Source organism: Lentzea sp. NPDC004789 (assembly GCF_053601075.1).
Window position 1 is genome coordinate 394,966 of the sequence record NZ_JBSGBE010000006.1, and the last position, 53,168, is coordinate 448,133.

General features: G+C 69.3%; 66 protein-coding genes (2 of these 66 only partly in view). 30 read left to right on the forward strand and 36 right to left on the reverse strand.

From position 1 onward, the window contains the following. Both ACWEIJ_RS17110 and ACWEIJ_RS17115 read right to left on the reverse strand, forming a co-directional pair. Nucleotides 1-821, reverse strand: partial view of a deoxyguanosinetriphosphate triphosphohydrolase gene (locus tag ACWEIJ_RS17110; protein WP_449838120.1) — the 5' portion only. It extends 418 nt beyond the left edge of the window; 821 of the gene's 1,239 nt are visible here — the first part of the coding sequence; it begins with the start codon at nucleotides 819-821; its stop codon lies beyond the left edge, outside the window. Next, complete coding sequence (locus ACWEIJ_RS17115; protein WP_449838121.1) at nucleotides 821-1,495, reverse strand: YdcF family protein; 675 nt, start codon at nucleotides 1,493-1,495, stop codon at nucleotides 821-823. Before ACWEIJ_RS17115 ends, ACWEIJ_RS17110 begins: the two co-directional genes overlap by 1 nt. Nucleotides 1,496-1,547: 52 nt before the next feature. Here ACWEIJ_RS17115 and ACWEIJ_RS17120 point away from each other — a divergent pair, with 52 nt between their 5' ends. Further along, the gene (locus tag ACWEIJ_RS17120; protein ID WP_449838122.1) at nucleotides 1,548-2,279 is read left to right on the forward strand and encodes a Type 1 glutamine amidotransferase-like domain-containing protein; all 732 of its coding nucleotides are present in this window, start codon (nucleotides 1,548-1,550) and stop codon (nucleotides 2,277-2,279) included. A 16-nt stretch (nucleotides 2,280-2,295) separates the two neighbouring features. Further along, nucleotides 2,296-3,195, forward strand: a complete 900-nt coding sequence (locus ACWEIJ_RS17125; RefSeq protein WP_449838123.1) for a serine hydrolase — start codon at nucleotides 2,296-2,298, stop codon at nucleotides 3,193-3,195. Here ACWEIJ_RS17125 and ACWEIJ_RS17130 read toward each other — a convergent pair. Together ACWEIJ_RS17130 and ACWEIJ_RS17135 are read right to left on the reverse strand one after the other, a co-directional pair. Further along, complete coding sequence (locus ACWEIJ_RS17130) at nucleotides 3,185-3,685, reverse strand: hypothetical protein (protein ID WP_449838124.1); 501 nt, start codon at nucleotides 3,683-3,685, stop codon at nucleotides 3,185-3,187. The two genes, ACWEIJ_RS17125 and ACWEIJ_RS17130, sit on opposite strands and share 11 nt — an antisense overlap. A gap of 209 nt (nucleotides 3,686-3,894) precedes the next feature. Further along, nucleotides 3,895-5,292, reverse strand: a complete 1,398-nt coding sequence (locus ACWEIJ_RS17135) for a glycine--tRNA ligase (protein ID WP_449838125.1) — start codon at nucleotides 5,290-5,292, stop codon at nucleotides 3,895-3,897. A gap of 81 nt (nucleotides 5,293-5,373) precedes the next feature. Between ACWEIJ_RS17135 and ACWEIJ_RS17140 the strand changes: the two genes are divergently transcribed. Next, nucleotides 5,374-6,051, forward strand: coding sequence for a hypothetical protein (locus tag ACWEIJ_RS17140; RefSeq protein WP_449838126.1), 678 nt, complete (start codon nucleotides 5,374-5,376; stop codon nucleotides 6,049-6,051). On the opposite strand, the gene ACWEIJ_RS17145 is transcribed toward ACWEIJ_RS17140, so the two are convergent. Then, a complete protein-coding gene (locus ACWEIJ_RS17145) occupies nucleotides 6,038-6,388 on the reverse strand; it encodes an antibiotic biosynthesis monooxygenase family protein (protein ID WP_449838127.1) in 351 nt (116 codons plus the stop codon). The genes ACWEIJ_RS17140 and ACWEIJ_RS17145 overlap by 14 nt on opposite strands. 41 nt (nucleotides 6,389-6,429) lie before the next feature. Between ACWEIJ_RS17145 and ACWEIJ_RS17150 the strand changes: the two genes are divergently transcribed. Genes ACWEIJ_RS17150 through ACWEIJ_RS17160 form a run of 3 tightly spaced genes read left to right on the forward strand, consistent with a single transcriptional unit; the run spans nucleotide 6,430 to nucleotide 7,471 of the window. Then, nucleotides 6,430-6,708, forward strand: a complete 279-nt coding sequence (locus ACWEIJ_RS17150; RefSeq protein ID WP_449838128.1) for a DUF6703 family protein — start codon at nucleotides 6,430-6,432, stop codon at nucleotides 6,706-6,708. Nucleotides 6,709-6,719: 11 nt separating this feature from the next. Further along, nucleotides 6,720-7,070 (forward strand): ArsR/SmtB family transcription factor, encoded by a 351-nt coding sequence (locus tag ACWEIJ_RS17155; RefSeq protein ID WP_112263712.1) that lies wholly within the window; start codon nucleotides 6,720-6,722, stop codon nucleotides 7,068-7,070. After that, entirely contained in the window at nucleotides 7,067-7,471 is a 405-nt protein-coding gene (locus ACWEIJ_RS17160; RefSeq protein ID WP_449838129.1) for a Fur family transcriptional regulator, read from the forward strand. Before ACWEIJ_RS17155 ends, ACWEIJ_RS17160 begins: the two co-directional genes overlap by 4 nt. On the opposite strand, the gene ACWEIJ_RS17165 is transcribed toward ACWEIJ_RS17160, so the two are convergent. Beyond that, nucleotides 7,458-7,820 (reverse strand): hypothetical protein, encoded by a 363-nt coding sequence (locus ACWEIJ_RS17165; RefSeq protein ID WP_449838130.1) that lies wholly within the window; start codon nucleotides 7,818-7,820, stop codon nucleotides 7,458-7,460. The two genes, ACWEIJ_RS17160 and ACWEIJ_RS17165, sit on opposite strands and share 14 nt — an antisense overlap. Nucleotides 7,821-7,823: 3 nt before the next feature. Here ACWEIJ_RS17165 and ACWEIJ_RS17170 point away from each other — a divergent pair, with 3 nt between their 5' ends. Continuing rightward, nucleotides 7,824-8,021 (forward strand): hypothetical protein, encoded by a 198-nt coding sequence (locus ACWEIJ_RS17170; RefSeq protein ID WP_449838131.1) that lies wholly within the window; start codon nucleotides 7,824-7,826, stop codon nucleotides 8,019-8,021. Here ACWEIJ_RS17170 and ACWEIJ_RS17175 read toward each other — a convergent pair. Genes ACWEIJ_RS17175 through ACWEIJ_RS17225 form a run of 11 tightly spaced genes read right to left on the reverse strand, consistent with a single transcriptional unit; the run spans nucleotide 8,009 to nucleotide 16,358 of the window. After that, complete coding sequence (locus tag ACWEIJ_RS17175; RefSeq protein ID WP_449838132.1) at nucleotides 8,009-8,728, reverse strand: TIGR03943 family putative permease subunit; 720 nt, start codon at nucleotides 8,726-8,728, stop codon at nucleotides 8,009-8,011. The genes ACWEIJ_RS17170 and ACWEIJ_RS17175 overlap by 13 nt on opposite strands. After that, nucleotides 8,725-9,735, reverse strand: coding sequence for a permease (locus ACWEIJ_RS17180; protein ID WP_449838133.1), 1,011 nt, complete (start codon nucleotides 9,733-9,735; stop codon nucleotides 8,725-8,727). Before ACWEIJ_RS17180 ends, ACWEIJ_RS17175 begins: the two co-directional genes overlap by 4 nt. Beyond that, nucleotides 9,732-10,178: a hypothetical protein gene (locus ACWEIJ_RS17185; protein ID WP_449838134.1), complete on the reverse strand. Its 447-nt coding sequence runs from the start codon at nucleotides 10,176-10,178 to the stop codon at nucleotides 9,732-9,734. Before ACWEIJ_RS17185 ends, ACWEIJ_RS17180 begins: the two co-directional genes overlap by 4 nt. 14 nt (nucleotides 10,179-10,192) lie before the next feature. Continuing rightward, a complete protein-coding gene (locus ACWEIJ_RS17190; RefSeq protein WP_449838135.1) occupies nucleotides 10,193-10,591 on the reverse strand; it encodes a YbjN domain-containing protein in 399 nt (132 codons plus the stop codon). Then, nucleotides 10,588-11,406, reverse strand: a complete 819-nt coding sequence (locus ACWEIJ_RS17195) for an isoprenyl transferase (protein ID WP_355449343.1) — start codon at nucleotides 11,404-11,406, stop codon at nucleotides 10,588-10,590. Before ACWEIJ_RS17195 ends, ACWEIJ_RS17190 begins: the two co-directional genes overlap by 4 nt. Before the next feature lie 40 nt (nucleotides 11,407-11,446). Continuing rightward, nucleotides 11,447-12,199 carry a DNA repair protein RecO gene (gene recO, locus ACWEIJ_RS17200; protein WP_449838136.1) on the reverse strand — a complete coding sequence of 251 codons (753 nt, stop codon included), beginning with the start codon at nucleotides 12,197-12,199 and terminating at the stop codon, nucleotides 11,447-11,449. After that, a complete protein-coding gene (gene era, locus ACWEIJ_RS17205) occupies nucleotides 12,199-13,095 on the reverse strand; it encodes a GTPase Era (RefSeq protein WP_204767282.1) in 897 nt (298 codons plus the stop codon). Before era ends, recO begins: the two co-directional genes overlap by 1 nt. A gap of 23 nt (nucleotides 13,096-13,118) precedes the next feature. After that, nucleotides 13,119-13,451, reverse strand: coding sequence for a cytidine deaminase (locus ACWEIJ_RS17210; RefSeq protein WP_449838137.1), 333 nt, complete (start codon nucleotides 13,449-13,451; stop codon nucleotides 13,119-13,121). Beyond that, complete coding sequence (locus tag ACWEIJ_RS17215) at nucleotides 13,444-14,736, reverse strand: hemolysin family protein (RefSeq protein ID WP_449838138.1); 1,293 nt, start codon at nucleotides 14,734-14,736, stop codon at nucleotides 13,444-13,446. Before ACWEIJ_RS17215 ends, ACWEIJ_RS17210 begins: the two co-directional genes overlap by 8 nt. Nucleotides 14,737-14,742: 6 nt before the next feature. Then, entirely contained in the window at nucleotides 14,743-15,303 is a 561-nt protein-coding gene (ybeY, locus tag ACWEIJ_RS17220; protein ID WP_449838139.1) for an rRNA maturation RNase YbeY, read from the reverse strand. A 5-nt stretch (nucleotides 15,304-15,308) separates the two neighbouring features. Further along, nucleotides 15,309-16,358 (reverse strand): PhoH family protein, encoded by a 1,050-nt coding sequence (locus ACWEIJ_RS17225; RefSeq protein WP_449838140.1) that lies wholly within the window; start codon nucleotides 16,356-16,358, stop codon nucleotides 15,309-15,311. Nucleotides 16,359-16,503: 145 nt separating this feature from the next. Between ACWEIJ_RS17225 and ACWEIJ_RS17230 the strand changes: the two genes are divergently transcribed. Continuing rightward, the gene (locus ACWEIJ_RS17230; RefSeq protein ID WP_449838141.1) at nucleotides 16,504-17,253 is read left to right on the forward strand and encodes a GNAT family N-acetyltransferase; all 750 of its coding nucleotides are present in this window, start codon (nucleotides 16,504-16,506) and stop codon (nucleotides 17,251-17,253) included. A gap of 12 nt (nucleotides 17,254-17,265) precedes the next feature. Next, on the forward strand, nucleotides 17,266-18,048 hold the full coding sequence (locus ACWEIJ_RS17235; protein WP_449838142.1) for a GNAT family N-acetyltransferase: 783 nt from the start codon (nucleotides 17,266-17,268) through the stop codon (nucleotides 18,046-18,048). Here ACWEIJ_RS17235 and ACWEIJ_RS17240 read toward each other — a convergent pair. From ACWEIJ_RS17240 to hrcA, 6 genes are all read right to left on the reverse strand, one after another. Beyond that, nucleotides 18,045-18,362, reverse strand: a complete 318-nt coding sequence (locus tag ACWEIJ_RS17240) for a histidine triad nucleotide-binding protein (protein ID WP_449838143.1) — start codon at nucleotides 18,360-18,362, stop codon at nucleotides 18,045-18,047. The two genes, ACWEIJ_RS17235 and ACWEIJ_RS17240, sit on opposite strands and share 4 nt — an antisense overlap. A 3-nt stretch (nucleotides 18,363-18,365) precedes the next feature. After that, nucleotides 18,366-18,644, reverse strand: coding sequence for an integrase core domain-containing protein (locus ACWEIJ_RS17245; RefSeq protein WP_449838144.1), 279 nt, complete (start codon nucleotides 18,642-18,644; stop codon nucleotides 18,366-18,368). A gap of 4 nt (nucleotides 18,645-18,648) precedes the next feature. Then, nucleotides 18,649-19,305 carry an alpha/beta hydrolase family protein gene (locus ACWEIJ_RS17250; protein WP_449838145.1) on the reverse strand — a complete coding sequence of 219 codons (657 nt, stop codon included), beginning with the start codon at nucleotides 19,303-19,305 and terminating at the stop codon, nucleotides 18,649-18,651. Nucleotides 19,306-19,753: 448 nt separating this feature from the next. Continuing rightward, a complete protein-coding gene (locus ACWEIJ_RS17255; RefSeq protein WP_449838146.1) occupies nucleotides 19,754-20,485 on the reverse strand; it encodes a 16S rRNA (uracil(1498)-N(3))-methyltransferase in 732 nt (243 codons plus the stop codon). Then, nucleotides 20,482-21,627 (reverse strand): molecular chaperone DnaJ, encoded by a 1,146-nt coding sequence (dnaJ, locus tag ACWEIJ_RS17260; RefSeq protein WP_449838202.1) that lies wholly within the window; start codon nucleotides 21,625-21,627, stop codon nucleotides 20,482-20,484. The genes ACWEIJ_RS17255 and dnaJ overlap by 4 nt, the downstream gene beginning before the upstream one ends. Before the next feature lie 61 nt (nucleotides 21,628-21,688). After that, nucleotides 21,689-22,711 (reverse strand): heat-inducible transcriptional repressor HrcA, encoded by a 1,023-nt coding sequence (gene hrcA, locus ACWEIJ_RS17265; protein WP_449838147.1) that lies wholly within the window; start codon nucleotides 22,709-22,711, stop codon nucleotides 21,689-21,691. A 132-nt stretch (nucleotides 22,712-22,843) separates the two neighbouring features. Here hrcA and ACWEIJ_RS17270 point away from each other — a divergent pair, with 132 nt between their 5' ends. Then, complete coding sequence (locus ACWEIJ_RS17270; RefSeq protein ID WP_449838148.1) at nucleotides 22,844-23,071, forward strand: hypothetical protein; 228 nt, start codon at nucleotides 22,844-22,846, stop codon at nucleotides 23,069-23,071. On the opposite strand, the gene hemW is transcribed toward ACWEIJ_RS17270, so the two are convergent. Next, nucleotides 23,068-24,276: a radical SAM family heme chaperone HemW gene (hemW, locus tag ACWEIJ_RS17275; RefSeq protein WP_449838149.1), complete on the reverse strand. Its 1,209-nt coding sequence runs from the start codon at nucleotides 24,274-24,276 to the stop codon at nucleotides 23,068-23,070. The two genes, ACWEIJ_RS17270 and hemW, sit on opposite strands and share 4 nt — an antisense overlap. Nucleotides 24,277-24,644: 368 nt before the next feature. Between hemW and ACWEIJ_RS17280 the strand changes: the two genes are divergently transcribed. From ACWEIJ_RS17280 to ACWEIJ_RS17335, 12 genes are all read left to right on the forward strand, one after another. After that, the gene (locus ACWEIJ_RS17280) at nucleotides 24,645-26,324 is read left to right on the forward strand and encodes a nitrite/sulfite reductase (RefSeq protein WP_449838150.1); all 1,680 of its coding nucleotides are present in this window, start codon (nucleotides 24,645-24,647) and stop codon (nucleotides 26,322-26,324) included. After that, nucleotides 26,321-26,479 carry a hypothetical protein gene (locus ACWEIJ_RS17285; RefSeq protein ID WP_030472080.1) on the forward strand — a complete coding sequence of 53 codons (159 nt, stop codon included), beginning with the start codon at nucleotides 26,321-26,323 and terminating at the stop codon, nucleotides 26,477-26,479. Before ACWEIJ_RS17280 ends, ACWEIJ_RS17285 begins: the two co-directional genes overlap by 4 nt. Then, a complete protein-coding gene (locus tag ACWEIJ_RS17290) occupies nucleotides 26,476-27,171 on the forward strand; it encodes a phosphoadenylyl-sulfate reductase (protein ID WP_449838151.1) in 696 nt (231 codons plus the stop codon). The genes ACWEIJ_RS17285 and ACWEIJ_RS17290 overlap by 4 nt, the downstream gene beginning before the upstream one ends. Further along, the gene (gene cysD, locus ACWEIJ_RS17295; protein ID WP_449838152.1) at nucleotides 27,168-28,082 is read left to right on the forward strand and encodes a sulfate adenylyltransferase subunit CysD; all 915 of its coding nucleotides are present in this window, start codon (nucleotides 27,168-27,170) and stop codon (nucleotides 28,080-28,082) included. The genes ACWEIJ_RS17290 and cysD overlap by 4 nt, the downstream gene beginning before the upstream one ends. 2 nt (nucleotides 28,083-28,084) lie before the next feature. Further along, complete coding sequence (locus ACWEIJ_RS17300) at nucleotides 28,085-29,443, forward strand: sulfate adenylyltransferase subunit 1 (protein ID WP_449838153.1); 1,359 nt, start codon at nucleotides 28,085-28,087, stop codon at nucleotides 29,441-29,443. Nucleotides 29,444-29,457: 14 nt separating this feature from the next. After that, nucleotides 29,458-30,507: an ABC transporter substrate-binding protein gene (locus tag ACWEIJ_RS17305; protein ID WP_449838154.1), complete on the forward strand. Its 1,050-nt coding sequence runs from the start codon at nucleotides 29,458-29,460 to the stop codon at nucleotides 30,505-30,507. Between the two features lie 19 nt (nucleotides 30,508-30,526). Further along, the gene (locus tag ACWEIJ_RS17310; RefSeq protein ID WP_449838155.1) at nucleotides 30,527-31,303 is read left to right on the forward strand and encodes an ABC transporter ATP-binding protein; all 777 of its coding nucleotides are present in this window, start codon (nucleotides 30,527-30,529) and stop codon (nucleotides 31,301-31,303) included. After that, nucleotides 31,287-32,159 (forward strand): ABC transporter permease, encoded by an 873-nt coding sequence (locus ACWEIJ_RS17315; protein ID WP_449838156.1) that lies wholly within the window; start codon nucleotides 31,287-31,289, stop codon nucleotides 32,157-32,159. The genes ACWEIJ_RS17310 and ACWEIJ_RS17315 overlap by 17 nt, the downstream gene beginning before the upstream one ends. A gap of 20 nt (nucleotides 32,160-32,179) precedes the next feature. After that, nucleotides 32,180-32,863, forward strand: a complete 684-nt coding sequence (locus tag ACWEIJ_RS17320) for a sirohydrochlorin chelatase (RefSeq protein WP_449838157.1) — start codon at nucleotides 32,180-32,182, stop codon at nucleotides 32,861-32,863. 73 nt (nucleotides 32,864-32,936) lie between these two features. After that, on the forward strand, nucleotides 32,937-33,356 hold the full coding sequence (locus ACWEIJ_RS17325; RefSeq protein WP_449838158.1) for a hypothetical protein: 420 nt from the start codon (nucleotides 32,937-32,939) through the stop codon (nucleotides 33,354-33,356). A gap of 176 nt (nucleotides 33,357-33,532) precedes the next feature. Next, nucleotides 33,533-34,144, forward strand: a complete 612-nt coding sequence (locus tag ACWEIJ_RS17330) for a cyclase (protein WP_449838159.1) — start codon at nucleotides 33,533-33,535, stop codon at nucleotides 34,142-34,144. Between the two features lie 94 nt (nucleotides 34,145-34,238). Continuing rightward, a complete protein-coding gene (locus ACWEIJ_RS17335) occupies nucleotides 34,239-35,015 on the forward strand; it encodes an enoyl-CoA hydratase family protein (RefSeq protein WP_449838160.1) in 777 nt (258 codons plus the stop codon). Here the strand turns inward: ACWEIJ_RS17335 and ACWEIJ_RS17340 are convergent. From ACWEIJ_RS17340 to ACWEIJ_RS17350, 3 genes are read right to left on the reverse strand one after another with little or no spacing between them, the layout of a single operon-like run. Then, nucleotides 35,012-35,539 (reverse strand): hypothetical protein, encoded by a 528-nt coding sequence (locus ACWEIJ_RS17340; RefSeq protein WP_449838161.1) that lies wholly within the window; start codon nucleotides 35,537-35,539, stop codon nucleotides 35,012-35,014. The two genes, ACWEIJ_RS17335 and ACWEIJ_RS17340, sit on opposite strands and share 4 nt — an antisense overlap. 11 nt (nucleotides 35,540-35,550) lie before the next feature. Continuing rightward, a complete protein-coding gene (locus ACWEIJ_RS17345; protein WP_449838162.1) occupies nucleotides 35,551-36,084 on the reverse strand; it encodes a hypothetical protein in 534 nt (177 codons plus the stop codon). 13 nt (nucleotides 36,085-36,097) lie between these two features. After that, nucleotides 36,098-37,483, reverse strand: a complete 1,386-nt coding sequence (locus ACWEIJ_RS17350; protein WP_449838163.1) for a PepSY domain-containing protein — start codon at nucleotides 37,481-37,483, stop codon at nucleotides 36,098-36,100. Nucleotides 37,484-37,609: 126 nt separating this feature from the next. On the opposite strand from ACWEIJ_RS17350, the gene ACWEIJ_RS17355 reads away from it, so the two are divergent. Further along, entirely contained in the window at nucleotides 37,610-38,434 is an 825-nt protein-coding gene (locus ACWEIJ_RS17355) for an RNA polymerase sigma factor (protein WP_449838164.1), read from the forward strand. On the opposite strand, the gene ACWEIJ_RS17360 is transcribed toward ACWEIJ_RS17355, so the two are convergent. The 4 genes from ACWEIJ_RS17360 to ACWEIJ_RS17375 are packed head-to-tail and all read right to left on the reverse strand — an operon-like array spanning nucleotide 38,401 to nucleotide 39,770. Next, nucleotides 38,401-38,817, reverse strand: coding sequence for a hypothetical protein (locus ACWEIJ_RS17360; protein ID WP_355454888.1), 417 nt, complete (start codon nucleotides 38,815-38,817; stop codon nucleotides 38,401-38,403). The genes ACWEIJ_RS17355 and ACWEIJ_RS17360 overlap by 34 nt on opposite strands. 43 nt (nucleotides 38,818-38,860) lie before the next feature. Beyond that, entirely contained in the window at nucleotides 38,861-39,124 is a 264-nt protein-coding gene (locus ACWEIJ_RS17365; protein ID WP_449838165.1) for a barstar family protein, read from the reverse strand. After that, complete coding sequence (locus ACWEIJ_RS17370; protein WP_449838166.1) at nucleotides 39,121-39,567, reverse strand: ribonuclease domain-containing protein; 447 nt, start codon at nucleotides 39,565-39,567, stop codon at nucleotides 39,121-39,123. The genes ACWEIJ_RS17365 and ACWEIJ_RS17370 overlap by 4 nt, the downstream gene beginning before the upstream one ends. Further along, nucleotides 39,564-39,770, reverse strand: a complete 207-nt coding sequence (locus ACWEIJ_RS17375; RefSeq protein ID WP_355454884.1) for a hypothetical protein — start codon at nucleotides 39,768-39,770, stop codon at nucleotides 39,564-39,566. Before ACWEIJ_RS17375 ends, ACWEIJ_RS17370 begins: the two co-directional genes overlap by 4 nt. Nucleotides 39,771-39,840: 70 nt before the next feature. Between ACWEIJ_RS17375 and ACWEIJ_RS17380 the strand changes: the two genes are divergently transcribed. Together ACWEIJ_RS17380 and ACWEIJ_RS17385 are read left to right on the forward strand one after the other, a co-directional pair. Continuing rightward, a complete protein-coding gene (locus ACWEIJ_RS17380) occupies nucleotides 39,841-40,806 on the forward strand; it encodes a zinc-binding dehydrogenase (RefSeq protein WP_449838167.1) in 966 nt (321 codons plus the stop codon). Nucleotides 40,807-40,923: 117 nt separating this feature from the next. Next, the gene (locus tag ACWEIJ_RS17385; protein ID WP_449838168.1) at nucleotides 40,924-42,345 is read left to right on the forward strand and encodes an amino acid permease; all 1,422 of its coding nucleotides are present in this window, start codon (nucleotides 40,924-40,926) and stop codon (nucleotides 42,343-42,345) included. Here the strand turns inward: ACWEIJ_RS17385 and ACWEIJ_RS17390 are convergent. Genes ACWEIJ_RS17390 through ACWEIJ_RS17400 form a run of 3 tightly spaced genes read right to left on the reverse strand, consistent with a single transcriptional unit; the run spans nucleotide 42,317 to nucleotide 46,429 of the window. Beyond that, the gene (locus ACWEIJ_RS17390) at nucleotides 42,317-43,849 is read right to left on the reverse strand and encodes a DUF885 domain-containing protein (RefSeq protein WP_449838169.1); all 1,533 of its coding nucleotides are present in this window, start codon (nucleotides 43,847-43,849) and stop codon (nucleotides 42,317-42,319) included. The genes ACWEIJ_RS17385 and ACWEIJ_RS17390 overlap by 29 nt on opposite strands. Further along, nucleotides 43,849-45,372: a DUF885 domain-containing protein gene (locus tag ACWEIJ_RS17395; RefSeq protein WP_449838170.1), complete on the reverse strand. Its 1,524-nt coding sequence runs from the start codon at nucleotides 45,370-45,372 to the stop codon at nucleotides 43,849-43,851. The genes ACWEIJ_RS17390 and ACWEIJ_RS17395 overlap by 1 nt, the downstream gene beginning before the upstream one ends. 10 nt (nucleotides 45,373-45,382) lie before the next feature. Next, nucleotides 45,383-46,429: a nitronate monooxygenase gene (locus tag ACWEIJ_RS17400; protein ID WP_449838171.1), complete on the reverse strand. Its 1,047-nt coding sequence runs from the start codon at nucleotides 46,427-46,429 to the stop codon at nucleotides 45,383-45,385. 137 nt (nucleotides 46,430-46,566) lie between these two features. Between ACWEIJ_RS17400 and ACWEIJ_RS17405 the strand changes: the two genes are divergently transcribed. After that, entirely contained in the window at nucleotides 46,567-47,685 is a 1,119-nt protein-coding gene (locus ACWEIJ_RS17405) for an alkaline phosphatase family protein (RefSeq protein WP_449838172.1), read from the forward strand. Here ACWEIJ_RS17405 and ACWEIJ_RS17410 read toward each other — a convergent pair. Further along, nucleotides 47,615-49,078: a chitinase gene (locus ACWEIJ_RS17410; RefSeq protein ID WP_449838173.1), complete on the reverse strand. Its 1,464-nt coding sequence runs from the start codon at nucleotides 49,076-49,078 to the stop codon at nucleotides 47,615-47,617. The two genes, ACWEIJ_RS17405 and ACWEIJ_RS17410, sit on opposite strands and share 71 nt — an antisense overlap. Nucleotides 49,079-49,218: 140 nt before the next feature. Here ACWEIJ_RS17410 and ACWEIJ_RS17415 point away from each other — a divergent pair, with 140 nt between their 5' ends. From ACWEIJ_RS17415 to ACWEIJ_RS17430, 4 genes are all read left to right on the forward strand, one after another. Further along, the gene (locus ACWEIJ_RS17415) at nucleotides 49,219-50,358 is read left to right on the forward strand and encodes an SGNH/GDSL hydrolase family protein (protein WP_449838174.1); all 1,140 of its coding nucleotides are present in this window, start codon (nucleotides 49,219-49,221) and stop codon (nucleotides 50,356-50,358) included. 10 nt (nucleotides 50,359-50,368) lie between these two features. Next, nucleotides 50,369-50,800 (forward strand): HD domain-containing protein, encoded by a 432-nt coding sequence (locus ACWEIJ_RS17420; RefSeq protein WP_449838175.1) that lies wholly within the window; start codon nucleotides 50,369-50,371, stop codon nucleotides 50,798-50,800. A gap of 74 nt (nucleotides 50,801-50,874) precedes the next feature. Beyond that, nucleotides 50,875-51,102 (forward strand): hypothetical protein, encoded by a 228-nt coding sequence (locus tag ACWEIJ_RS17425; RefSeq protein ID WP_449838176.1) that lies wholly within the window; start codon nucleotides 50,875-50,877, stop codon nucleotides 51,100-51,102. A 110-nt stretch (nucleotides 51,103-51,212) separates the two neighbouring features. Beyond that, on the forward strand, nucleotides 51,213-52,790 hold the full coding sequence (locus tag ACWEIJ_RS17430) for a peptide-N4-asparagine amidase (RefSeq protein WP_449838177.1): 1,578 nt from the start codon (nucleotides 51,213-51,215) through the stop codon (nucleotides 52,788-52,790). A gap of 62 nt (nucleotides 52,791-52,852) precedes the next feature. Here ACWEIJ_RS17430 and ACWEIJ_RS17435 read toward each other — a convergent pair whose 3' ends face one another. Continuing rightward, nucleotides 52,853-53,168: the 3' portion of a ribosome-inactivating family protein gene (locus tag ACWEIJ_RS17435; protein WP_449838178.1), read on the reverse strand. It continues 614 nt past the right edge of the window; the window shows 316 of its 930 coding nt (coding positions 615-930); its start codon lies off the right edge, out of view — the gene reads right to left on this strand; the stop codon is at nucleotides 52,853-52,855.

The window sequence follows — 53,168 nt, forward strand, 5'->3', positions numbered from 1 at the left end:
TACTCGTGCTCGGTCCAGAAGCCGATGACCGGCAACGTGAGCAGCTCCTCCGCGGTGGCTTCGAGCGTGGCGACGGACTCGTCGGAGAACGTCTTGGCCGCGAGCGACGCGATGGCGGCGCGTTCGTCGGCACGGGCCAGCGCGCCCAGGCTGATGCGGTGGGCCAGCACGCCGTCCTCGACATCGTGCACCGAGTACGCCACGTCGTCGGCCCAGTCCATCACCTGCGACTCGATGCAGCGCTCACGGTCCGGTGCTCCCGCACGCATCCACTTGAACACTTCGAGGTCGTCGTCGTACACGCCGAACTTCACCGTGCCCGGCGTGCGCGGCCACGGGTACTTGGTCGCGGCGTCGAGCACCGCGCGAGTGAGGTTCAGGCCGTGCGCGGTCTTCGGTTCGAGGCGGGCGAGGATGCGGAACGTCTGCGCGTTGCCCTCGAAGCCGCCGCACGGCCCGGCGAGTTCATTGAGGGCCCTCTCGCCGTTGTGCCCGAAAGGCGGATGGCCGATGTCGTGCGCGAGACCGGCCGTGTCGACGATGTCCGGGTCGCAGCCCAGTTCCTCACCGATGCCGCGGCCGATCTGCGCGACCTCCAGCGAGTGGGTGAGCCGGGTGCGCGGGACACCGGTGACCTCGGAGCCCTCACCAGGGCCGACGACCTGCGTCTTGCCAGCGAGCCGGCGCAACGCCGCGGAGTGCAGCACACGGGCCCGATCGCGGGAGAACGGCGTGCGCGTGTCGGTGCGGGCACCCGGCAGCGCGGCGCTCTTCGGTTCCTCGGGGAGCAGGCGCTCCGCGTCGTGGCCGGTGTATCCCATCACCCGATTTTAGGGAGCTTGAGCTCGTCGAACACGCCGGCGTGAGCCTTCATCAAGCGGTAGTACAGCAGCGCTCCGGTCTCGCGCTTGATGTAGAACCACTGCGTCTCCCGGGTCTGCACGTTCGGGCCGACGCGGGTCGGTGACGTCCACGCGTGCAGACCGGCGTCCTCGGCCATCGTGCGGGCGCGCAGCGAGTGCCACGGGTCGCTGACGATCACGGCGGTCTTCAGGTCGCGTTCCTGGGCGACCGAGGCGACGGCCCGCAGCGACCCGAGCGTGTCCGCGCCCTCGCCGACCTGCAGCACGCGGTCCTCCGGGACCCCGCGCTTCACCAGCCACAGCTTGCCGACCTGGCCCTCGGTGAAGTTGTCGCCGGGCTGGCGGCCGCCGGTCGTGGCGATGTAGCCGACGACACCCGCCTTGTAGAGGCCGAGCGCGTGTTCGAGCCGGGCTTCGAGCACGTCGGACGGGACGCCGTTGTACTGCGCGGCACCCAGGACGATCGCCATGTCGGCCTTCGTCCAGTCGTCCACGCGCGCGACCTGCCACACGCGGAACGCCGTGCCGCCCACCACGAGCACACCGACGACCAGTGCGCCGAAGAACAGGCGCAACACGATCCGACGAATCCTGGCCAGAGGTTTGAGGGGTGGGGTCCGCACTCCAAGCATGGTTCCAGAACCGGCCCGGCGGTGCGTTGACGCCCCTGCGAGGATCATCGTCATGCCTGCTGAGCAGCCCACCATCCTCGCCACGTCCGGAGGCCTGCGCGCCGGCCACCGGACCTACGTCGAATTCGGCGACCTGATCCACTTCGCGGTGGACCTGGCCGGTGTGGAGGGTCGCGCACCGCGGCTCTGCCACGTCGGCACCGCCGGGGGCGACCAGCGGTACATGAACGCGAACATGGCCGAGGCGGGCAACGTCGCGGGCATCGGCGTCTCGTTCCTGAACCTCTTCACGATGCCCCCGACCGACGACCTCGAGGACTTCGTGCTGTCCCACGACGTCATCTGGGTGGGCGGCGGCTCGGTGGCGAACCTGCTCGCGGTGTGGGAGGTGCACGGCCTCGGCGCGGTCCTCCGCAAGGCGTGGGAGGCCGGCGTGGTGCTCAGCGGTGTGTCGGCGGGCTCGATCTGCTGGCACGTCGGCGGGGCCACCGACTCGTTCGGCCCGGAGCTGCGGATCGTCACCAACGGCCTCGGCTTCCTGCCCTACGGCAACGGCGTGCACTACGACTCCGAGGAGACCCGCCGCCCGAAGATCCACGAGGCGGTGGGCGCGGGCCTGCTGCCGACGACGTACTGCACCGACGACGGCGTCGGCCTGCTCTACCGCGGCACCGAGCTCGTCGAGGCCGTCTCGGAACGGCGTGGGTCCGGCGCGTATGTCGTGACCAGGGAAGAGTCTTCAGCAACCGCTCAGGAGGAAAAGCTCGACACCAGGCTCCTGTGACACGGACCTTGGAGGGGTGCGCTGGACTCTGATCTTCTTCCTCGCGGCGGCCGTCTTCGTGATCCCGGACGCCATCCCGTGCCATGCGCACGCGACGCAGTCCGCTCAGGTGTCGCGCGGTCCCGACGTTCTGGACACCGACCAGGCGCCTGATACATCGGACATCGGATCCGATGTATCGCACTCCAGCCCCGACATCTCGGCCACGACACCGCCGCCGTCGGCGGTATCCAATATATTGCCTGCTGATATATCGGATATCGCCGCGGCGGGCGGCAAGTCCGACGTCGGCTTCGCCGTGATGGACCTGCAGACCGGCCAGGTCGTCTCGGACCAGGGCGACAAGCCGTTCTACTCGGCGTCGCTGGCGAAGCTGATCCTCGCCACCGACGCGTTGCAAGAGCCGCTGTCCGAAGAGGACCAGGATCTGATCCACCGCGCGTTGAGCGTCAGCGACGACGACGCCATGGACGTGCTGTGGGAGAGGTTCGACGGCATGGACGCCATCGGCCGCGTCGCCACCGAAGCAGGCCTCACCGGCACGCACGCCCCGGACGACCCGTCACAGTGGGGCGAGGTCGTCATCACCGCGAACGACATGGTCCGGCTCTACCACTACATCCTCGGCTCACCGGTCCGCGACACGATCGTCGCCGACCTGTCGTCGGCGCAGGCCACCGCCGCCGACGGCTTCGACCAGCAGTTCGGCCTGCTCGGCGTCACCGGTGCCTACGCCAAGCAGGGCTGGATGTTCTACCTGCCGAGCGAGGTCTACCTGCACAGCGCGGGCGTCCTCGACAACCGCTACGCCGTCGCCGTCCTCACCACGAGCCCGACCGGTTCCTGGACCACAGCCCGTCAGGCGATCAACGCGGTCTCCAAGGCGCTGCTGGTGAAGCTGGGCGTCAACAACTGATCCGGAACACGCGGCGCGCGGTGAAGAACGCGACCCCGCCCAGCACCACGAGCAGGACCAGCACCGCGAGGTACACCGCCGACCCCACCGTGAACGGCACCTCGCCGCGCAGCGACATCACCTCGAAGAACAACGGGAACAGCACACTGAAGACCGCGCCGCCCCACCACACGCCGAGCAGCCGCAGGACCAGGCGAGCGTTGTTCACATCGACGTACTCACCCTGCGCACACGAACGGCCAGTGGCGAGACTGAGCCCGGACAGCACTCCCCAGAACGCGCCGATCCCGCCCATCATCACTCCGATCACATTGATCGGGTTGTGGGAGGACGGCAGGTTCAGGCCGACCGCGACGAGCACGATCCCGAACACCAGCGCCATTCCGACGATCGGCAGGCCCATCACCGTCAACCGCGCCCGAATCCGTTCGACGCGTGGCGCGGAGACCCACACCCAGTGCGGTGACGGACCCTGACCGATCATGATCATTCGGTCACCGTGATCGACCCATGAGGAAAGTGCCGACGCGACGACGTCGTGGCCGGGCAGCGTCGGACCCGCGATGGCGTTCCGCGGGCGGCGGCATCTCGGCCATCACCGCCCTGACCTGCCGCACGCCGACCGGTGCAGCCTGGAACCGGCGCGGCGGTTCACCTCGACCGATGATCACCGGTCGAGGTTCCCACACGTGACCGAGCTCAGCAGCCGATGAGGCGTGCGGCCAGGTAGGACTCCAGCTGGTCCATCGCCACCCGCTCCTGCGACATCGTGTCGCGCTCCCGCACCGTCACGGCGTGGTCGGTGAGGGTGTCGAAGTCGACCGTCACGCAGAACGGCGTGCCGATCTCGTCCTGGCGGCGGTAGCGGCGGCCGATGGCGCCGGCGTCGTCGAAGTCGACGTTCCAGTGGCGGCGCAGCGCGGTGGCGAGGTCACGGGCCTTCGGGGACAGCTCGGCGTTGCGCGACAACGGCAGCACGGCCACCTTCACCGGCGCCAACCGCCTGTCGAGCTTCAGCACGACGCGCTTGTCCACGCCGCCCTTGGCGTTCGGGGCCTCGTCCTCGACGTACGCCTCCAGCAGGAACGCCATCATCGGTCGGCCGACACCGGCGGCCGGTTCGATGACGAACGGCTTGTAGCGCGAGTTGGTGGCCTGGTCGAAGTACGACAGGTCGACACCCGAGGCGTTGGAGTGCGTGGTGAGGTCGTAGTCGGTGCGGTTCGCGATGCCCTCCAGCTCACCCCACTCCTGGCCGCCGAACTGGAAGCGGTACTCGATGTCGACGGTGCGCTTCGAGTAGTGCGAGAGCTTCTCCTGCGGGTGCTCGTAGTGCCGCAGGTTCTCCTTCGCGATACCCAGGTCCGTGTACCAGCGGGTGCGCTCGTCGATCCAGTACTGGTGCCATTCCTCGTCTGTGCCCGGCTCGACGAAGAACTCCATCTCCATCTGCTCGAACTCGCGCGTGCGGAAGATGAAGTTGCCCGGCGTGATCTCGTTGCGGAACGACTTGCCGATCTGGCCGATGCCGAACGGCGGCTTCTTGCGGGAGGTCGTCTGCACGTTCAGGAAGTTCGTGAAGATGCCCTGCGCGGTCTCGGGGCGCAGATAGTGCAGGCCCTCCTCGGTCTCGACCGGACCGAGGTGCGTCTTGAGCAGGCCGTTGAACATCTTCGGCTCGGTGTACTGGCCGCGCACGCCGCAGTTGGGGCACGGCACGTCCGACACGTCGCCTTCGGCGACCTCCTTGCCGGTGCGCTCGGCGTACTCCTCGGACAGGGTGTCCGCGCGGAACCGCTTGTGGCACGACTCGCACTCGATCAGCGGGTCGACGAACGCCTCGACGTGACCGGAGGCGACCCACACGTCACGCGGCAGGATGACCGACGAGTCCAGGCCCACGACGTCCTCGCGGCCGCGGACCATGAAGTTCCACCACTGGCGCTTGATGTTGTCCTTGAGCTCGACGCCCAGAGGTCCGTAGTCCCACGCCGAGCGGGTACCGCCGTAGATCTCCCCGCACGGGTAGACGAACCCCCTGCGCTTGCAGAGGCTGACAACGGTATCGATGCGATCGGCGGCCAACGGGAACTCCATCGGGGGAATGAGAATCGGGGGCTCAAGCCTAGCCCGTCACGTTGCGCCCCGAACGGGCGACCGGAGCCTTACCCTGCAGGAATGGAAGACCGGCTGAGAGAGCTGTGGGACTTCGCCGACCTGGACGGCACGGAGGCGAGGTTCCGCGCGGCCCTCGGCGACGTCGCGACCGACGACGAGCGTGCCGAGGTGCTGACCCAACTCGCCCGCGTCGAGGGTCTGCGGGACAACTTCGCCGCGGGCCACGCGCTCGTCGACGAGGCGGAGGCGCTCGTCGGTCCCGAGTCGACGGGACGCGTCCGCGCGTTGCTCGAACGCGGCAGGCTGTACCGCTCCGGTGGTGATCCAGAGGCGGCGCAACCGCTGTTCGTGGCGGCGTTCGTGCTGGCGAAGAAGAACGGTGACCTGTGGTTCGCCGCGGACGCGGCCCACATGGTGGCCCTCGTCGACGATCCGGAGAAGTGGACGCAGGTGGGCCTCGACCTGATCGAGGAGCACCCGGAGCTCTCCCACTGGCTCGGCCCGCTCCACAACAACGTGGGCTGGTACTACTTCGAGCACGAGCGCTACGACGAGGCGCTGGCGGCGTTCGAGAAGACGCCCGCCCCCTACGCGGCGTACGGCAAGGCCAAGACGCTGCACGTCCTCGGCCGCTCCGCCGAAGCCGCCGACGCGGCCCGCAAGGCGCTGGAGCTGCTGCCGGAGGGCTCGGACGAGGAGTTCCTCGCGGAGATGACCAAGATCGCTAACGAGGCTTAGCGGGACCGGCCGCCTCGCCGAGACGCACGGTGAACGCGTCCTCGGCGAGCAGGCTCGTGTGCTCCTCGACCTCGCCGTCCGCGCTGGTCAGCGTCGGCTCGTACATCGCGGGCTCGTCGGTCAGCGCCTCGGACAGCAGCGGAACGACGTGCTCGCGCACGGGGAACGGCGACATCGCGCGCCGGTAGGCCACCACGGACTCGAACTCGACCGTCAGCACCCACCGGTCGTCCTCGTCGGTCGACCGCGCCAGCGTGCCCCGCTCGCAACCGGGTTGGGCCGTCAGCAACTTCAGGGCCTGCTCGACGCGCGAGGTGAACGCCTCAGGATCGGACACGCGGAAACGGCACACGAGCAGCACGGTGCAAGGATGACACGGTGACGTCCAAGCGCCCTCTCCTGCCCGGCGACGGTCCACTCGCGCGCGTGCGCCCGGTGGTGGCGTTCGTGGCCGTGCTCGGCCTCTTCATCACCGGCGTGCTGGTCGGCGGAACCCTCGGCGCGACGCTCCTGGGCGTCCTCGCCGTCGGCGCCGTCATCCTGCTGGCCGCCACCTGGAAGGTGCTTTCCCCAGCTCAGCGCACGTTGCGTGTGGTGGTCCTGCTCGTGCTCCTGGTCATCACCGTAGAATTGGTTGTGAAAATCCCTACCAGGTGAGGTGCGCCGCCATGACCGTCCAGCTGCACGGCGAGCACTCCCCCGAACGCGAGGCGCCCGCACCGGCACCACCGCGTGCCGCCCACACGCTCGCCGAGGCGGGCGACCTGCTGCGCGCGCTCGCCGCCCCCGTCCGCATCGCCATCGTCCTGCAGCTGCGCGAGCACGACCGCTGCGTGCACGAACTGGTCGAAGCACTGGGCGTCGCCCAGCCGCTGATCAGCCAGCACCTCCGCGTGCTCAAGTCGGCAGGTGTGGTGCACGGCGAACGGCACGGCCGCGAGGTCGTCTACCGGCTCGTGGACGAACACCTGGCGCACATCGTGGTGGACGCGGTGACGCACGTCGAGGAGAAACTGTGACCGGACTGAGGTCCACCAAGCAGCGCACGGCCGTCTCGAACCTGCTCGACCAGCTGGACGAATTCCGCAGCGCCCAGGAACTGCACGAGGAACTGCGCCGCCGCGGCGAGGGCATCGGCCTGACCACGGTCTACCGCACCCTGCAGTCCCTGGCCGACGCGGGCCAGGTCGACGTCCTGCGCACCGACTCGGGCGAGGCCATCTACCGCCGTTGCTCGGCCCACCACCACCATCACCTCGTGTGCCGCCACTGCGGCCGCACGGTCGAGGTGGAGGGCCCCGCGGTCGAGAAGTGGGCCGACCGCGTCGCCGCCGAGAACGGCTTCTCCGAGGTCAGCCACACCGTCGAGATCTTCGGCACGTGCGCGGAGTGCACGGCCAAGGGGCTCAAGCAGGCCTAGCTCCACCAGAACGGTTCGCGATGAGATGAACCGTGGACATCGCGACGCTTCCCGAACCCAGGCAGGTGGAGTTCCGCAGGCGGTGGGTGTGGCTGACCCTGGTGCTCGCCTGCCGGACCGGGTGGTGCTCGCGCTGGCCGAGGCGGAGCCGGTCCACCGTGATGAAGGTGGCGAGCACCGCCAGCACGGCGGCGGAGCTCTTCCAGCCAACCCACTTCGCGGGGTCGACGGTCACCCGGTACGCCAGCTTCGTCGAAGCGACGATCGACGACCTCGCCGACTTCAGCAGGACGCGCCCAACACGAGGGGCGACGGGGTCGACCCCGAAGCCGCTTTCAAAGCCGCTCACTGGGTGACGTTGCGTTCCCCGGTCGCGCATCTTCCCGCCGCGAGGTTCGACGGCACGCTCAGCCTGGAGAACGCACGCGTGACCGACCCGCGCCAGAACCACTCGTGGCCTTCCGCGTGGCGGGCTGTGCCGGACCACGACGAACCCGGCGGGCCGCACCTCCTCGTGCCTGAGAAGGTGCGGAAGCCTCAGGACTCGTAGGGCTCGACCGGCTGGGCCACCGGGGTGAACGACTCGACCGTGAAGCTCGGCACCCACGAGTTCTTCTCGTTCGCCGACTTCGGCACGACCTGACCGGTCACCTCGACCCACTGCTCGTCCGGCAGCGACGGCACGTCTCCGGCCAGCTTCACCTTCAACGGCCGGGCGTCCGCGGCACAGCACGAGATCGCGATACGGGCCACGTAGGTGGTGCCCTCGGCGCGCGTGAGGAAGCCGGTCAGCTTCACCCGCCGGTTGTCGAGGGTGCCGGACTCGTCCCACGCCGTGCGGGTGATGAACTCCGTCATCGACAGCGGGATCACGTCCCCGGACGGCAGGTCGCCGAGCAGGTTGCGGGTGCGCTGCGTCTGGTTCGCGGAAGCGGTCGAGCCGACGACGTCCCCGCCCAGTGCGGGCGGCGAGATCAGGAACACCGCCAGCACGGGCAGCAGCAACAGCCACGTCGACCGGGACGAGTGCGAGTGCTCGTGATCGCCGTGGTCGGCGTGATCGTCCTCGACCGGCTTGCCGCGCTTGATGTCGCGCAGGATCGCGAACAGCGCCAGCGCGATCATCACCACGCCACCGGCGATCAGCAATGGCAGCAGCCCGGGCTTGACGTACCGCAGGTACAGGCCCGAGAAGCTGATCTTCAGCAGCGCACCGCCGAGCAGGACCAGCAGGATGTTCTGAGTTTCCCGCCTCACAGCAGCACCACCCCGGTCACGACTGCGCACAAGATCGCCACTACGAAGGTAGCCGGTGCGAACCGCAGGGCGAAGGCCTTGCCGAACGTGCCCGCCTGCAGCGCGAACAGCTTCACGTCGACGGCCGGGCCGACGACCAGGAACACCAGGCGGGGCAGCAGCGGCAGCGTGGAGAAGGCCGCCGCCACGAACGCGTCCGCCTCGGAGCACAACGCCAGCAGCAGCGCGAGGAACGCCATCACGATCACGCCGAGCACGATCTGGCCGCCGATCGTGGCCATCCACGAGACCGGCACGAACGTCTTGAACGCCGCCGCGAACAGCCCGCCCATCACCAGGAAGCCACCGGCATCCACGAGGTCGTGCCGCGCGCTCTCGGCGAAGACCGTCCACTTCGGGCTGTCGGAGTTGTCCTGCAGGCGGGCCAGGGCGCGTTCGGCGATCCACTCGGCCTTGCCGAAGCGCGCCCACAGCCAGCCCATGACCATCGAGGTCAGCAACGAGCCGACGAACCGCGCGACGACCATCATCGGGGTGTCGTTGAACGCCACCGCCGTCGCCACCAGCACGATCGGGTTCACCGCGGGCGCGGCCAGCAGGAACGTCAGTGCCACGGCCGGTGCGACGCCCTGCTGCATCAGCCGCCGGGCCACCGGCACCGAGGCGCACTCACAGCCCGGCAGGGCCACACCCGCGACACCTGCGACGGGCACCGCCAGCGCGGACTTCGCCGGCAGCAGCCGGCGCAGGGCCGAGGCCGGCACGAACGCCGCGATGGCACCGGAGATCAGCACGCCCAGGACCAGGAACGGCAGGGCCTGCACGCAGATCGCGACGAACACCGTCGACGCGGTGCGCAGCTTCGGCACGTCCAGCAGGTCGACGAGCCGGGATTGGAAGAGCAGTGCGAGAACGAGGATCCCGCACAGCACCTCCAACGACGTGATCTTCAACCGAGGCGGGCCGGAGCGCCGCTTCGACGAGCGGATCTCGCCGGTGATCGTCATTCAGAGTCCAGTTCCGAGTCCAGGTCGAGCAGCCGGCGGTAGGTGCGGGCCATGCCCTCGCGGATCTCCTCCGGCGACGGCGGCTCGGCGAACTCGGCCTCTTCCTCTTCGAGGTCATCGTCGTCGTCGAAGTCGACGGGCGTGCCGTTGACGGTCTCCTCGTCGGCCTCTTCTTCGAGGGCGGCCTCGCGCAGCTCGTCGATCGTCGCGGAGACGTCCTCGGCGCTCAGCGCGGGCAGCATCGGCTTCACGATCGCCAGCACGCCACCCTCGGCGTCGTCCAGGGCCACGGCCTCGGCCAGCGCCACGGCGTGGTCGCGTTCGTACGGGCCGCAGATGAACGAGTCCCAGTCGTCACCGCCCGAGGGCTCGAACGTGACGGTCCACGGGAACTCGTTGACGTCCGAGTCCTCTTCCGGCTCGTAAATGATCACGCCACCCATCGAGGGGTCCTTTCTCAAGAAAAGCGGGAGAGGAGCTCGCCGCGCACCTGCGACGCGGTCGACACGACCAGCATGAGCAACGTGCTCAACGGCTCCGGCTTGAGGCCGTCCGCCGGGAACGCGTAGCGCAGCATCACGTCCGTGCCACGCTCGGAGGAAATGACACCGAGCGTGCCGAAAAGGCCCTGACCAGCGCGTTCAGCCACCCACGTGGCCACGTCACCGACCAGGTCCCACGCGACCACGACCGTCAACGAGAGCACCGTCAGGCCTTCGGCCAGTTCCATGCCCTGCACGGCGCACGGCACGTCGCCGTGGCGGAAGCTCAACGCGCCGTCGTCGTCCACGGACACGTCGTGGAACAGCTCCAGCGCCTTGCGCGCGGCCTCCAGAGCCTCACCGCTCGCGTTCACGACACCTCCGAATCGGGCTTGTCGATCGCACCACCGAACCGGCGGTCGCGCTCGGCGAACTTCTCGACGGCACGCCACATGTCCCGGCGGTCGAAGTCGGGCCACAGGATGTCCTGGAACACCAGCTCGGCGTACGCGGACTGCCAGAGCATGAAGTTGGAGGTGCGCTGCTCACCGGACGGCCGGATGAACAGGTCCACGTCCGGCATCTCGGGCTGGTAGAGGTAGCGCGCGATGGTCTTCTCGTCGACCTTGTCCGGGTTGAGCTGCCCGGCGGCGGCCAGCCGCGCGATCTCGCGGGCGGCGTCACCGATCTCGGCGCGGCCGCCGTAGTTGATGCACATCGCGAGGTTCAGCACGTCGTTGTCGCGCGTGCGCTCCTCGGCGACCTCCAGCTCCTTGATGACGCTGCGCCACAACCGCGGCCGCCTGCCTGCCCAGCGCACCCGCACACCCAGCTCGTCGAGCTCGTCGGTGCGGTGGTGGATCACGTCGCGGGAGAAGCCCATCAGGAACCGGACCTCTTCTGGGCTGCGGCGCCAGTTCTCCGTGGAGAAGGCGTACAGCGACAGCCACTTCACGCCCATCTCGATCGCGCCCTTGGCGACCTCGACGACGACCTGCTCGCCGCGCTTGTGCCCCTCGACCCGCGACAGCCCGCGCTGGTTGGCCCAACGGCCGTTGCCGTCCATCACGATCGCGATGTGCTTGGGCACGAACTCGGCGGGGATCGCCGGGGGCGTCGCGCCGGACGGGTGCGGCTCCGGCGGGCGCGGGACGCGCTTCTCGCGTTCGGAGCGGCGGCGACGCAGCATGAGGCTCGGCATCCTTTCGAACGATCGGGTGGCCGCCAGATTAGCCGTCGTCCGGCTTCGCCTTGCGCTCGACCAAGGGCAACGAACGGAGCTGCCGTTCGAGGTGCCACTGCAGGTGCGCCGCGACCAGGCCACTCGCGTCCCGGCGGGCCACGTGCGGGATCTCGTCGACCACGCCCCACTGGCCGTGCAGCAGTGCGGAGAGCAACGTCAGCGTGTCCGCGGACGGCGACGCGGAGCCCGGCGGGCGGCAGTTCGGGCAGCACGTCCCGCCGGCCTGGACGCTGAACGCCCGGTGCGGCCCAGGTGTGCCGCACTTCGCGCACTCGTTCACCGCCGGCGCCCATCCGGCGAACGCCATGGCACGCATGAGGAACGCGTCCAGCAGCAGCGACGGATCACGTTCGGCGGCGGCCAACGCTCTGAGTGCGCCCGCGACGAGCAGATAGAGCCGTACGACCGGTTCGCCCTCTTCGGCCGTGAGGCGGTCGGCGGTCTCCAGGATCGCGCACGCGGCCGTGTAGCGCTGGTAGTCGTTGACGATCCCCACGCCGAACGCGTCGAGCGTCTGCACCTGCGTGATGATGTCGAGCGACCGGCCGGGGTGGAACTGCACGTCGACGTGGCAGAACGGCTCCAGCCGCGCGCCGAACTTCGACGACGTGCGGCGCACGCCCTTGGCCACCGCGCGGAGCTTGCCGTGCCGCTGGGTCAGGAAGGTGATGATCCGGTCCGCTTCACCGAGCTTCTGCACGCGAAGCACGATGCCGGTGTCGCGGTACAGATTCGCCATCAGAAGCCCAGGCGGCGCAACTGTTTCGGATCGCGCTGCCAGTCCTTGGCGATCTTGATGTGCAGGTCCAGGTACACGCGGGTGCCCAGCAGCGCCTCGATCTGCTTGCGCGCGGTCATGCCGACCTGCTTGAGCCGCTCCCCCCGGTGCCCCAGGATGATCGCCTTCTGCGACGGCCGCTCCACGAACACGAAGGCGTGGATGTCCATCAGGTCGTCACGGCCCTCGCGCGGGAGCATCTCCTCCACCACCACGGCGATGGAGTGCGGCAGCTCGTCGCGCACGCCCTCAAGCGCGGCCTCGCGGATCAGCTCGGCGACCAGGGTCTGCTCAGGCTCGTCGGTGAGGTCGCCGTCCGGGAACAGCTGCGGACCCTCCGGCAGCTTCTGCAGCAGCAGGTCGCTCAGCTTGTCGACCTGGAAGCCGTCGACCGCGGACACCGGGATGATCTCGGCGAACTCCATCACCTTCTGCAGCGCGAGCAGCTGCTCCATCACCTGCTGCGGCGACACCAGGTCGGTCTTGGTGACGATGCCCACCACGGGCGTGCGCTTGGCGACCTTCTCCAGCTCGGCGGCGATGAACTTGTCACCGGGCCCGACCTTCTGGTCCGCGGGCACGCAGAAGCCGACGACGTCGACCTCCGACCACGTCTCCCGCACCAGGTCGTTGAGCCGCTGGCCGAGCAACGTGCGCGGCCGGTGCAGACCGGGCGTGTCCACGAGCACCAGCTGGCCGTCCGGGCGGTGCACGATGCCGCGGATCGTGTGGCGGGTCGTCTGCGGCTTGTTCGAGGTGATGGCGACCTTGGTGCCCACCAGTGCGTTCGTCAGCGTCGACTTCCCTGCGTTCGGGCGGCCGACGAAGCACGCGAACCCGGAGCGGTAACCATCCATCCGCCCATTGTCGCTCAAAGCGCTCAGCGGACTTCCTTGACCTCTCCGGACGCGTCTGCTCGCAGCACGGGACCGCTCTGCGTCAGGTCGCGCACAGCCTGCACGGACGCGTCGTCGAGCCCGTCCGCGTCGGTCACCACGGCCGCGGCTTCGAGGCCCTCGGCACCGCTCGACACCGCGGCGGCCACGGCGGCCTGCAGCGCGGTCAGCTTCAGCGACGGCAACTCGACCGTGGACGCGTTGTACGTGCGGCCGTCGAGGTCGCGCACGGCGGCACCCTCCGCCGCGCCGTTACGCGCGCGCACGGACCGTGCGAGCGTCACGAGCTTGGCGTCCTCGGGGTCCAAGTCACTCATCTTCTGCTTCCTTCTCCTTCTGCACAGGGCGCACGAGCACCGTGGTGACGCGGATGCGGCCGCGCAGGTCCTTGCCGCCCTCCGCCCGCATGCGCAGGCCCGCGATCTCGGCCTCCGTGCCGGGCAGGGGCACGCGCCCGAGCCGTTGCGCGAGCAGGCCGCCGACCGTCTCGACCTCGTGGTCGTCCAGCTCGGTGCCGAACAACGCGTCCAGGTCGTCGACCGGCAGCCGCGCGCTCACCCGCACCGCGCCGTCCTCGAGGTGCTCGACCGGCGGGCGGTCGTCGGTGTCGGACTCGTCGGTGATCTCGCCGACGATCTCCTCGAGGATGTCCTCGATGGTCAGCAGGCCCGCGGTGCCGCCGTACTCGTCGACCACGATCGCCATGTGCCGGCGCGACACCTGCATCTCGCGCAGCAGGTCCGCGATCGGCTTCGAGTCCGGGATGAAGCTCATCGGCCGCATCAGCTCGGCGACGCTCTTCGGGTCCTCGTCCTCGGCGAGCGTGGCCCGCATGAGGTCCTTGATGTTCACCACGCCGAGCACGTCGTCGACGCTCTCGCCGATCACCGGCACGCGGGTGTAGCCGGAGCGCAACGACAGCGCGAGCGCCTGCCGCAGCGACTTGGCCTGCTCGATCCACACGATCTCGGTGCGCGGCACCATGATCTCGCGCGCGATGGTGTCGCCCAGCTCGAACACCGAGTGGATCATCTCGCGCTCGCCCTCGTCGACGACGCCGCGTTCCTGCGCCATGTCGACGAGCTCGCGCAGCTCGACCTCGGAGCTGAACGGGCCCTCGCGGAAGCCCTTGCCGGGCGTGATGGCGTTGCCGACGAGGATCAGCAGCTTGGACAGCGGCCCGAGCACCCGGCCGAGCTGACGCACCGTGCCCGCGGCGAGAAGGCTCACGCCGTACGGGTGCTGACGGCCGATGGTGCGCGGACCGACGCCGACGAGCACGTACGACACGACGAGCATGCTCAGGCACGAGTACAGGACCGCGAGCCAGTTCTCGTCCTCGTACTGCAGGAACACCGTCGTGACCAGGACCGCCGCGAGCATCTCGCAGAACAGCCGCAGCAGCAGCAACAGGTTGACGTGCCGCGGCCGGTCGTTGAGGACCTGCAGCAACTGCCCGGTCCCCCACTGCCCCTGCCGTTGCAGCGCCTCCACCCGTGCGCGTGACACGGTGCCGAGCGCGGCGTCCACACACGCGAAGACACCAGCGGCGAGCACGAGCAAGACGGCCAGCACGATCACGCTGGCTGGGTTGCCGCTCATGTCGCGTCAGTCTTCTTCGGGGTGCTGGAGCGGTTTCTGCTCGTCCAGGCCCACCGCACCGAGCACCTTGTCGTCGGTGCTGCGCTGGTGCGCGGCCCGCTCCGCCTCGTCGCGCGCGGTGCGGAAGTCCGCGAGGATGCGGTTCTGCAGCGTGAACATCTCGCGTTCCTCGGCGGGCTCGGCGTGGTCGTAGCCGAGCAGGTGCAGCACTCCGTGCACGGTCAGCAGGTGCAGCTCGTCCAGCAGGCTGTGGCCCGCCTTCTTGGCCTGGTCCTTGGCGAACGCCGGGCACAGCACGATGTCCCCGAGCAGCGCCGGGCCGAGGCCCGCGGCGTCGGGCCGGCGCGCGGAGTCCAGCTCGTCCATGGGGAAGGCCATGACGTCCGTGGGGCCCGGCAGGTCCATCCAGCGCTCGTGCAGGTCGGCCATCACGTCCAGCTCGACGAGCAGGACGGACAGCTCGGCCAGCGGGCTCACGCCCATGCGGTCCAGCGCGAAGCGGGCGGCGGAGACGATGGAACCCTCGTCGACTCCGACACCCGACTCGTTGGCGATCTCGATGCTCACGGCGCCTATCGTCCCCGGCGCTGGTTCCCCCGGCGTGCACCGGGTCCGTGGTGTCGTCCGTCCTGGTCGATGACGTCCTGCTCGACCTGCCACTTCTCGTACGCGTCGACGATGTCGCCGACCAGGCGGTGGCGCACCACGTCCTGGCTGGTCAGCACCGAGAAGTGCACGTCGTCGACGCCTTCGAGGATGTCCTTGACGACCTTCAGGCCGCTGCGCTGGCCGCCGGGCAGGTCGACCTGGGTGATGTCGCCGGTCACCACGATCTTCGAGCCGAAGCCGAGCCGGGTGAGGAACATCTTCATCTGCTCGGGCGTCGTGTTCTGCGCCTCGTCGAGGATGATGAACGCGTCGTTCAACGTCCGTCCCCGCATGTACGCGAGAGGGGCGACCTCGATCGTGCCGGCCTGGGTGAGGCGCGGGATCGACTCCGGGTCGACCATGTCGTGCAGCGCGTCGTAGAGCGGGCGCAGGTACGGGTCGATCTTCTCGTAGAGCGTGCCGGGCAGGTAGCCGAGCCGTTCGCCCGCCTCGACGGCCGGGCGGGTGAGGATGATCCGGTTGACCTGCTTGGCCTGCAGGGCCTGCACGGCCTTGGCCATGGCGAGGTAGGTCTTGCCCGTGCCGGCGGGGCCGATGCCGAACACGACGGTGTTCTTGTCGATCGCGTCGACGTAGTGCTTCTGGTTCAGCGTCTTGGGCCGGATCGTGCGGCCGCGGCGGCTGATGATGTCCAGGCTGAGGACCTCGGCCGGTGACTCGTCGGCGTTCGCGGACAGCATCGCGACGGTGCGGCGGACCGTGTTCTGGTCGATGGCCTGGCCGCGGCTGGCGAGGGTGACGAGCTCGGAGAAGACGCGTTCCGCGAAGGCCACGTCGGCGGGGTCGCCGGACAGGGTGATCTCGTTCCCGCGGACGTGGACGTCGGCGTCGAGCAGTTCCTCCGCTAGCCGGAGGTTCTCGTCGCGCGACCCCAGCAGGCTGAGCACCGCGCCGTCTGGCACGGCGAACCGGGACTGACCTTCCTTGGTGCTCTGCTGTGTTTCTTCGGCCACGTGGCCCCGGCCTGCTTCCTGTCGCTCGGATCTGGTGCCGTCGATGCTAGTCCGGCCGAAAATGAGTGGCTACCGGATTGCTCACCGTGTGTGCTCACGACCTGTGGAGATCCGCAGGCTTGGTGTCGACGACATACCCGAGTGCATGAAGCTCGTCACGGACCGGGGTTGGGCGTGGACGCCCGCCCAGTGGGAGCTGATGCTGGCGCTGGGGCCGGGGTGGGGAGCGTTCGACGCGACGGGGTTGCTGGGCACGGCGCTCACCACGCCGTATCCGGAGATGCAGGCGATCAGCGGGGTGCTGGTCGGTTCGTGGGCCGGGCGCCGGGGCATCGGCACCGCACTCATGACCAATATATTGGATATCAGCCCGTCCGCGCTGTACGCGACGGAGATGGGAACGCCGCTGTACACGAGGCTCGGCTTTCACTCGGTCGGGGTCACGGCCTCGTACCAGGGCGAGTTCACCGGGACCGCGGCCGGCGTGTCGCGGCTCGCCACCGCGGCCGACGCGGCGTCGCTGGCCGCGCTCGACCACGAGGTGAGCGGGTACTCGCGGGCCGCGCTCTGGGAGCGGCTGCTCGCCCCGTCCGCGCCGTACGTCGTGCGCACGTCCGACGCGGGCGTCATCGCCACCCGGCCGAACCCGGACGGGGTGACGGTCGGCCCGCTGATCGCACCCTCGGCCGCCGCGGCGTGCGAGCTCATCGCGGATGTGGCCGCGGGTACGGGCCGTGTCCGCGTGGACACCGATTCCGCCGAGGTGGCGGCTTATCTGCTGGGGCGGGGTTTCGAGGAACGCGACGGCGGTTGCGCGCTGATGGTGCGCGGCGCCGCGGACGTGCCGGGTGACCGGTCGCGCTACTTCGCGCCCGCCTCGCACGCACTGGGATGACCTGGGGGATTTGTGGAACTGCGACGACTGACGTTCGACGACCTCACCGCGTGCTCCGACCTGGCCGAGAGCCGGTCGTGGCCGCGCGAGGAGGACAAGTGGAGGTTTCTGCTCACGCACGGCGAGGGCTGGGGCCTGTTCGACGACGAGGGCCTGTTCGGCACGACGATCGCGACGCGCTACCCGGAGCTGACGTCGGTGAGCATGGTGCTCGTCGCGCAGCGCCGTGAGCGCCAGGGCCACGCCCGCCGACTCGTGTCCCATGTGTTGGATACCGGTGTCTCGACGTTGTTCGCGACGGAGATGGGCCGCCCGCTCTACGAGCAGCTGGGCTTCCACGCCGTCGGCTTCACCGACATCCACACCGGCGTGTTCACGGGGCCGATGTCCAGTACATCGCACATCGCCACGCGCGCCGACCTCGACGACCTCGTCGCGCTGGACGCCAAGGTCACCGGCCTCACCCGCCCGTTCCTGTGGGAGTGGCTGCTCACCAAGGGGACCGTCCGGGTGTCACCGGACGGCATCGCGGGCGGGTGGCAGGTGCGGTCGGAGAGGTACCTGATCGGCCCGGTCATCGCCGACAGCGCCGCCGCCGCGTGCGCGCTCATCGCCGACTCGGCCGCCGGCAACGGCAGCGTCCGCGTGGACGTGCACGACCCCGAAGTCGTCGCGTTCGTGCGGGCGCACGGCATGGAGTCGTGGGGCGCGCCCACGTGGATGGTCAGGAACGCGGACCGGCTGCCGGGCGACCGCACCCGCTATCACGCCCCGCTTCTGCAGGCACTGGGTTAGAGGGGCTTGCCGCCGAGCAGGTGCAGGTGGGCGTGGAAGACCTCCTGCCCGCTGTCCGGCCCGGTGTTGAACAGCAGCCGGTATCCGCTCTCCGAGACGCCCTCGCCCTCGGCGACCTCCTTCGCGGCGGCGAAGAGGTCGCCGAGCTGGTCGCCGTTCAGGTCGACGGCGTTGGGCACGTGCTCGCGCGGAATGATCAGCACGTGCACCGGCGCCTTGGGCTGGATGTCGCGGAACGCCAGCGTCGTCTTGGTCTCGTGCACGACCGTCGCGGGGATCTCACCGTCGAGGATGCGGCAGAACAAACAGGACATGCCTCAAGACGCTAGCGGTGTGCCGCGGAGGGGCGCCGGGGGAACTCGCGGTCGGACGGGTGCATCGCGGTGCCGCGATGCGAAGTGCCCTGGGAAGTTGTCGACGCGGCCGATGGGTGGTCGTCCGCCGAGTGCGGTGTGGACTCGGTGGTGGTTGTGGTGGTGCAGGAACTCGGGCACGGCGTCGGCGCGGTGCTGGGCGCTGGTGAAGACCTGGGCGTAGACCCATTCCTCGGCCAGTTCGCGGCGGCGTTCGGAGTGGTCGACGACCTTCGGTGCCACCCTTCTAGCGGCCGCGGGCCAGCCGGACGACCGCCTCCCGGCACCGCTCCCAGGCCTCGGTGCCAGGCGTGATCACGTCCATGTGCCCGGCGCCGGGCACCACGACGAGCTCCGCCTGCGGCTCCACCGCGCAGAACTCGACGCTCTGCTCGACGGGCACGTCCTCGTCAAGATCACCGTGCACGCAGACCACGGGCTTGCCGATCGGCACCAACGCCGTCGGCGAGGCCTCCCCGAACTGCTCCTCGGTGCACAGCTCCAACGCCCGGTGCGTGATGTGCTTCGTGAAGTCGAGCACCGCCGCCTGAGCCACCGCTCCGACCACTCGCTCGGAGTGCTTGGCCGCCCACACAGCGAGATGGCCTCCAGCACTGTGCCCGAGCGTCACCGCGGGCCCGATGTCGACAGCCTCAATCGCGGCCAACACGTCCTGTCCGGTAACCGGCCACCCACCGTCACCGCCAACCCGCCGATATTCGATGTTCCAAACAACAAATCCCTCACGAACAAGCACCTCGGCAGCCGCACGACCGAGCTCCAACCCGTACCGCTGATGCCAAAAACCACCGTGAATGACGACAACGGCACCGTCCGCAACACCGTCAGGAACGCAAAGCTCACCAAATTGACTGGGGTGATCACCGTAAGCAATCCGCTGCACACGCAGACGCTACGCGAGAGAACAAAAATAGACCCACCCAGACCCCAAGGCCGACACCAAGACCAACGCCAAGGCCAAAGCCGACGCCGAAGGCGAGGCACCAGGGGGTCCGGGGCGCAGCCCCGGCTGGGGTTTGGGGGCTCGGCCCCCAAAAGACACCCTTTTGGATCGACCGGCGAAGGCGCGAAGCGCCGAGCAGGGCGAACCAGAACCAAAAGGGGCGCCCCGCGGTCCGAAGCCTGGGGGTCGCTTCGCCGCGAGGCGCCGACGCCGGACCGAGGGGGGAGGTGTCCGGCGAGTCCTTTAGTTAGAAGGGTCTAACTGTCTACTCCGTTTCCGGATAGACCAATCAGCCCCTCTGCCGATAAGGGTAACCCCATCGGCCTGCGGTTCGCTACAGCTTCCGTCAAGCCAATCCATCCGATGTTCACCTTCGAAGTGAACTGGGTCACCAGCGAGAGGTGAGTACCCCGAGCGCACCCAGAGCAACCGCGGCAGCGGTAGATGCACGCAGAACGGTTGGGCCCAATCGGACGATTCTGGCCCCTGAAGATCGCAGAGCTTCGAGTTCCTCGGGCGTGATTCCGCCTTCTGGACCGACGACGAGCAGCACGTCTCCGGAATCGGGCAGCGGCACGTCAGCCAGGCGCTCGGTCGCGCTCTCATGCAACACGAGCGTCAACGCCGAGGACGACACGCGCTGGGAAAGCTGAGCCGTGCTCACGGGTTCGTCGACGAACGGCACGCGCGAACGGCGGGCCTGCTTCGCCGCCTCACGAACCGTGGATCGCCAGCGCCCCAAGGCTTTCTCGCCGCGCGGGCCGTCCTCCCATTTCGCCACGCAGCGGGAGGCGCGCCACGGCACCACCCCGTCCACACCGGCCTCGGTGGCCAGTTCGACGGCGAGCTCGCCGCGGTCGCCCTTCACCAGTGCCTGGGCGAGCACCACGCGCGGGGCCGGCTCGGGCTCCACCGTGCGTTCGACCACGTGCAGCGACAACGCGTCCCGTTCGACGGCGACCACCGAGCACCGCACCAGCGTCCCGGAACCGTCGGACAGCACGAGTTCCTCGCCCACGCGCAGGCGTCGCACGGTGGCGGCGTGGCGGCCTTCCGGCCCGTCCAGCACGAACTCCTCGCCCGGCGGCAGCGCCGGGACGAGGAAGACCGGCAGGGTCATCGGTGCCCGCGGGAGGCACGCAGGCGGGAGAACAGGCCGCCGCCGCCCTTGCCGTTGTGGGACAACGAAGGCTCGCTCTCGCCGCGCAGCTCGGCCAGCTCCCGCAGCAGCGTGGTCTGGGCGGCGTCGAGCTTGGTGGGCACGACGACCTCCAGGTGCACGTGCAGGTCGCCGCGGCCGTCGACGCGGCCGGTGGACCGCAGCTTCGGCATGCCGCGGCCCTGCAGCACGAGCTGCGTGTTGGGCTGCGTGCCGGCGTCGATCTGCAGTTCTTCCTCGCCGTCGAGCGTCTTCAACGGCAGCGTGGCGCCGAGGGCGGCCGTGGTCATCGGGATCTGCACGACGCAGTGCAGGTCGGCGCCGTCGCGTTCGAAGATCTCGTGCGGCTGCTCCTCGACCTCGACGTAGAGGTCACCGGCCGGGCCGCCGCCGGGGCCGACCTCGCCCTGGCCCGCGAGGCGCACGCGCATGCCCTCGGCGACACCGGCGGGGATGTTCACGGAGATCGTGCGGCGCGAGCGGACGCGGCCGTCGCCGCTGCACTGCTGGCACGGGTCGGGGATGACCTCGCCGAAGCCGCGGCACACCGGGCACGGCCGCGACGTCACGACCTGGCCGAGGAACGAGCGCTGCACCGACTGGACCTCGCCGCGGCCGTTGCAGGTGTCGCAGCGGATCGGCTTGGAGTCACCGGAGGTGCCGGCGCCGTGGCAACGGTCGCAGAGGATCGCGGTGTCGACGGTCAGCTCACGGGTGGCGCCCGCCGCGCACTCCTCCAGCGTCATGTCGAGCCGGATGAGCGCGTCGGAGCCGGGCTGCACGCGGCTGCGCGGACCGCGGCCGCCGCCGGACGTGGCGCCGAAGAAGGCGTCCATGATGTCGCCGAGGCCGAAGCCCGCGAACGGGTCACCGCCCGCACGTCCGCCACCGGAGTCGAGCGGGTCGCCACCGAGGTCGACGACGCGGCGCTTCTCGGGGTTCGACAACACCTCGTAGGCGGCCGTCACCTCCTTGAAGCGGGCCTCCTCGTTGGGATTGACGTCCGGGTGCAGCTGCCTGGCGAGCTTGCGATAGGCGCGCTTGATCTCATCCTGTGTCGCGTTCTGCGAGACACCGAGGATGCCGTAGTAATCCCTGGCCACCTTGTTCGCTTTCGTGTTCATCTTTCAGAGCAAGAAGTTCTCGTGTGTGCGGTGTTCGAGTTCAGCGGCCGGTGAGGATCTCACCGACGTAGTTGGCAACGGCGCGGACAGCCGCCATTGTTCCTGGGTAGTCCATGCGCGTGGGCCCGACGACGCCGAGGCCGCCGAGCGGGTTGTCCCGGCTGCCGTAGCCGATGGACACCACGGAGGTGCTGCGCATCTCGGCGGCTTCGTTCTCCTCGCCGATGCGCACCAGCACGCGACCGGGGTCGCGGGAGGCGGCGAGCAGCTTGAGCACGATCACCTGTTCCTCGAGCGCCTCCAGCACCTGCCGCAGCGAGCCCGGGAAGTCCGCGACGTTGCGGGTGAGGTTCGCGGTGCCGCCGAGCACGAGCCGTTCCTCCGGGTGCTCGACGAGCGTCTCGATCAGCACCGTCGCGACCCGCAGCATCGGGTCGCGCAGGTCCTGCCGCACCTCCTCGGGCAGCTCGGCGACCTTGGCGCTCGCGTCGGACAGCCGCTGGCCCGCCATCGCCTGGTTCAGCATGGTGCGCAGCAGCGCCGTGTCCTCCTCGCTGATCACGTCGCCCAGCTCGACGATGCGCTGGTCGACCCGGCCGGTGTCGGTGATCAGCACGAGCATCAGCCGGGACGGCGTGATCGGCAGCACTTCGAGGTGCCGCACGGCCGCGCGGGACAGCGTCGGCACCTGGATGACCGCGACCTGCCTGGTCAGCTGCGCGAGCAACCGGACGCTGCGGCGCATGACGTCGTCGAGGTCGAGCGCCCCGTCGAGGAAGCTGCGGATCGCCCGCTTCTCCGCCTGCGAGAGCGGCTTGATCTCGCTCAGCTTGTCGACGAAGAGCCGGTAGCCCTTGTCCGTCGGCACCCGGCCGGCGCTGGTGTGCGGCTGGGCGATGTAGCCCTCGTCCTCCAACGCGGCCATGTCGTTGCGCACGGTCGCGCTCGACACCCCCAGGTTGTGCCTCTCCACCAGGGCCTTCGACCCGACCGGCTCCTGGTTGGACACGTAGTCGGCAACGATGGCGCGCAACACCTCGAACCGACGCTCATCGGCGTTCACCGCTGTTCACCTCCGTGTCCCGTGCTCACCGAGTTTACCCAGGCTGTTTCCCGCCTGGTGCCCGCTGTGGAACTCCGCGTCGTCGCCCCTGTTTTTGTCGGTGGTGGTCGCTAGGGTCCAAACCATCGAGAGATGCGGGGGCGAGACATGAACAACGTGGTGTGGCTCCGGCCACCTCCTGACGACGACCCGTCGGAGAAGCCGTGCCTGGTGCTGAGCGAGGACAGGTGGTGGGAGGGCACGCTGGTCTGGGAACCGGCCAGGCGTCAGGACGGCCTGTGGTGGGCCACCGTGACGTACGAGAAGCGCGGCGAGGTCGTCACCGAGGTGCGCAGCCAGCACGACGTGCGGGCGCGTTAGGGCAGCAGGCGCCGCACCACGGCGTCGGCCAGCAGGCGGCCGCGGTCGGTCAGCACGCACCGGTCGCCCAGCGGTTCCAGCAGGCCGTCCGCGACCGCCGCGCGGGCCTCGGCCTGGCCGGCGTCGTCCAGCACGTCGAGAGGCAGGCCCTCGGCCAGGCGCAGTTCCAGCAGCACCCGCTCGACGCGCCGGTCCTCGTCCGAGAGCACCTCGCGCCCCGCGGCCGGCGACAGGCCTTCCGCCAGCAGGGACGAGTAGCGCGCCGGGTGCTTCACGTTCCAGAAGCGGACGCCGCCGACGTGGCTGTGCGCGCCGGGGCCGAAGCCCCACCAGTCGGCGCCCTTCCAGTACAGGACGTTGTGCTGACACCGGGCCTCGGCCGAAGTCGCCCAGTTGGAGACCTCGTACCAGGAGAAGCCGGCCGCGGACAGCGTCGAGTCGACCATCTCGTAGGACGAGGCGAGCACGTCGTCGTCCGGCATCGGGAGGTCACCGCGGCGGATGCGGCGGGCGAGGCCCGTGCCGTCCTCGACGATCAACGCGTACGCGGACACGTGGTCGACGCCCGCTTCCAGGACGGCGTCCAGTGACGCGGCGAGATCTGCCGGCCGCTCCCCCGGCGTGCCGTAGATCAGGTCCAGGTTCACGTGCTCGAAGCCGGCCGCGCGTGCCTCACGGGCGGCGTCCAGGGCGCGGCCGGGCGTGTGCTTGCGGTCGAGCACGGCCAGCACGTGCCGTGCCGCCGACTGCATGCCCAGCGACACCCTCGTGTACCCCGCCGACCGGATGCCCTCGAAGAACGACGGTGACGTGGACTCGGGGTTCGACTCCGTCGTCACCTCTGCGCCGGGAGCCAGGCCGAACGACCGATGTATCGCATCCAACACCTCGGTGAGGCCGGAAGCGCCCAGCAGCGACGGGGTGCCGCCGCCCACGAAGACGGTCGAGGCGGGCACGCCGCCGCCCAGCACGGAGGCGGCGAGGTCGAGCTCGCGGCGCAGGCCCTCCAGCCACGACTCCGGCGAGGCGGACGTGCCGAGCTCGCCGGGCGTGTAGGTGTTGAAGTCGCAGTAGCCGCAGCGGGTCGCGCAGAACGGCACGTGCACGTAGATGCCGAACGGACGCGAGCCGACGCCGGCCAGTGCAGAAGGGGGAAGCGAACCGTCGGCGGGCGCGGGCTCGCCTTCGGGCAAAGCGGAGGGCATGACGTTCAGTGTCCACTACGACGCCCGAACGGCGGTGCCCAGCCAGGACTCATCTCTGTCTGTGACAGATCTATTACTCTGCGAAACCGGCCAAGAATGTCAACTTCCCCAGCAAAATCCCAGCATTCGGTTGGCGGTGGACCATGCTCTGGACGCCAGGCACACTGGTCACATGCATTCGACTGGAGTCCGCCTCGTGGCCCGCCGCCACGTCGACTTCCGTCGTGTCTCCAGCGCGATGTGCCGTCGCACGGCATAACCGCGCGCTGATTTGTTCCCGTCGGCGCTTGGTGCGCTGACGAGACCCCCACCACAGCACCTCTGGGCTCGCATGCGCATCCAGCGCCTCGAAACCCCGGAGGATGGCGATGGTCCCGCCGCAGACGTCACCGCGAGCCAAGCAGCGTCGCGGCGAGGGGCAGTGGGCGCTCGGGTACCGAGAGCCGCTGAACCCCAACGAGCGGAGCAAGAAGGACGACAACCCGCTCAACGTCCGCACCCGCATCGAGAACATCTACGCCCACCGCGGTTTCGACTCCATCGACCCGGCCGACCTGCGCGGACGCTTCCGGTGGTACGGCCTTTACACCCAGCGCAAGCCCGGCATCGACGGCGGACGCACGGCCACGCTCGAACCGGAGGAGCTGGACGACGAGTTCTTCATGATGCGCGTGCGCAGCGACGGCGGTGCGCTCACCACGCAGCAGCTGAAGGTTCTCGGCGAGATCTCGCAGACCTACGCGCGCGACACCGCGGACATCACCGACCGGCAGAACATCCAGTACCACTGGATCCGGATCGAGGACGTTCCCACCATCTGGCAGAAGCTCGAAGCCGTCGGCCTGACCACGATGGAGGCGTGCGGTGACAGCCCGCGCGTCATCCTCGGTTCGCCGGTCGCGGGCATCGCCGAGGACGAGATCGTCAACGGCCAGCCGGCGATCGAGACCATCCTCGAGCGCTACATCGGCGACCCGCGGTTCTCCAACCTGCCGCGCAAGTTCAAGACCGCCATCTCCGGCCTGCAGGACGTCGCGCACGAGATCCACGACGTGGCGTTCGTCGGCGTGAACCACCCCGAGCACGGGCCCGGCTTCGACCTCTGGGTCGGCGGCGGACTGTCCACGAACCCCATGCTGGGCAAGCGTTTGGGCGCCTGGGTGCCGCTCGACGAGGTGCCGGACGTGTGGGAAGCGGTCATCAGCGTCTTCCGCGACTACGGCTACCGGCGTCTGCGGCACCGCGCGCGCATCAAGTTCCTCGTCGCCGACTGGGGTCCGGAGAAGTTCCGCCAGGTCATGGAGGACGAGTACCTCAAGCGCAAGATGATCGACGGCCCCGCGCCGGAGGTGCTCGGTCAGCAGCTCGACCACATCGGCGTGCACAAGCAGAAGGACGGCCTGTTCTACGTAGGCGCCGCGCCGGTCGCCGGCCGCGTCTCCGGCTCGATCCTGGTCGAGGTCGCGAAGATCGCCGAGCAGGCCGGGTCGCAGCGCGTCCGGTTCACGCCGCAGCAGAAGATCATCGTGCTGGACGTGCCGGAGGCCGAGGTCTCCACGCTGAAGAGCAACCTCGCCAAGCTGGGCCTGCAGGTCGAGCCGTCGCCGTGGCGGCGGGGCATCATGGCGTGCACCGGCATCGAGTTCTGCAAGCTCGCGATCGTCGAGACCAAGGCCCGCGCCAACGAGCTCGTCACGCAGCTCGAAGCCAACCTCAAGGACATCGTCGACGGCGTCACCGCGCCGATCACCGTGCACATCAACGGCTGCCCCAACTCCTGCGCCCGCATCCAGACCGCGGACATCGGCCTCAAGGGCCAGATCGTCACGGACGACGCCGGCAACCAGGTCGAGGGCTTCCAGGTCCACCTCGGCGGCGGCCTCGGCCTCGACGCCGGGTTCGGCCGGAAGCTGCGCGGCCACAAGGTCACCGCGACCGAGCTGCCCGAGTACGTCGAGCGCGTCGTGCGGAACTTCGTCGCCCAGCGCGAGACCGACGAGCGGTTCGCCCAGTGGGTCGCCCGCGCGGAAGAGGGTGCGCTGAGGTGAGCGAACGCGCGACGCCGTTCTACTGCCCCTACTGCGGCGACGAGGACCTCCGTCCGCAGGAGGAACCCAGCTACGCGTGGCTGTGCACCGGGTGCCGCCGCGTCTTCAAGGTCTCGTTCGTCGGGCTCAACCTGCCGCAGGAGGTGAAGAAGTGAGTGATCTCAAGGAAGACCTCAAGATCGTCGCCGAAGCCGCTCAGGAGGAGCTGGCCAACGCCACCGCCATCGAGGCGCTGGAGTGGACCGCTCGCACGTTCGGCGACAACTACATCGTCGCGTCGAACATGCAGGACGCGGTGCTGATCGATCTCGCCGCGAAGGTGAAGCCGAACTTCGACGTGCTGTTCCTGGAGACGGGCTACCACTTCCCGGAGACCATCGGTGTGCGTGACGCGGTCGGGGTCGTGTACCCGGACGTGCGGATCGTGAACGCCGCCGCCGAGCAGTCGGTCGCCGACCAGGAGGCCGAGTTCGGCCTGCTGTACCAGTCGGATCCGGCGAAGTGCTGTCACCTGCGCAAGGTCGTGCCGCTGCGCCGGGAGCTCGCGAAGTACGACGCGTGGGTCACCGGCGTTCGCCGCGTGGACGCACCGACGCGCGCGAACACGCCGATCGTGCAGTGGGACGAGCGCAACGGCCTGGTGAAGATCAACCCGATCGCGCCGTGGAGCGATGACGAGTTCAACGCCTACATCCGCGAGAAGGGCATCCTGGAGAACTTGCTGGTGCAGGAGGGATATCCCTCCATCGGCTGCCTGCCGTGCACGTCGAAGCCGTTGCCGGGGCAGGACGCCCGCAGCGGCCGTTGGGCGGGTCAGGCGAAGACGGAATGCGGGTTGCACGGATGACGGTCACATCAACTGCAAGGGCTCTGGACACTCTGGGCCGCCTCGAATCGGAGGCGATCCACATCTTCCGCGAGGTCGCGGGCGAGTTCGACCGGCCGGTGATCCTCTTCTCCGGCGGCAAGGACTCGACGCTGCTGCTGCACCTCGCGATCAAGGCGTTCTACCCGGCGCCGGTGCCGTTCCCGCTGCTGCACGTCGACACCGGGCACAACTTCGACGAGGTCATCGAGTTCCGCGACCGCGTCGTCGCGCAGCACGGTCTGCGCCTGGAGGTCGCGAAGGTCCAGGACTGGATCGACGACGGCCGGCTGGAGGAGCGCCCGGACGGCACGCGCAACCCGTTGCAGACCGTGCCGCTGCTGGACTCCATCACGCAGCACAAGTTCGACGCGGTCTTCGGCGGCGGCCGCAGGGACGAGGAACGCGCCCGCGCCAAGGAGCGGATCTTCAGCCTGCGCACGGCGTTCGGCCAGTGGGACCCGAAGCGCCAGCGCCCGGAGCTGTGGAACCTCTACAACGGCCGGCACCGCCCCGGTGAGCACGTCCGCGTGTTCCCGCTGTCCAACTGGACCGAGCTCGACGTGTGGAACTACATCGAGCGCGAGGGCGTGGAGCTGCCCGACATCTACTACGCGCACGAGCGCGAGGTGTTCCTGCGCGACGGCATGTGGCTCGCCGAAGGCCCGTGGGGCAAGGCGCGTGACGGCGAAACGCTGGTGCGCAAGACGGTTCGCTACCGCACGGTCGGTGACGGCTCCTGCACCGGTGCCGTCGAGTCCGACGCCGCCGACATCCACGCGGTGATCGCCGAGGTCGCCGCGTCCCGGCTGACCGAGCGCGGCGCCACGCGGGCCGACGACCGGCTGTCCGAGGCCGCCATGGAAGACCGCAAGCGGGAGGGGTACTTCTAAACATGAGCGACCTGTTGAGGCTGGCTACCGCAGGCAGCGTGGACGACGGCAAGTCCACGCTCGTCGGCAGGCTGCTCTACGACACCAAGTCCGTGCTCGCGGACACGCTCGACGCCGTGCACCGCGCCAGCGCCGACCGCGGTCTCGCGACGCCGGACCTGTCGCTGCTGGTCGACGGCCTGCGTTCGGAACGCGAGCAGGGCATCACGATCGACGTGGCGTACCGGTACTTCGCAACGCCCAAGCGGTCGTTCGTTCTCGCGGACACCCCGGGCCACGTGCAGTACACCCGCAACACGGTCACCGGCGCGTCCACCGCGCAGCTGGCGGTCCTGCTGGTCGACGCGCGCAAGGGCGTCATCGAGCAGACCCGCCGCCACGCCGCGGTTCTCGCGCTGCTCGGGGTGCCGCGGCTCGTCCTGGCGGTCAACAAGATCGATCTCGTGGACTACGACGAGGTGACGTTCTCCCGCATCGCCAAGGAGTTCACCGCGCACGCGACGGCGCTCGGCTACACCGAGGACGCGGTCGTCGAGATCCCGGTGTCCGCGCTCGCCGGCGACAACGTCGTGGAGAAGTCCGCGAACACGCCGTGGTACTCCGGCCCGACCCTGTTGGAGCACCTGGAGAACGTGCCGGTCGAGCCCGACCCGCACGACGCGCCGTTCCGGTTCCCGGTGCAGTACGTGATCCGCCCGCGCACCGCCGAGCACCTCGACTACCGCGGCTACGCCGGTCTGGTCGCGGCGGGCACGGTCAAGCCGGGCGACGAGGTCGTGGTGCTGCCGTCGGGCCGCCGCTCGACGGTCACGAAGATCGACACGGCGGACGGCGAACTGGCGGAGGCGGCGGCCGGTCAGTCCGTGACGTTGCTGCTGGCCGACGACATCGACATCTCGCGCGGCGACCTGATCTCGGTGGCGGGCAACGAGCCCAAGGTCACCGACGAGCTGGACGCCACGCTGTGCTGGCTCGCGGAGAAGCCTCTCCGTCCCGGCGCCCGAGTCCTCGTCAAGCACGGCACGCGCACGGTGCAGGCGATGGTCACGGAACTGCGCGACCGCTTCGACGAGCAGACGCTGTCCAGCGTGGACAGCCCGGCTTCGCTGGAGCTCAACGAGATCGGCCGCGTGGCGTTGCGCCTCGCGGAGGAAGTACCGCTGGACGACTACAGCTTCAGCCGGCGCACCGGGTCCTTCCTGGTGATCGACGCGAGCGACGGATCCACGCTCGCCGCCGGACTGGTCGGGGCTCCGCTGCCGCTGCTCGAGAACGGCGTGGAGAGCTGTACGGAGGGCAGCCCAAATGATCCAAATCCGGCTGCCCCTGACACCCACGCCCTCGTGTCCCCCGGTCCCTGAAAGGCATTCACGCCGTGAACCTCAAGCCCGCCGTTGCCATCGCACTCGTTGCCCTGGCCGCACTTTCCGGTTGCAGCCGCGCCGGGTCCAGCGACACCCCCGCCGCCCAGTCGAAGGGCCCGGCGGCCGAGGTCCGCATCGGCTACTTCCCGAACGTCACCCACGCCGCCGCGTTGATCGGCGTGGAGAAGGACCTGTTCAAGAAGGAGCTCGGCAGCACCAAGCTCACGACGCAGACGTTCAACGCGGGTCCCGACGAGGTCAACGCGCTCCTCGGCGAGTCGCTCGACATCGCGTACATCGGGTCCGGCCCGGCGATCAACGCCTACGCGAAGTCCAAGGGCGAGGCCGTGAAGCTCATCTCCGGTGCCACGTCCGGCGGCGCGGCGCTGGTGGTGAAGCCCGAGATCAACTCGATCGAGGACCTCAAGGGCAAGACCGTCGCGACGCCGCAGCTCGCGAACACCCAGGACGTGGCGCTGAAGAAGTACCTGGCGGGCAAGAACCTCACCGGCCAGGTCACCGTCCAGAACGTGGAGAACGCGCAGACGCTCGACCTGTTCAAGAAGGGCGACATCCAGGGCGCGTGGCTGCCGGAGCCGTGGTCGTCGCGCGTCGTCGCCGAGGCGGGCGCGAAGGTGCTGCTCGACGAGAAGACCCTGTGGGAGGGCGGGCAGTTCCCGACCACGGTGATCATCGTGCGGACGAAGTTCCTGCAGGAGCACCCGGAGACCGTCGAGGCCGTGCTCAAGGGGCACGTCGCCGCGGTCGACTGGGCCAAGGGCAACGCCGACGACGCGAAGAAGACGGTGAACGCCGCGCTGGAGAAGCTCACGTCGAAGAAGCTCGGCGACAAGATCCTCGACGCCGCGTGGAAGAACATCGAGCTGACCACCGACGCGCAGGCGAAGACCTTCCCGCAGCTCGCGAAGGACGCCGTGACCGCGGGCGTGGCCACCGAGGCCGCGAACGTCGCCGGCTACGCCGACTTCACGTTGCTGAACAAGGTTCTTCAGGCACAGGGCAAGCCGCAGGTGCAAGCAGCCGGACTGGACAAGAAGTAAGCACCGAGGGGACACGGACATGACCGCCACGCTCGAGACCACTGTTCTGTCTACTGTGGATACTGCCGTCGAACTGGCCGGCGTCCGCAAGGTGTTCGGCCACGGCGCCTCGGCCGTGGTGGCCCTCGACGGGGTTGATCTGAAGGTCAAGCCCGGCGAGTTCGTGTGCCTCCTCGGCGCGTCGGGCTGCGGCAAGAGCACGCTGCTGAACATCGTCGCCGGCCTGGACGGCGCGACGTCGGGCTCGTTGCAGCTCAACACGTCCCGTCCGGCCGTGATGTTCCAGGAGCCCGCTCTGATGCCGTGGCTCACCGCCGCGCGCAACGTCGAGCTGGCGCTGCGCTTCGCCGGTGTGGGCCGGTTGGCGCGCAAGCGTCGCGCGCTGGAGCTGCTCGACCTCGTGCGGCTCGGTGACGTCGCGGACAAGCGGCCGCACGAGCTCTCCGGTGGTATGCGTCAGCGCGTGGCCCTGGCCCGCGCGCTGGCGTCCACCACGGTGTCGGCCGATGGCGCGCCGGCGCTTCTGCTGATGGACGAGCCGTTCGCGGCGTTGGACGCCATCACGCGCGACGTGCTGCAGAGCGAGCTGCTGCGCGTGTGGGAGACCACGAACACCGCGATCATCTTCGTGACGCACGACGTCCGCGAGGCCGTGCGCCTCGGTCAGCGCGTCGTGCTGCTGTCCTCGCGCCCTGGCCGTGTGGTGCGCGAGTGGGACGTCACGGGCTCCTCCGACACGGTTCTCGACGAGATCAACACCCATCTGCGAGAGGTCATCAGTGGCCACGCCGTCTGACACGCTCGACAAGGTCGGCGCCGGACTCGACGCGCTCGATGTGCCCGTTGAGGCGCAGAAGCCGCCGATCTGGCGCCGTTTCCTGAAGACCGGTGTGCCACCGATCATCGCGTTCGCACTGCTGCTGGGCGTGTGGCAGGCGTTGTGGGCGTCGGCGATCCTGCCGGAGTTCCAGCTGCCCGCGCCGGTCAACGTGTGGAACGAGCTCGTGCGCTCGGTCTCCACCGGCCAGGCGTTCAGCGTCCTGTGGACCTCGTTGCACCGCGCGGTGTTCGGGTTCGTCGCGGCGGTGCTGATCGCGACGCCGCTGGGGTTGCTCGTCGCCAAGGTCCGGGTGGTGCGCGCGGCGATCGGGTCGTTGCTGACCGGTCTGCAGTCACTGCCCTCGGTGGCCTGGGTGCCCGCCGCGATCCTGTGGTTCGGCGTGACGCCGTCCACGATCTACTTCGTGGTGCTGATGGGTTCCGTGCCGTCGATCGCCAACGGCCTGGTGGCCGGCATCGACCAGATTCCGCCTCTGCTGCCTCGGGTGGGACGTGCCCTGGGAGCCGGTCGGCTGGCTTCGGCGCGGCACATCCTGCTTCCTGCTGCTCTGCCCGGGTATTTGGCGGGCCTCAAGCAGGGCTGGGCGTTCTCGTGGCGGTCGCTGATGGCCGCGGAGATCATCGCCACCTCGCCCCAGCTGGGTGTGGGACTCGGTCAGTACCTGCACAACGGGTCGTCGTTGAACGACATCAACATGGTGATCGCGGCGATCTTCCTGATCCTGTTGGTGGGCATCGGGATCGAGCTGCTGCTGTTCCGCCCGTTGGAGCGCGCGGTGCTGAGGGCTCGTGGCCTGACGGGTGCGCTGTGACTTCTTCTGGGATCCCGTTGGTGGCCGTTGCGCACGGTAGTCGTGATCCTCGCTCGGCCGCGTCCGTCCACGCGTTGCTGGACGTGGTGCGGTCGTTGCGGCCCGACCTGGACGTCCGGGGTGCGTTCCTGGACCTCTGCGCGCCTCGGTTGAACGACGTGCTGCACGGGCCTTCGGTGGTCGTGCCCTTGTTGCTGGGCAAGGCTTTCCACGCGCGGGTGGACGTGCCGGCCGCCGTGGCCGAGTCTCGTGTGCCCGCGGTCGTGACCGATGTGCTGGGGCCGGACCCGCGGCTGGAGTCGGCGGCTTTGCGCCGGCTGTCCGAGGCCGGGGTCTCGTTCGGCGACCGGTCGCTCGGGGTGGTGCTGGCCGGCGCCGGATCGTCGCACGGTCCGGCCAACGAGGCCGTAGCGCGCGTCGCCCGGCGGTGGGCCCGTGAGTCGGGGTGGGCCGGGGTGGAGGCGGCTTTCGCGTCGATCGCCTCGCCTACCGTTCCTGAGGCGATCTCGCGGTTGCGTGCCCGCGGGGCCACGCGGATCGCCGTCGCGTCGTGGTTCCTCGCGCCGGGGTTGCTGCCGGACAAGGTCGCTTCGCTTGCCGGGGATGCCGTGGTGGCGCGGCCGTTGGGGGACGACGTCGAGGTGGCTCAGCTGGTGCTGGACCGCTACGACTCCGCGCTGACTCGCCAGGCCGTCGCCGCCTAGCTCTGCTCCGCCGAATCGCCACGGCGGGAGGCCCTGACGTGGTATCAACTGCGCAACGGCACCAGGGGGCGACGTGCAAGACGATCCGCATCAGCCAGATCACAGCATTCGCGACGGCATCTTCGACGGCAGCGCCGACGACCTCCAGGATCTGAGCTACCACGGTTTCGACGACGGTTTCCCGCGCTCACGACGCCGTCACCGGTACGGCCACCACGACCTGTCCGGCGCTCCTCCGTGGGTCAAGGTGTTCGTGTGGACGGGCGCTCTCCTGGCGATCGCGGGCCTCGGAGTCCTCATGTTCGGCGTGCTGAGCCCTCCGGACCCGCCGGATCCGTTCAGCTCCCGCCTGACGGACTTCCCCACCACCGGACAGCTGACGCCACCGAGCGTCGGAGGCCCGAACCTGCCGCTGGGCTTCGGTCTCTTCTTCGCCGGTTTCGTCCTGACGGCGATCGGCGCACTGGGCCACAGCACCTCGAAACGGCGCTGAGCCGCAGCAGACTCCCCCGGTGCGGCGACACTTCCGGCCGCCGCCACAAGATCGAATGCGCAGCGCCGTTCGGGCGATGTGAAGTGTGAACTGTTGACGTGAAACCTACTCATCAGTAGTCAAGTGATTACGCCGCGTGCTGCGAATGTCCCTCGTCCACTCAACGGGGAGAGGCCATGAAGCTAGCCGGAATCGCATCTCTACTGGTGGTACCGATGCTGATGTTCGCCACCAACGCGTCAGCAGCCCCGCAGACCATCACCTACAAGCTCCGCGCGAGCGCCGCCGGGCAGTCGTCGGACTTCACGCTCGACCAGGGCGTCGACGCGAGTGCGCCTGCGGCGGTCGCGCCGAACGGGACGCTCAAGGTCACCATCGACCCCGCGCCCAACAAGATCCCGTCCGAGGCGGGCGGGCGGCAGGTGCGTGAGATCAAGGGTCTCGCGCTGAAGCTGCCGGTGCCGGCCAACTCCAAGTTCCAGTCCGCGGCGCTGTCCGGTGGTTCCGGGCTGGGCGGCACGCCGACGGTCGGCTTGCAGGGCAACGACGTCGTGCTGAACGTGCCCGGGCCGATCAAGGGCGGCGCGGACTTCGAGCTGCCGACGGTCACGATCAACCTGCAGGCCGGTGGCACCGGCACCATCACCACGAAGCTGGGCGGCACGAGCTACGACGCGCCCGGTCTGACCTTCACCGCCGTCGTCACGGTCATCGGGTTCCCGATCAACGCCGCGGCCAAGGGCTATCCGGACCCGAGCCCCGTGCTGACGACCACCACCATCGGCTGAGACGTGGTGCCCCAACCCCTGCCGGGCATCACGAGGTAGCCGTCCGCGCCGGTGCGCAGCACCCCTGCGCACCGGCGCGGCTAAGGTCAGCGGCATGGCAGACGAGCTGGTCCACTACGAGGTGCAGCGTGGCATCGCGACGATCACGCTGGACTCTCCCCACAACCGCAACGCCCTGTCCGCGCAGCTGCGCCGGGAGCTCACCGAGCACCTGGCCGCGGCGGCGAAGGACGACGAGGTGCGGGTGGTCGTGCTGACCCACACGGGTTCCGTGTTCTGCTCCGGCATGGACCTCAAGGAGGCCGCCGGCGCGAGCGCGGGAGACCAGGGGGTCAACGAGTTCCCCGCGATCCTGGAACAGCTCTGGACCAGTCCGAAACCGGTCGTGGCCGCGCTCAAGGGGCCGGCCCGCGCGGGTGGTGTCGGCATCGTCGCGGCCTGCGACATCGCGGTCGCCGCCAACGAGGCCACGTTCGCGTTCAGCGAGGTCCGGATCGGCGTCGTGCCCGCGGTCATCTCGGTCACCGTGCTGCCGCGGCTGCTCCCCCGCCAAGCGCACGAGCTGTTCCTCACCGGTGAGACGTTCGACGCCCACCGCGCCAAGGAGATCGGCCTGCTCAACTCCGCCGTGCCGGTCGACGGCGTCGACGCGGAGGTGCGCCGCTACACCGACATGCTCGCGCTCGGCGCGCCCAACGCTCTCGCCGCCACCAAGGAGATGCTGCGGCAGGAGCGGTCCGCGAACCTCGGCGAGGTGTTCGCGGACATGCTCGAACTGTCGGCCCGGCACTTCGGTGGGCCGGAGGGGCAGGAGGGCATCGCGGCGTTCAAGGAGAAGCGCAGGCCCTCCTGGGTGCCGGCACAGGGCTAGAGAGACGACCGGCCGGCGGGGGTGAGCGCGCCGGAGACGTCCACGAGCCCCTTGCGCATCAACCGCCGGCGGACTCGTTCGTCGCGCTCGCCCCGCTGCCACCGGTCCAGCTGCTCGGCGGTGCGCCGTCGGTCGACGCCGGCCCACGACGCACCGGCTCCCGCCGTCAACGGCAGCACGGCGGTGGCGACCTCGACACCGAACGGTGCGTCCGCGGTGCGGGGAGTGCTGATCACGAGAGCGAGCAGGCCGGCCTCGGCGGGAACGTGCTGACGTGCGCTGCGGGTGCCGGCACCGGCCTCGATCCCGCCGGACGCCAGGTCCTCGTAGATCGTGCCCAGGTCGTCCTCGACGGCGCACTGCCAGCGCCACGTGCGGGATGCGCCGAGGTCGGCGCCGGGGAAGAGCTCGTAGGTGAGACTCATGCCTCCGGCGCCGACCGTCAGCGTGTCCAGCCACAGCTCATGGGACGGCACGACACCGTTCAGGCGCAGGTGCACGCCGAGGGTGTGCGCTTCCGGCATGATCGGTGACTCTAGACGACGCAGGTGGCCTGCGTGTTGCCGCTGAACGAGTCGTTGGTGGTGGCACCGATGAACGTCACGTTGACCGACCACGTGACCACGTCGCCCTTCGTGAGCTCGTGGCCGCGGCCGGCCTTGTCGACCCAGAAGCGGTCGATGCGGCCGTGCACGGTGTAGCCGGGCGACGTGGTCTTGCCGGCGCCCTCCTGGCTGTCCCAGCGCTGGCTGATGCCGTTCACCGTCACGTTCGCGATCGTGTTCTTGCCGGTCAGGTTGCGACCGTTGGTGAGCCGCGAGTTGTTCTCGGTGTGCCACTCGATGTCGATGATCTGGGCGTTGCGCGGGTCCTCGTACAGGCCCTCCGCGTGCAGGAGCACCGGACCGGCGCCGGGTTCGTTCACCCGGCCCGGCTCGGTGCTGTTGCTGCCGACGTCCGAGCGCACGAAGCACGCCGGGAACGGGCGGTCGGCCAGCGCGGGAGCCTGGCTCCCGGTCAGCAGTGCGACCGCGCAGGCCGTGATCAGAGCGATGTTGCGTGTCCCCACAGTGATTTCCTTCTCAGGTGCGAGCGATGTGGATGATCGCGCCGGAACGTGCGTCCACGACGACGCGGCGCACGTCGGGTACCGGAGCGGAGGAGCGGCCCTGCAGACCGCGGTCGATGGTCACCGTCCAGCGGGCGACGTCCCACACGTCGGCGGTGGCGGTGGCGGTGCCGTCGGTGACGCCGATCGCCTTGCGCGCCTTGCTGATCGCCTCGTCCCGCGAGATCACGGCGTCGCCGCTGCCCGCCGCCGCGAGATCCGCGTAGTACACGACGGCACCGCTGCGCCGGTCGACCTCCACGATCACCTGACGGGTGCCGCCGGGGTGCGACTGCCGGAACACGACGTGGGTGACGGCGTCGTCGGCGACGTGGGAGATCGGACCGGACTCGGCCGGTGACGAACCGGCTCCGGCGAACTCCCGCGCACGGCGCACCGCCGCGGCCTCGTCCAGGAGCACCGGACCGCTGGTGGCCGGCGTGCCGACCGCGTCGAGCACCCGGCCGTTCGCCGTGCGCCGCAACCGAACCTGCTCCGCCGTGTCCACAATGGTCAGTCCGTCGCCGCTGGACGAGGTGCGCGTGACGGTGAGCGTGTCGAAGCTCTGGTAGTTCTGCGTCGGGCGCGAGGTGAGCGGCTCACCGGGCGCGGCGGGGGTCAGCGTCACCGCGCCGGGGTCCGCGACCGAGCCCCTGATCACGTAGCGGTCCCAGCCGCCGGCCGAGCCCTCCTTGGCGATCAGGTCCGTGCGGGCCCACGCCAGCGCGTTCGCGACGGAGGCGCCCGAGGCCGTGTGCGCGGCGAACCGGGACCAGAAGTAGTTGCCCGAGTAGTTGGTCGCCGAGATCGGCGTCGACGCCGAGCTCGCGGGGAAGTAGACGAGGTCGGGGAACGTGATCACCGAGTCGACGCCGCGGCGCACCGGGACGTCGTTGAAGCCGCCGAACTGGGCACTGCTGTTCGCCGTGTAGCACCCGGCCAGCACGAGGATCTTCATGTCGTCCACGTCGACGGCCGGCAGGTACTCGGAGAAGAACCGCAGCGCGACGTACGGGCTGGTCAGGTCGCTGTCCTTGCCCGCGGCGAGAATGGGGTCCTCGTTGTCCGTCGGGCCTTCCGAGGTCTGGAAGATGCCCGCGTTGGCGTGTCCGAACAGGCCGAACACGTTGGCGTTCCGGCCGTCGGTCCACGCCTCGTCGGCGGTGCGGCCGCCCAGGTGGCCCGCTGAGGTGTAGCCGGCGGACCGCGCACCGTCGGCCAGCGACGCGGCCGCGAGCCTGGTGTCCAGGCCGTCGTCGAAGACGCGACCGATGCTCGTCTGCTCGGCCGCCTGCGCCTGCGGCACGGCGATGAGTGCGGCGGCCAGCACCGCCACGGCCGTTCTGCTGCCAGAACCCACTTGAGACTCCCCCGTGTGACTGCTTGTCACCAGGTAGTCGCCCGAGGAGGGGCAGGCACTCAAAAAGATCTTGAAAATGCGGATCCCGGCACGTGTTAGGGTCCGCTCGAACTGGGGGGTTCTGGGGTGAGCGAACAGGATCTGGTCGCCGCGCGCGACCTTGCGGTACGACACTGCCTCGCGGCCGGCGCCAGCGTCGAGGTCGCCGAGGACTGCGCGCAGGAGGCCGTCGCCGCGGTGCTGACGCGGTCCGGCGAGGCGCGCAACGTCGCCGCGCTGGTGAGCACGATCGCCCGGCGCAGGCACGTCGACGTGGTGCGACGTGCGGTGCGGGAGCGCGAGTGCGTCCGAAACGAACAGGAGTCCGTCGACCCGGTCGGCGAGATCGACGACCGGCTCCAGGCCCAGTGGCTCGTGCGCTCGCTCGACGGCCTGCCGCAGACGACCCGCGAGGTGTGCGAGGCCGTGGGACGGGGAAGCAGCCGCGAGGAGATCGCGGCGGAGATGGGCATCACGGTCCGCGCGGTCGAGGGACATCTCAGCCGGGCGAGGAAGCTGTTGAGACGACTGGCGATCGCCGTCGCGGTGCCGGTGGTCGTCCTGTTGCGACAGAAGCCCGCCGTGGTGGTGGCCGCGGCAGCGGTCGTGGTGCCGATCGGCATCGGGGCGTTGATCTCGGTGCGACCGGACCAGCCGGTGCACCAGGAGCCTCCGGCCGTCGTTCAGACACCGGCCGTGGTCGGCACCACGGCCCGTCCGGCCGACGTGGTGCCTCCACCGGCGCCGCCGTCAGGTGCGCCGCCGGTGGAGGTGCCGAGCGTGGTGCCCCGCGAGGAGAACCCGATACCGGTGCCCACGAGCGTGGTGCTGCCGTCGTTGCGGCTGCCCGAACTTCCGCTGCCGGAACTGCCGACCGCTCAGAACCAGCCGGTGCACTCGATGACGCCCTGAGACGAACCGCAGGCGCGCATGACCTTCCCGTCGTTCTTGAACGGTTCGGTGTACTTCGCACTGCCCGAGTCGATCCGCGTGTACCCGAGGAACCCCTCGTGCTCGTTGGCCGAAGGGTCCTTGCGATCCGTCCAGATCTCCTCGCCCGGCGTGCCGTAGGAGATGCGGCCCCAGGCGCACTTGGACCTGTTCGACGCGCGCAGCTCGACGACCCGGCTGTTCTGCATCGTCACCGGGTTGTCGCCGTCGATGGTGTCGAACGGTGTGAAGGGGTCTTCCTGCGTGCAGCCGGCATCACCGGCGAATGACGGGACCGGGCACAAGAAACCGACCACCACCACGACGCCGAGCGCACAGCTCAGGCGGCGGAATTGCTTTCCCATGGCACTGCACTGTCCACTCCGGACCGCCAAAGCGCAGCCCAAGTCACCGTTCTGTGCGAATCACCCGCAGTTTTCGGTCACCTGATTCAGCGGTCCGTTTCACAGCGTCACGCAGCACTTCCCGAACGGACTGGTCCAGGTCCGCGGGCACGACCAGCACGTACTCCCCCGCAGGTAGCCAGGAGAGATCGCTCAGGCTGTCGTACAACGCGTCCAGGTTCTGCCCGAACCAGTCCGGGAAGTCCAATGCGCGGGCAATGGCGGCAATGGCCTCCGCCTTTTCCGAAACGAGAATGTGCCGTTTCACTTGCGCACGTCCACGACGACGAACGTCGAATAGTGGTCGCCGGTGTAGAAGACCTCACTCGCGCTGCCGGTGATGAGCCGCCGGGCGCCGCGGTCGGGACTGCCGGGCGTCGGCACGGTGTACTCCTTGTAGTAACCGGACTTCTGCTGCGGCAGCCGCTTCTCCCGGTTCTCGAACGTCACGCCGTCGTTGCGCGGGTACGGGAACGGGCCCTTCGACTCGATCAGCTTCCACGTCTTCGCGGCCTCGGCGGGCAGCTTCGACAGCGCCTGGACCTCCAGGCCCGACGAGGCACCGGGCACAGCGGCCCCCGACGCCGACGCGGAAGGGGTCGCGGGCGGCTTCTGCGGGCTCGACGAGACGTTGTCCTTGACGAACCAGCCGACCACGACCAGCGCGATCAGGCCGACCAGTGCGACGGTGAGGCGACGACCAGGACTCACGCGGGGACCTTCTCGGGCTCGGGTTCGGGCTCGGGCGCCGACGCGGGGTTCTTCGCCCGCCAGTCGACGACGCGGTCGATCAGCCGCGCCACGCCCAGGCAGAGCGGCAACACCACGATCATCACGACGGGGAACTGCACGGCGACGGGCAGCTGCACGAGCCACAACTCGACCCCGTCCCACCACTGCCAAAGCCAGTCCACGACCCCGAGCGTAGTCTCGTGACCGGTGTCACGGCATTTGGCCATGGCCACGGTCGGTATGTTGCGAACCATGTTCGCCGTTTACGCAGCAGAACCCAGTCCTGAGAACCCGCTGGCCTCGCTTCGCGTCGGCGAGCGCCCCGAGCCCGAGGTGCCCGCCGGTTGGGTGCGGGTCGCGGTCAAGGCGGCCAGCCTCAACATGCACGACCTGTGGACGTTGCGCGGCGTCGGCATCAAGCCCGAGCAGTTCCCGATGATCCTGGGCTGCGACGGCGCCGGTGTCCTCGACGACGGCACCGAGGTGGTGCTGCACTCCGTCATCGGTGACCCGAACTGGTCGGGCGAGGAGACGCTGGACCCGAAGCGCACGCTGCTCACCGAGAAGCACCAGGGCACGTTCGCCGACTACGTCACGGTGCCCGCCCGCAACGCGCTGCCCAAGCCCGCCGACCTGTCGTTCGCCGAGGCCGCCTGCATGGGCACGGCGTGGCTCACCGCCTACCGGATGCTGTTCGTGAAGTCCGGCCTGCGGCCTGGTCAGACGATGCTCGTGCAGGGTGCGTCCGGTGGTGTCTCGACCGCGCTCATCCAGCTGGGCCGCGCCGCCGGGTTGCGCGTCTGGGTCACCGGCCGCACCGAGGAGAAGCGCGCGCTGGCCACCGCACTCGGTGCCCACGAGGTCTTCGAGTCCGGCGCCCGGTTGCCGGAACGGGTCGACGCGGTGATGGAGACCGTCGGCAAGGCCACCTGGTCGCACTCGATGAAGGCGCTCAAGCCCGGCGGCATCGTGGTGATCTCCGGCGCCACGTCCGGTGACGCGAGCGCGGCCGAGCTGCAGCGGCTGTTCTTCCTGCAGCTGCGCGTGGTCGGTTCGACCATGGGCACCCGCGAGGAGCTGGGCGACCTGCTGCGGTTCTGCGCCCTCAACGGCCTCAGGCCGCAGATCGGTGCCGAGCTGAAGTTCTCCGACGCCGAACAGGGGCTCAAGGCCATGCTCGACGGCGAGACCGCGGGCAAGATCGTGCTCACCCGATAGCGGTAAACAGCCCGATCGGCCAAAAAACGATCTCTTGATTGGTGGGTCCGGACAAACCGCGTGACAGTTGACACGCATAGGTTCGCCCGGACCCACTTCATCGAGGGAGCTGAAGGCATGACTACCCAGGGCGTGTTCCGGCGCAAGCCCATCGACCAGATCGCGGACGACCGGGGCGACGGACTCACCAGAACACTGGGCCTGTGGCAACTGACCGCGATCGGCATCGGCGGCATCATCGGCGCGGGCATCTTCTCGCTCGCCGGCGCCGTCGCGAACAAGACGGCCGGCCCCGCGGTGCTGATCTCGTTCCTCATCGCCGGTGTCGCGAGCGCGGCGGCGGCGTTCTCGTACGCGGAGTTCGCGGGCCTGATCCCCAAGGCGGGCAGCGCCTACACCTACGGCTACGCGGTGCTGGGCGAGATCGTCGGCTGGTTCATCGGCTGGGACCTGCTGCTCGAGTACACCGCGATCGTGGCGGTGGTCGCGATCGGCATCTCCGGCTACTTCACGGAACTGCTGAGCCTGCTCAACATCCATCTGCCGCAGTGGATGCTGGGCGCGCCGGGCACCGAGAGCCAGGGCGTCGCACCGGGCAGCTACAAGGTCAACCTGTTCGCGGTGATCCTGTGCCTGCTGATCGCGTACGTGCTGAACCTGGGCATGAAGAACGCGGCCAGGTTCGAGACCACGCTGGTGTACCTGAAGATCGCCGTGGTGCTGCTGGTCATCGGCGTCGGCGTCTTCCACATCGACACCGCCAACTACAACCCGTTCTTCCCGTTCGGCCTGTCCGGCGCTTTCACCGGTGCGGCAACGGTCTTCTTCGCCGTGTTCGGCTACGACGCGATGAGCACCGCGGCCGAGGAGTCCAAGGACTCCCAGAAGCACATGCCCAAGGCGATCATCTACTCGCTGGCGATCTCGATGGTCCTGTACGTGCTGGCCTGCCTCGTGCTGACCGGCATGGTCAACTACAAGGACGTCGACGCGGAAAGCGCGTTCGCCACGGCGTTCGCGGACATCGGCTTCCACTGGCTGGGCATCATCATCAGCGTCGGCGCGATCCTCGGCATCACCACGGTGCTGTTCACGTTCCTGCTGGGCGCGGCCCGCGTCGGTTACTCGATGAGCCGCGACGGCCTGCTGCCCAAGTGGTTCGCCAAGACGCACCCGGTGAAGCACGTGCCGTCCCGGATCACGTGGGTGCTCGGCATCGCCTCGGCGGTCATCGCCGGGTTCCTGCCGATCGCGGAGGCCGCCGAGCTCACCAACATCGGCATCCTGCTGGCGTTCGTGGTCGTGTGCGTGGCCGTGATCGTGTTGCGGTACAAGCAGCCCGACCTGCCGCGCACGTTCCGGACGCCGGGCATGCCGGTCGTGCCGGTCATCGGGGTGATCTTCTCGGTCTGGCTGATCACGTTCCTCACGCCGCAGACCTGGGCCCGGTTCGCGATCTGGTTCGTGATCGGCATGGTCGTCTACTTCACCTACTCGCGGCGCAACTCCGTCATGGAGAAGCAGAACTCCACGCGGTGACCTGCTGGTCGAGCACGGACAGCGGCACCGGTCCGAGCCCGATCACGAGGTCGTGGAACGCCTTCACGTCGAAGCGGTCGCCCAGCCGGGCGGCCGCTTCGCCGCGCACGCGCTGGATCTCCAGGCGCCCCACCATGTACGCGAGCGCCTGGCCCGGCACCTCGATGTACCGGTCGACCTCCGAGGTGATCTCGGGTTCGGTCATGACCGTGTTCTCGCGCAGGTAGTCGACGGCCTGCTGCCGGGTCCACCCGAACGCGTGCAGGCCCGTGTCGACCACCAGCCGCCCGGCGCGCATCGCGTCCAGCCCGAGCATGCCGAGGCGTTGCTCGTCCGACGAGTACAGCCCCATCTCGTCGGCGAGGCGCTCGGTGTAGAGGCCCCAGCCCTCCAGGTACGCCTCGATGAACGCGAACCGCCGCAGGTTCGGCATCGACGCCTCGGCGGCGATCGAGAGCTGGTAGTGGTGGCCGGGCACGGCCTCGTGGAACGCCGTCACCTCCGACACCGTGCGGCTGCGTTCGGTGGCGCCCAACGGGTTCAGCCAGTAGGTGCCGGGACGGCTGCCGTCCAGCGGCGCGGGCTGGTAGAACGCGATCGGCGCCGTCTCCCGTTCCGCCTCGCCCACCAGGCACACCCGGCAGCCGGTCCTCGGCATCCGGCCGAACCACCGCGGTGCCTCGGCCTCGGCCCGCGCGATCGCCTCAGCGGCGTGCGCGACCATCTCCTCCTCGTTGTCCCACAACAGTTCCGTGCGCAGCCGACGGAAGATCTCCGGCACGTCGGCCGTGCCCCACACCCGTGCGCCGATCTCCGCGTACTCGTCGCGCAACGCGGCGACCAGGTCCAGGCCCAGCCGGTGCAGCGCGGCCGGGGTGTACGAGGTGGTCGTGTAGTTGCGGACGAGGTTGGCGTAGTTCTGCTCGCCCTCGGGCAGCCAGCAGATGCCCGGCTGGTCGTCGGGGCGGCCGTCGACCGAGGTCAGCACGTCGCGGTAGGAGGCGACGGCCGCGCGGATCTCCGCGGAGGCCGGACCCTCCCACTCCTGCACGGGCGAGGCGAGGAACCGCTCCATCCGGGCCGCCCCGGTCCTCAGGTGCCGGCGCAACGGTCGACGGTCGGAGTCGCGCACCCGCCCGGCCGCCTGCGTCACGTACCGCGCGATCTCGCCGCGCCGCCGTGACACGTCCAGCTGTGCCGCCATCTGCAGCAACGCGTTCACCGGCGCGCTCATGCCAGTTGCCACGGTGTGCTCGACCAGCCTCGCGTCGATCCGCGCCACGATGGTCTCGCCCTGGTGCCGCAGCACGGCCAGGGTGACGGGGTCCTCGTCGCTGGTCTCCGCCCGGCGCAGGATGTCGGCGACCCGCGCCCGCAACGCCTGCTCCCCCTCGACGCTGAGGTCCTCCAGCTTGTCGTCCCAGCCGGGCAGCCCGTACATCGACGGCAGGAACGGCGACCAGTCCATGGCCGCGGCGAACATCTCGTCGGACAGCGACGCCATCAGGGCCGCCCCGCCCAGTCGGCGACCAGGTCACCGAGCGTGGACAGCGGCACGACGCCGTTGTCCAGCACGAGGTCGTGGAACGCCCTGATGTCGAACCGGTCGCCCAGCTTCGACTTCGCCTCACCGCGCAACCGCTGGATCTCCAGCCGTCCCACCATGTACGCGAGCGCCTGACCCGGCGTCTCGATGTACCGGTCGACCTCCGAGTTGATCTCGGTGTCGTCCATCACGGTGTTCTGGCGCAGGTAGTCGACGGCCTGCTGGCGCGACCACCCCATGGCGTGCAGGCCGGTGTCGACCACGAGCCGCCCGGCGCGCATCGCGTCGAGGCTCAGCATGCCCAGCCGTGCCTCGTCGGACGAGTACAGGCCCATCTCGTCGGCCAGGCGTTCGGTGTAGAGGCCCCAGCCCTCGATGTAGGCGTCGACGAACGCGAACTTGCGCAGGTTCGACAGCTCGGTCTCGGCCGCGATCGAGAGCTGGAAGTGGTGGCCGGGGATGGCCTCGTGGAACGCCGTCACCTCCGACACCGTCCGGCTGCGTCCGGTGGCGCCCAACGGGTTCACGAAGTACGTGCCGGGACGGGACCCGTCGAGCGCGGCGTCCACGTAGTAGGCGAACGCGGCGCTCTGGCGGTCGACCTCCGGCACGAACCGGACTTCGCAGCGCGCCTTCGGCAGCCGGCCGAACCAGTTCGGCGCCTCGGCCTCGGCCCGCGCGACGGTCTCCACCGCGCTGACGAGCATGTCGTCCTCGTTGTCCCACAACAGATCCGTGCGCAACCGCCGGAAGATCTCCGGCACGTCGGCCGTGCCCCACACCCGCGAGCCGATCTCCGCGTACTCGTCGCGCAACGACGCGATCAGGTCGAGCCCGAGCCGGTGCAGTTCCGCGGGGGTGTAGGACGCGGTCGTGTAGTCGCGGACCAGCTTGCGGTAGTTCTCCTCGCCGTCGGGCAACCAGCACAGGCCTGCCTGCTCGTCGTCGCGTCCGGGCAGCCCGAGCAGGACCTCGCGGTAGCGGGCGAACGCCGGGCGCAGGTCCGCGTCGCCCTCCCACTCCTGCTTCGGGGACTCCAGGAAGCGTTCGACGTGCGCCGCCCCGCCCTCCAGGTGCCGGCGCAACGGCCGGCGGTCGGTGTCGAGCAGCCGCCCGGCCGCCTGGTCGAGGAAGTGCGGGACGAGGTGCAGCCGCCGGGAGAAGTCGATCTGCGACGCCATCCTGAGCAGAGCCGCGACCGGCGCGTTCAACCCGCGGGACACGCTGTGCTCGACGAGCCTGGCGTCGAGCATCGTGATGATCAACGTCGCCTGGTGCCTGATCACGTCCTTCGCGACCGGCTCCTCGTCGCTCTGGTCGACGCGGCTGAGGATGTCCTCCAGCCGCGCGCGCAGGGCCTGCTGGCCGTCGACGCTGAGGTCTTCGAGCCGGTCGTCCCAGCCGGGCACGCCGACGACGGTGGCGAACATCGGAGACCAGTCCATCATCGCCCGGAAGGTCTCATCGGAGAGCGAGGTCACGCTCTCCTTCTTAGCTGCGCCGGAAGCGCTCCGCCAAGGAATTGACGACATCGGTGAGCTCGGTGTGGATCCTGCGCACGACGTCGGCGGCCGGTTCGGCGGTGGCCAGCGGGTACGCGGTGCCCGCCCACAGCGACATGACCTCCAGCTCACCGGTCGCGCGCACCGGCTTGGTGAGGTGGTGCACGTTCGGGTACGCGGCGGGCGCGTGCGGGCTGTTCTCGATCAGGAACCGGTTGACGAGCCCGCGGGCGGGCCGTCCGCTGAACGCCCGCGTCAACGCCGTGCGACGCGCTCCTTCGGCGAGCGCTTCCCGGTGCGCCGCAGCGGTTCCGGCCTCCGGGCAGCCGAGGAACGCGGTGCCGAGCTGGGCCGCCACGGCCCCGGCCGCCAGCACCGCGGCCACGTCCGCGCCGGTCATCAGCCCACCGGTCGCGATCACCGGCAGGTCGACGGCGCTGCGCACGAGCGTCAACGCGGCCAGCGTCCCGTACAGCTCGCCACCACCGGGCGAGATGCCGTCGTCGGTGAACGTGCCGCGGTGCGCACCGGCGTCCGCACCCTGCACGCACAGCACGTCCGCGCCGATCTGCTGCGCCTGCCTGGCCTCACTGGGTGTGGTGACCGTCACCACGATCGTGGTCCCGGCCGCCTTGAGCCGCTGCACGTCGTCCACGTCCGGCAGCCCGAACGTGAACGACACCACCGGAATCCGCAGCGCCAGCACCAGCTCCAGCTTGGCCCCGTAGTTGTCGTCGTCCCAGCGCGGGTCGCCGGGCACCGCCCCGACCTTCTGCGCGCACGCCGTGACGCGGTCCACGTACGGCGAGATGTCGGCGGTCGGCCGCGTGCCGGGCACGAACAGGTTGACCCCGAACGGCGCGCTCGTGAGCTCGCCGGTCCGCTTGATCTTCTCCGCGAGCTGCTCGACGCTGAGGTAGCCGGCCGCGAGGAACCCGAACCCGCCGGCGTCGCTCACCGCGGCGACCAGTTCGGGGGTGGAGGCGCCACCTGCCATGGGCGCGGCGATCACGGGCACGGCCAGCGTGTGGAACATGAGCACAACCTAGTTGGACCGGGCGATGGATGCCCGGTGAAGCGCCTGTGTCCTTGATGACGCAAGGAACACATCGTTACTCCACTCGGACCAGGGTGTTCACGTGCCGTCCATGCCGATGGGCGATGGTGATCGTCGTGAAACGCCGCTCCTCCCCGAAAGCAGCCACCGGCCGTCGCGTGCACGTCGTCGTGCTGGGCGGGCTGCGGCCGGACGACGTCAGCGCGGTGCTGACACCGAACCTCGTTGCGCTGCAAGAGGAAGGCACGTCCTTCCCGCACGCGCGGTCGTTGCCGATCATGGGGACGACACCGAACCACGTGATGATGATGACCGGCGTGCGGCCGGACCGGACCGGCGTGCCGGCGAACTGCGTCTACGACCGCGCGCGAGGCGTTGTGCGCGTGCTCGACCGCGCGTCGGACCTGAAGTTCCCCACGCTGCTGGAACGGTTGCCGGGGCTGGGTTTCCGCACGGGTTCGGTGCTCTCGGACGAACGTCTGCACGGCCTGTTCGGCACGCGGGCGTCGTACCGGTGGAAACCCCGGTACCCGTCCGACGCGTTCACCTCCCACGCGCTGCACGCCATGATCGACGAGGTCGACCCCGATCTGGTGTTCACGGGCTTCGGCGCGCCCGCGGGAATCTCCCGTCCGCTGGCCGTGCGGACCTCGGACGAGCAGCTGGGCAAGCTCGTCCGGCACCTGAGGGCGACCGGGCGCTGGGAGCGGTCCGTGCTGGTCGTCGTGGCCGACCGGGCGCTGCCGCGGACCGGGGCGTCGTTGCCGGGCCACGTCGACGCGGACCCGTTGCTGCGGGGCAAGGTCGTCGTCGCACCGAACGGCGGCGCGGACCTGCTCTACTGGACCGGGCCGCGCTCCGACCGCGCGGTGGCGCTGAAGCACCTGGAGTCCGTGGTCAGCCGGGTGCCGGGCGTCCTGTCGGCGCACGCACCGCGGTCGTGGCGGCTCGGACCCGAGGCGGGCGACCTGGTCGTGGCCCGCCATCCCGCGACGGCACCGGTGCCGATGCTCGTCGCGGGAGGCGATCCCGCGTTGGGGCGCGGGGTTTGCGCCGCGCCGGTGTCCACTGTGGATGTCGCCCCGACGGTGGGGAGGCTGTTCGGCCTCCCCGAGCCGCCGGGTGGTTACGACGGGCAGCCGCTCATCGCGGACGGGCCATCATCTAGGGCAGGGAGTCCAGATGAGGGGCGACCGTGTTGGCGAACTGCCAGTTGTTCGACGCGTCCCAGTTGATCGACCAAGTCATGGCGCCGCGGATGGACGGCCAGGTCGTGCTCGGCTTGAACGTCCCGCAGTTGGTGCCGCGGGCGAGGCAGTCGAGCGCGTTGTTGACGTTGGACGGCGACTGGTAGCCGCCACCGGCTCCGGACGGTGACGCGGGCAGGCCGAGGCCGACCTGGTCGGCGCGCAGGCCGCCCTGCAGCTGCAGGCACGCGAGCGCGGTCAGGAAGTTGACCGTGCCCTGGCTGTAGACCTGCTGGTCGCAGCCGTTCATCGAGCCGGAGTTGTAGTACTGCATGTTGACGATGGTCAGGATGTCCTTGATGTTCAGCGCCAGCTTGAAGTACTCCATGCCGGTCGACTGCATGTCGATCGTCTGCGGCGCCATCGTGATGACGGTGCCGCCACCGGCGTAGATGCTGCGCAGCGCCTGCCCCATGTAGGTGGAGTTGACGCCGTTCTCGAGATCGATGTCGACGCCGTTGAAGCCGTAGTTCGTGATCAGCGACTTGACGCTGTTCGCGAAGTTGGTGGCCGAGGTGGAGTCGCTGACGCTGATCGTGCCGTTCTGCCCGCCGACGCTGATGATCACCTTCTGGCCGCGGTTCTGCAGGGTCCGGATGTCGGCCTTGAACTGCGCGTCGGTGTAGCCGCCGAGCTGGCCGCTCAGCCCGGAGTCGAGCGTGAACGACACCTGTCCCGGCGTACCGGTCGCGTCGGCGAAGGCCACCGCGACGATGTCGTAGGTGGTGGGGACGTCCGCGAGCTTGAGTGCGCGCGCACCGTTGTAGAAGTTCTGCCAGTAGCCCGTCAGGACGTGCTTGGGCAGGCCGGTGTTCGGCGGGTTGCCGGTCGTGGTGGTGGTCGTGGTCGTCGTGGTGGTGGACGTCGTCGTGCTCGTGGTCGTTGTCGGCGGCGTGCCGGGGCCGTCGAGGTTGAAGTCGTCGGCGTAGTAGGTGGGCTGGCCGTACCAGCCGTTCACGTAGATCGTGACGCTGGTGGCGCTGCCGCTGGTGAAGTCGACGGTGAGCTGCTGGAAACCGCTCGTGCCGGGCGTCCACGTGCTCTTCTCCACGCCGCCGGTGACACCGAGGTAGACGTAGCTGCCCTGCACCCAGGCGGACAGCTTGTAGGCCGTGTTCGGTTGCACCGTCACGGTTTGCTGGCAACGCGCGTTGCTCTGCCCGACCGGTGTGCCCTGCAGGGCGTAGCCGCCGGTGCGTTTCGTGCCCGTGGTGACGCTCGTGCCCTCCGAGCAGGTCCAGCCGCTCAGGTTGCCGGCCTCGAACCCGCTGTTGGCCGCGAGGTTCGCGGCGGCGGCGCTGCCGTTGATCACCAACACCAGACCGGCACAGGCGAACAGCGCGGACAGCAGCGCTATCGCTGCTCGTCTGGTCTTGGACATGGTCCACCTCCACACATCATGCGGCGGCCATGTTGTGAGTGGACTAAAAATGGACTAGACCACTACACCGGGTCAAGCATTGCGCTGGTCATCGGATGTATTTAGGGTGAGTCTGCCGCTGCCTGTAGTTGAGGAGTGGCATGCGCATACTCGCTGTCCTGGCCCTGCTGTTGGGTTTTGTCGCCCCGGCCGACGCCTCGCCCGGCTGGGTGGCGTCGTGGGGATCCGCGATGCAGACCCCGGTTTCATCGGATGTCAGCGGCACCTCCTACACCGTGCGGAACGTCGTCCGGCTCACCGTCGGCGGCTCGGCGGTCCGGGTGCGACTGTCGAACGTGTTCAGCTCCGGCGACCTGACCGTGGGCGGGGTGTCCGCGGCCCCGGCCGGAACCGGTGCCGCACTGGGAGACAAGGCCCGCCGGGTCACCTTCCACGGCCGCACGTCCGTCGTCGTGCCGCGCGGCGGTGAGGTGCTGTCCGACCCGGTCGCGCTCCGGACGTCGGCCGACTCCTCCGTGGCCGTGTCGATCTGGGCGTCGTCCGCACCTGCCGTGGCGACCTATCACCGCAGTGCCCTGTCCTCCAACTACGTGGCGCCCGGCGACCACGCCGCGGACCTCGACGGCGCGGCGTTCACGCAGAAGGTGTCGTCCTGGTACTACCTGTCCGAGGTGTCCGTGACGTCGGCCGTGCGCGGGTCCGTGGTGGCCCTCGGCGACTCGATCACCGACGGCTCGGGCTCGACCGGCGGCGCGAACCGGCGCTGGACCGACGTTCTCGCCTCGCGGACGTCGTTGGGCGTGGTCAACTCGGGCATCTCCGGCAACCAGCTGCTGCGCGACGGCACGTACGGCGTTTCCGGCATCTCACGAACGCCGCGGGACGTGCTTGCCCGGTCCGGCGTGCGGACGGCGATCGTGTTGGAGGGCATCAACGACATCAAGGCCAAGCCCGACGCCACGTTCGAGGAGCTGCGCGACGGCTACTTGCGAGTGATCTCTCTCGCGCACGCCCACCGCGTCCGCGTGCTCGGCGGGACCATCACGCCGATGGGCGGCTACGCGAACTACACCGACGCACGCGAGGCCGTGCGTTCCGCCGTGAACTCCTGGATCCGCACGTCCGGCGCGTTCGACGGCGTGGTGGACTTCGACGCCGCGGTCCGCGACCCCGCCAAGCCGACGTGGTTGCGCGAGGACTTCGCCAGGCCGGACCACCTGCACCTCACCGACGCCGGCTATCAGGCCATGGGCCAGGCGGTGGATGTCTCGCTGCTTTAGCTTGATGCGCGTGTTCACCCTCAACGACGCCATCGCCATCGCCACCGCCGCTCATGACGGCCAGGTCGACAAGTCCGGCTACCCCTACATCGGGCACCCACTGCGAGTGATGGCGTCGGTAGAGGGTGAACACGCGCAGATGGCCGCCGTTCTGCACGACGTCATCGAGGACACCTCGGTGACCGCAGAGGAACTGTTGTCGCGTGGCTGCCCCACTGCTGTGGTCGACGCCGTCGTCGCGTTGTCACACCTGCCGGACGAGCCCCAGGACGTGTACTTGCGCCGCGTCGCCGCCAATCCGCTGGCACTCACCGTGAAGCGCGCGGACATCGCCGACAACCTCTCCCCCGCCCGCGTGGCCCGTCTCGACACCGAGACCAGAGCCCGCCTGGAGATCAAGTACGCCACCGCGCTGAGGTTGCTCTCCGAGTTCGTGAGTTAACTAACCTTCTTCATCGGTACAGGTCGCTTGAACAGGGTGTATTATCGATTCGTAACCAAGATTGGAAGGACAAGATGACCCGCCACGACCTGTCCGTGAAGTCCCTGCGCTCGAGCCTGGCCTCCCGCCGCGCCGCTCGTCTTCAGCGTCAGAGCCTGGAGCGGCAGTTGGCCAGCTACACCACCGAGAGCGACCGTCTCGAACTGGACGCCATCCTCGCCCGGCACACCGCCGAGGAGACGACCGAGCTCCGTTCGATCATCAACCGCCAGGCGATGGACCGTTTGATCCGTTCCGCCTGACCCCGGTTCCATGTGTGGGCCACCCCGGCAACGTTGCCGCGGGTGGCCTTTGCGTTTCCCGGCAACCGTGAACAGGTGCCGTCTCGGTTGGACGGCGCTAACGTCCGGCCATGCGTCGCTTCCTCGCCACGGCGTTGGCCGTGCTCGCCCTGATGCCGGTGTCCGCGGCGAAGGCCGACCGGGTGGTCACCGACTACCAGGACCCGCTGCAGGCGATCCCCGCGGTGAGCCGGCCGCCGACGAAGTCGTGCGCCGTCACGGCGATGCGGCACACGTTCGCGAACTCGTACGGGCAGCCGTTCGTGGGCACGCTCACGCCACCACCGGAGTGCGCCGGGCCGTGGACGAAGGTCGTGCTGGACTGGACGGGACGCAGCAAGGGACGCCAGTTCGACCGGCTCGCCGGGCTGTGGATCGGCGGCGCGGAAGTGCTGCGGACGTCGACGCCGGAGCCGGACCCGTCGGGCATCGTGTGGCACTTCGACCGGGACATCACGGCTTTCGCGCCGCTGCTGACCAAGCCGCAGCCGTTCGTGGTGGACCTCGGCAACATCGTCAACGACACCTACACCGGCCCGTTCGACATCGAGGTGACCGTCACCTACTACCAGGCGACGAAGAAGTATCCCGCGCCTCGGCAAGCCGACGTCGTGCTGCCCCTGTCCGCCGACGCGCAGCAGCCGGGCTGGCAGTTCCTCAAGGACGGCAAGAACTTCACGAAGCAGCTCACCGTCCCACCGAACACCGCGAAGCTGACCGCCGAGATCTACGCGCGCGGCGGCGGCTGCGAGGAGTTCTGGTGGTCGAACGTGCCGAGCGACCTCGCCACCAGGTTCCCGGACGCCGGACTGTGCGGCGGCGGCACGTACCGCGAGGTCGAGGTGCGCGTCGACGGCCGCCCCGCCGGCGTGGTCGCCCCGTACTCCGTGATCTACACCGGCGGCGTGGCACCGATGCTGTGGCGCCCGATCTCGGCCATCGACGCCATCGACACGCTGCCGTACACGATCGACCTGAGCCCGTTCATCGGAACGCTGACCGACGGCAAGGCGCACACGATCGACCTGGTGCCGCCGCGCGGGATCGTCGACGACTGGACGCTGGGCGGAAACCTCTTCGCCACCACGGATCCGCACGTTCAGCGCGTCACCGGAACGCTGACCTCCGCGGACGTGCCCGCCGCTGACGTGAAGACGACCACGACCGGCACCGACCTGGACGTGACGATCAAGACGCAGGTGCACCGGACGTGGCGGACCAGCGGCGTGATCAGGACGTCGCACGGCACCCAGCAGGTCTTCTCCCAGGGCGCCTGGACGTTCGACAACACGACGTCGCTCGCGGAGAAGGCCACCAAGCAGAAGACCGACCAGAAGGTGACCGGCGCGTACTCGTCCCGCGGCCGGGTCGACGGGTTCGACTTCCCGCTCAACGTCGACGTCACGCAGAACATCGTCAATGACAACAACTACCGCATCGACGCCCAAGTCCACATGGGACGTCGCTTGTGGACGGCTGGCGAAGGAGCCCGGTTCAGCGACGACACCATCGACACGCAGGGCGGTTTCGGACGGACCAACGGCGTGCTCTCCTACGCGGACGGTGCGTCCAGCGAACGCTGGCGCGGCACGGTGGACGGCCGCTTCTACCAGCGCACGCTGAAGACCGAGCACGGGTACGTGGTCTGAGCAGCCTCGTGCCCCGCCGAGCGGGCGCTCGGCGGGGCAGCGAGATCATGGTTCAGCGGGAATCAGCGGCGCAGCGAGGTGGCCAGCACGTACTGCGCGTAGGCGACAGCCGTGTCCAGAATGATCCGTTGCGGACGACCGGTAAACGGTTCGATCCGTCCCCAGCCCTCCCTCGGTTCCTCGTCGCGAGTTCCCTGCGGCTGGCGCAACAACGTGTTGAAGGCCACGCTCAACGGGCTCCAGCTGTTCTCCTGCTGGGTGTACTCGGTCGGCATGACCAGCGTGTTGTTGCCGTTCATCGTCAGCGCGATCTCGTCCCGCAGCGGCCGGAAGCGGGCGGCTTCGGAGAGGAACTGGGTCATCATCAGCACGCCTCGA

Coding starts and splice junctions, on each gene's coding strand:
- ACWEIJ_RS17115 (WP_449838121.1), bottom strand. CDS start 1,495: ATGCTTGGAGTGCGGACCCCACCCCTCAAACCTCTGGCCAGGATTCGT.
- ACWEIJ_RS17120 (WP_449838122.1), top strand. CDS start 1,548: ATGCCTGCTGAGCAGCCCACCATCCTCGCCACGTCCGGAGGCCTGCGC.
- ACWEIJ_RS17130 (WP_449838124.1), bottom strand. CDS start 3,685: ATGATCATGATCGGTCAGGGTCCGTCACCGCACTGGGTGTGGGTCTCC.
- ACWEIJ_RS17135 (WP_449838125.1), bottom strand. CDS start 5,292: ATGGAGTTCCCGTTGGCCGCCGATCGCATCGATACCGTTGTCAGCCTC.
- ACWEIJ_RS17140 (WP_449838126.1), top strand. CDS start 5,374: ATGGAAGACCGGCTGAGAGAGCTGTGGGACTTCGCCGACCTGGACGGC.
- ACWEIJ_RS17155 (WP_112263712.1), top strand. CDS start 6,720: ATGACCGTCCAGCTGCACGGCGAGCACTCCCCCGAACGCGAGGCGCCC.
- ACWEIJ_RS17180 (WP_449838133.1), bottom strand. CDS start 9,735: ATGACGATCACCGGCGAGATCCGCTCGTCGAAGCGGCGCTCCGGCCCG.
- ACWEIJ_RS17185 (WP_449838134.1), bottom strand. CDS start 10,178: ATGGGTGGCGTGATCATTTACGAGCCGGAAGAGGACTCGGACGTCAAC.
- ACWEIJ_RS17195 (WP_355449343.1), bottom strand. CDS start 11,406: ATGCTGCGTCGCCGCCGCTCCGAACGCGAGAAGCGCGTCCCGCGCCCG.
- recO (WP_449838136.1), bottom strand. CDS start 12,199: ATGGCGAATCTGTACCGCGACACCGGCATCGTGCTTCGCGTGCAGAAG.
- era (WP_204767282.1), bottom strand. CDS start 13,095: ATGGATGGTTACCGCTCCGGGTTCGCGTGCTTCGTCGGCCGCCCGAAC.
- ACWEIJ_RS17210 (WP_449838137.1), bottom strand. CDS start 13,451: ATGAGTGACTTGGACCCCGAGGACGCCAAGCTCGTGACGCTCGCACGG.
- ACWEIJ_RS17215 (WP_449838138.1), bottom strand. CDS start 14,736: ATGAGCGGCAACCCAGCCAGCGTGATCGTGCTGGCCGTCTTGCTCGTG.
- ACWEIJ_RS17230 (WP_449838141.1), top strand. CDS start 16,504: ATGAAGCTCGTCACGGACCGGGGTTGGGCGTGGACGCCCGCCCAGTGG.
- ACWEIJ_RS17240 (WP_449838143.1), bottom strand. CDS start 18,362: ATGTCCTGTTTGTTCTGCCGCATCCTCGACGGTGAGATCCCCGCGACG.
- ACWEIJ_RS17255 (WP_449838146.1), bottom strand. CDS start 20,485: ATGACCCTGCCGGTCTTCCTCGTCCCGGCGCTGCCGCCGGGCGAGGAG.
- ACWEIJ_RS17270 (WP_449838148.1), top strand. CDS start 22,844: ATGCGGGGGCGAGACATGAACAACGTGGTGTGGCTCCGGCCACCTCCT.
- hemW (WP_449838149.1), bottom strand. CDS start 24,276: ATGCCCTCCGCTTTGCCCGAAGGCGAGCCCGCGCCCGCCGACGGTTCG.
- ACWEIJ_RS17280 (WP_449838150.1), top strand. CDS start 24,645: ATGGTCCCGCCGCAGACGTCACCGCGAGCCAAGCAGCGTCGCGGCGAG.
- cysD (WP_449838152.1), top strand. CDS start 27,168: ATGACGGTCACATCAACTGCAAGGGCTCTGGACACTCTGGGCCGCCTC.
- ACWEIJ_RS17300 (WP_449838153.1), top strand. CDS start 28,085: ATGAGCGACCTGTTGAGGCTGGCTACCGCAGGCAGCGTGGACGACGGC.
- ACWEIJ_RS17310 (WP_449838155.1), top strand. CDS start 30,527: ATGACCGCCACGCTCGAGACCACTGTTCTGTCTACTGTGGATACTGCC.
- ACWEIJ_RS17330 (WP_449838159.1), top strand. CDS start 33,533: ATGAAGCTAGCCGGAATCGCATCTCTACTGGTGGTACCGATGCTGATG.
- ACWEIJ_RS17335 (WP_449838160.1), top strand. CDS start 34,239: ATGGCAGACGAGCTGGTCCACTACGAGGTGCAGCGTGGCATCGCGACG.
- ACWEIJ_RS17340 (WP_449838161.1), bottom strand. CDS start 35,539: ATGCCGGAAGCGCACACCCTCGGCGTGCACCTGCGCCTGAACGGTGTC.
- ACWEIJ_RS17360 (WP_355454888.1), bottom strand. CDS start 38,817: ATGGGAAAGCAATTCCGCCGCCTGAGCTGTGCGCTCGGCGTCGTGGTG.
- ACWEIJ_RS17380 (WP_449838167.1), top strand. CDS start 39,841: ATGTTCGCCGTTTACGCAGCAGAACCCAGTCCTGAGAACCCGCTGGCC.
- ACWEIJ_RS17385 (WP_449838168.1), top strand. CDS start 40,924: ATGACTACCCAGGGCGTGTTCCGGCGCAAGCCCATCGACCAGATCGCG.
- ACWEIJ_RS17390 (WP_449838169.1), bottom strand. CDS start 43,849: ATGGCGTCGCTGTCCGACGAGATGTTCGCCGCGGCCATGGACTGGTCG.
- ACWEIJ_RS17400 (WP_449838171.1), bottom strand. CDS start 46,429: ATGTTCCACACGCTGGCCGTGCCCGTGATCGCCGCGCCCATGGCAGGT.
- ACWEIJ_RS17410 (WP_449838173.1), bottom strand. CDS start 49,078: ATGTCCAAGACCAGACGAGCAGCGATAGCGCTGCTGTCCGCGCTGTTC.
- ACWEIJ_RS17415 (WP_449838174.1), top strand. CDS start 49,219: ATGCGCATACTCGCTGTCCTGGCCCTGCTGTTGGGTTTTGTCGCCCCG.
- ACWEIJ_RS17425 (WP_449838176.1), top strand. CDS start 50,875: ATGACCCGCCACGACCTGTCCGTGAAGTCCCTGCGCTCGAGCCTGGCC.
- ACWEIJ_RS17430 (WP_449838177.1), top strand. CDS start 51,213: ATGCGTCGCTTCCTCGCCACGGCGTTGGCCGTGCTCGCCCTGATGCCG.